Genomic DNA, 57,671 nt, shown 5'->3' on the forward strand with positions numbered 1-57,671 from the left:
AAGTATCGGCTTACATTGCGAATGTATCGGCTTACATTACGAATGTATCGGCTTACATTGCGAATGTATCGGCTTACATTGCGAATGTATCGGCTTACATTTTGAATGTATCGGCTTACATTTTGAATGTATCGGCTTACATTGCGAATCCAGCCGTCTGTACAGTTTATTTAAGAACATCTTTCCAGCAGATTACAGGTAAATGAAGTACAGATTTTAAGAATAAAACCATATACCATAAAATCCAAAATCTAAAATCGGATGACCCATTTATGCGGCTAGATTACTCCGGTCAAAATCTCCGAGGTCGCTCTTTTAAAGGTCAAAACCTAACGGGAGCAAACTTTAGCGGTGCAGATATCAAAGGAACAGATTTTACAGATACTAACTTGAGAGATGCCAACTTTTGCTTTGCTAAAGCCGGACTGCAAAATTGTTGGAGATTGACCCTATTAATCACTCTATTGTTAATAGGAATATTGGCATTATTTACAGCAGGAGTAGTTGCTGTTTTTGCAGGTCGTAAACTCTTGCCAGCTTCTGAACTTGTTGGTCATTACCTAATAATTTTTCTCAATCCAATAATATTGACTATTTTCTTTATTTTGACAATTTATCAAGGGTTAAATAAAGCTTTAATAGCTATGGTATCTTTGACTGTGGTTAGTTCTATTACTCTAATTTCATTTAAATATTTTGAAGCAGCAGCAGTTCTTGCTGGAAATGTTCTTTGGTTATTTGCTGTAGGTGTAACTGGAACTACAATTTTTACTACAGTCATAACTCTAACCAAAGATTCTCATTGGATTTTGGCAGGAGCGGGGGGCATAGCTTGGGTTATGTCTACACTGATACCTTTTATTTTAGGTATGCCATATCAAGTTGGGCTTAGAGTAGCAATATCCTCAGCGATTGGAGTTTTAACAAGCATCTATGTTAGTCAGAAAGCTGTAGCTGGAGTACAAGAATTAACTTGGGTTCGCTCATTTGCTGTCGCCTTTGCATCTACAGGAGGCACAAGTTTTCGTGGTGCTGATTTAACCGATGCTGGTTTTACTGGCGCAACCCTCAAGAATACAGATTTTAGAAAAGCAAACCTCACACGCACTCGTTTTTACGAAACCAAAAAACTTGACTTTGCCAGAGTCGGCGACACCATATTAGCTAAACGAAATATCCTTAATTTACTCGTCACTGGCAATGGTCGGGGAAAAAATTATTTTGGTGCTAACCTTAAAGGCGCTAGCCTCATCGATGCTGATTTAAAAGAAGCAAATCTCAAAAACGCTGATATCAATGAAGCCACCTTCCAAGAAGCAAATTTAGAATGGGCAAACTTAACTCTCACTCAAGCTGTGGGTACTGATTTTACCAGCGCTCACATGACTGGCGCTTGCGTGGAAGCGTGGAATATTGAAAGCACAACCAAATTAGATAACGTCGATTGTCGGTTTATTTATCTCCTCGAACATCCCAAACCTAGAACTGATGACAGAGAACGTCGTCCCAGCAGTGGCGAATTTCAACCAGGAGAATTTACCAAACTATTTGAAGAGGTTTTGAATACCGTTGATTTAATTTTCCGCAACGGTATTGATTGGAAAGCTTTTGTGGCAGCTTTCAAACAAGTGCAAGTCGCAAATGGAGACACAGAATTAGCTCTCCAAAGTATTGAAAATAAAGGTGATGGCGTAGTCGTGGTTAAAGTCGCTGTACCTGATGGTGCTGATAAAGAAAAGATTCACAGCGATTTTACCCACAATTATCAACTAGCACTGCAAGCCGTAGAAGAAAAATATAAAGCTCAATTACAAGCAAAAGATAATGAGATAGTCGTCTATCGCCAACAAAGCGCCGAGATGAAAGAAATTGTTAAATTATTAGCTAATAAACCTATTAACGTTCAAGTTGATAACAAATTAGAGAATAAAAATATGACTAATAGTAATGATGCCAGCCGCAAAATCGAAATTGGTAGTGTCGGCAGAGATTTTAATGCTAGTGGGCAAGCTTTGAATTTAGGAGAAATTGATATTAGTGGTGAAGTCACTAATACTATTAATCAGTTACCAGAATCTCCCGAACCAGAAAATCCAGGAATCAAGGAATTATTAATACAACTGCAAGAGGTGATTGAAGCTGATAATAATTTAAGTGAAGAAGACAAAGCTGAAGCGTTAGAACAAGTCAAAACTTTAGCTGAAGCTAGTCAAAATCCCCAAGAAGCAGGAAAGCAAAAAACAGGCAAAAAGGCAATCACGATGTTAAAAGGTTTAGTGTCTGGCTTACCTGCCACAGCCACATTAGTTGAAGCATGTAGTAAACTTTTACCATTGATTTCTAAATTACTAGGTTTAGGCTAGTACCTTTTATATAAAAATTGAAGAGTTCGTAGTAAGCACTTTAATGCTTAGATTGAGCGCTTAAGCGCTGACTACGAACTGTAAAAAATATAAAAGAAAAGGGTACGTTGTGAGATTAGTTCGACAAAAAAAACGGTCTCAAAAGCCACAACGGCGTCCACTCCCGAAAGTCCATATCAAAATTCAGGATGGACGGTTTGAAATCTTAGGTATGAATGTTTGGTATTCCCATTGGCGCGATCCTTACCATTTGCTTTTGACAATTCCCTGGCCTGGTTTCTTGGCGCTAATTGCTCTATCTTATGTAACGATTAATGCCTTGTTTGCCTTAGCATACTTAGCAGGGGGAGATTGCATCGCTAACGCCAGACCTGGATATTTTCTTGATGCTTTTTTCTTTAGTGTACAAACTCTGGCTTCTATAGGCTATGGGGCAATGTTTCCTAAAACAGCCTACGCTAATTTTATTGTCACAATTGAAGCCATGATTGGTTTAATGGGAATTGCGGTGATGACTGGTTTAGCATTTGCCCGTTTTTCTCGACCTACAGCCCGTGTGATCTTTAGCCGGGTAGCAGTTATTGCACCTCAAAATGGCGTACCCACTCTGATGTTTCGTGCCGGAAACAGGCGCCGCAACCAGATTTTAGAGGCACAGTTACGAGTTTATTTGATGCGCGATGAGGTAACTACAGAAGGTTATTTTATACGTCGGTTGCACGAACTCAATTTGCTGAGGAGTCAGACACCAAGTTTTACGCTGAGTTGGACAGCGATGCATCCAATTGATGAGTCTAGTCCTTTATATGGGATGACGCCAGAGTCTTTAGCTGCAACAAAAAGTGTGATTGTGGTTTCTCTGAGTGGAATTGATGAAACAGTTATCCAGGTTCTCCATGCTCGTCAAACCTACGCTGCTCATGAAATTTTATGGAATCATCAATTTGTCGATATTTTTTACCACACCTCTGATGGACACCGTTACATCGACTACAACTATTTTCACGATGTCGCACCAATAGAGTGAGAAATCAGTTATCAGTTATCAGTTATTTTTTCTGTTAACTGTTCACTGTTAACTGTTAACTGTTCACTGTTTTAACTACAACCCGACCATTTTCAACAACGGTGCATTTTTTAGAAATTGTGTTGCGATCATCGCACTTGACAGGGACTTCAGCACACTGCTGGTGATGATGAATATTTTCTTCCTGTTGCTGTCTAAGAATCGCGGCACAACAGGCTGAGGTAGGGACAGACATATTTTTGATACTTTTAGCTTTATATCTATTATCTCTCGATTCACAGATAATGACGCAGCAAATACCGTAATTAAATAAATGTAAATATTGGTCTTGATCGCGTAAATCTTTAAAGCGTCTCCGATAAGTATATAAAGCTTTGATTGGCTGGTTTTACCTCTAGGTATTTTGCATGTGTTTGATCATGCATAGCATTTTTGTCTGGAGATTTCCCTCATAACTGCATTTAGCAATACCCAGCTTCATCAGTACTGAAGTGAGCGATCGCCAATTGTACAACCCATACTATGTGTGTCTGCAAATCTACCAAAAGATAGAAGTTGAAACTACTCCAAAAGACAGATGAGGAAGAAAACCAAACAATTCAAAACAGAATCAGCGATGTCAATTCATAGCCAGTACTAAGCCACATCAAATTTGAAGAGTTTGTAGTGAGGACTTTAGTCCTTTATGAACGCTTAAGCGCTCACTACGAACGCAGCAAACTTGACTTAAAACACTACTAGTAGCAATTTTGTTAACAAATATCTTATTGGCTAAGAGCAAATATCAAAACACAAAACCGACCTCTACAAAGAATCAGTTCAAATAAATAAAAACATCAGTCAATTCCCGAATTTAACAAATTTTAGCAGGCAATTTCTAGATGATGAATACAAAAACATATTTACCTGGCTTGAAAACAGCTTTAGAATTCCCGTTAGTAGAGGCGTTATTTGGCAGACGCGCTCGTCGCTTCTCTCTTGGTGCTTCAATTCCTGATGGGCCATTGGCGTTTACATCTCGCCATCAGCCTTTAGCGCTTTCGGAACTAGAGCAGATGATGGTTCTGACCGCAGCTGCGGGTAATACTGGCTGGCACCATATGATTACGCGCCATGCTAGATATACCCCCCATCTGTCGAATTACTCTGCTGCTTCTGGAGGACGTACTTTTCCTTCAGCCGCAGGTTTCCATACCAGTGAAATATTTTTTACCAATGACGATGGAGTCTATTTCTTTGAAACCCGTGATGCAGGTGCTTTGGTAGAGCGACAACCAGACGAAGACATCAATCTGGATGCACTGTTGGCAGCTCATCGCCAACGGATTCGGAAGCTGAGTGACACTCGCTTACACATCCCGCCTGCTGAACCCTACATGGAAGGACACAATACTTGGTGTGTCAATCGTCCAGGAAGTTTACTGATTATTCCCGTGGGCGATATTGCCCAGCATATGATTGCTAATCTTTGCTTTTTGGTGCAAAACGGCTATTGCATTTATGACGATATTAATCGAGAGCAGATTCCGGGACTGGAAAAATTCAAACATTTGGTAGACTTAGATGCACCCTTCCCCATGACCTTCATCGATCAGTATACTTTGACAGAATGTACTGCTGAACTTTCGACCAGTTGTTATGCAGGTATGCTGATGCTCCAAGCCATGGGGCTGGGTGGTTGGATGTTTGATGGTATGGATCGTCACGTGATCTTGGGTGCAAGTGGCGATCCGGATGTACCCGGTTTAGGTTTCCGCTACGACACCAACGAACGTTGGGCGCTTCCCAATCCAACTGGTTTAGCAGGAGTATTTGAGGCTTTTTGTCCACCCCACTATCCCGATATGCAAAGTGCTGTGGCAGCTTTTGCCAAGCGGAAGTTCGGATCAGGTGGTCCATTTCACCCCGATACTCCCGGTCCTTGGAAAGAAAGTGCTAAGGTGCGCGGAAGTGCCGAAGTTCATAGTGAAGAGTTTAAGGACTGTGTTGCGCTGATGGCACAGTACATATACGACCGTTTTGGCAAATTTCCCGGCACTGTACCCAGCGTGTTTATTCTCACTTATCTTCAGGCTCATCACTTAGATTTAGAGTTTTACGACCATCACTTCCAGCCAGGAGCTTATCTCAAAACTCACGCTCAACATATGGCGAATTGGCACTCAAGTAACGAAGTATAGAGTAGTTAAATATACTTTATTACCAAAAGAGTGGGAAATAAAAATTGCGATCGCACTAGATGTTGCTGATTCCAAAAGTGAATTTCGTATCTCATTGATCTCATTGATGCTCATGTGTACTAAGGAGGAAAATTATGGTTAATTTATACATTGCCACTATCACAGGTGAAGAAACTGTTCTTGAGCAAGCAGCAGTGGAAACATTCAAATCAAGCCTGCACGGTGAGTTGCTGTGTACCGAAGATGCAGGCTATGAGAAGGCTCGCAAGGTCTACAATGGCATGATTGATCGATACCCTTGCCTGATTGCACGTTGTACAGATGTGGCCGATATCATCGTCGCTGTCAATTTTGCCCGTGAAAACAACTTACTTGTTGCAGTTCGAGGCAGTGGTCATAATGGTGCAGGTTTAGGGATTTGTAATGATGGCTTGGTTATCGACCTCTCCCCCATGAAGGGAATTCGCGTTGATCCTGTGGCGCGTACAGTGCGAGTCGAGGGCGGCTGCACTTGGGGAGATGTAGATCATGCAACCCATGCATTCGGTCTGGCTGTACCGAGTGGGATTATCTCTACTACCGGTGTTGCTGGGTTAACTTTGGGTGGCGGACATGGCTATCTGACTCGCAAATATGGTTTGACGATTGACAATTTGCTGGAAGCTGATGTAGTGTTGGCAGACGGTCGTTTTGTTACTGCCAATACACACGAGAACCAGGATCTATTTTGGGCGATTCGTGGCGGTGGGGGTAACTTCGGCATCGTCACCTCTTTTCTGTTCCAGGCACACCCCATTAGCACAGTTTATGCTGGGCCGACACTCTGGCCTTTGGAACAAGCTGCCGAAGTCATGCGGTGGTATCGGGAATTTATTCTCAAAGCGCCGGAAGATATGTATGGCTTCTTTGCCTTCCTCAACGTACCACCAGGGCCACCATTCCCGGAACACCTGCATACTAAAACAATGTGTGGCATTATTTGGTGCTATACCGGGTCATCGGAGAAAGCAGACGAAGCGTTCCAACCCATCCGCAACTTTGCTCCAACTTTTGAACATATTGGTTCAATGCCCTATCCTGCTTTGCAGAGTATGTTCGATCCATTGTTGCCATCAGGATTGCAGTGGTACTGGAAGGGCGATTTTGTCAATCAATTGAGCGATGAAGCGATCGCCTTGCATATAAAATATGGTTCGCAACTCCCAACCTTGCTATCAACCATGCATCTGTATCCGATTGACGGCGCAGCCAACCGAGTTGCTAGTCAAGATACAGCTTTCAACTTCCGTCAGGCGAAGTGGTCAATGGTTATAGCTGGCATCGATCCAGACCCGGCAAACGCTGAAAAGATTACTACCTGGTCAAAGGAATATTGGAAGGCCCTACATCCCTACTCCTGTGGCGGTGCCTACGTGAATTTCATGATGGAGGAAGGTCAAGAACGAGTCCAGGCAACCTATGGCGACAATTACGAACGTCTGGTTGCAATTAAGAACAAGTATGATCCAAGCAACCTGTTCCGCGTCAATCAAAACATCAAGCCCACTACAACTTAGACTGTTTCACTTTAATTTTGATACAAATAGGGGGCATTGGGCATTGGGCATTGGGCATTGGGCATTGTGGGCATTGGTTATTCTTCTTTGTCTCCCTGCTAAGAGCTGCCCACACTCCCCCTTTCCCCTTTCCCCTTTCCCCTTCCCCCACTTCCCCCACTCCCCAACTTCCTCCTGATGACTATTTCCGTCTCCACCAATGGACAGGGGTGAAGGTGAAATCTTTTCATTATCGTCAATTAGGTAAATATGATGACTAATCAGCGTTAATTTGAATGAAAACACAAACTCAAAACCAGGTGCTATTACCAGCATTAAGATCGAGAAATTACCGTCTTTTTTTTATTGGGCAAGGTATCTCTTTGATTGGAACATGGATGACACAAACTGCCACAATTTGGTTGGTTTATAGCTTAACTCAATCGCCATTAATGCTAGGACTTGTAGGATTTAGCAGTCAAATTCCTAGCTTTATTCTTGCTCCCTTTGGTGGCGTATTTGTGGATCGTGTTTCTCGTCATCGTACCTTGATTGGTACCCAAATATTGGCAATGATCCAGTCATTGGCATTAGCTATATTGGCACTAACTGGTGTGATTCATATTTGGCACATCATTGTTTTGAGTTTGTTCCAAGGAATTATTAGTGCTTTTGATGCACCTGCACGGCAAGCATTTGTGGTGGATTTAGTAGAACGAAAAGAAGATTTAGCGAATGCGATCGCTATTAACTCCACAATGTTTAATGGGGCGCGCTTAATTGGTCCTGCGATTGGTGGTTTGTTAGTTGCTGGTGTTGGTACAGCTTATTGTTTTTTAATTGATGGTCTTAGTTATATTGCCGTCATTATTGCTTTGTTAGCAATGAGAATTAAGCCTCAAAAAACTGTAGCAAGTATGATGAATCCCTTACAACAAATTAAAGAGGGATTTTTATATGCCTTTGGCTTCCCACCCATTCGGGCGCTCTTGTTGCTATCTGCTTTAGTTAGCTTTTTTGGATTGCAATATACTGTTCTTGTTCCAGTTTTTGCAGAAAAAATATTACGAGGAAATGCAGAAACACTGGGATTTTTGATGGCAGCTTCTGGTGTAGGAGCATTATCAGGTGGAATTTATTTGGCATCACGTAAAACTATCTTGGGACTTGGGAGATTGATTGCTGTAGGACCAGCAATTTTAGGAGTTGGATTAATAGCTTTTTCTTTATCACGTTTCTTACCACTTTCTTTATTCACAATGTTATTTGTTGGCTTGGGAACTATTTTCCAAGTTGCTGCTGGTAATACAGTTTTACAAACAATTGTTGAAGATGAAAAACGTGGGCGAGTCATGAGTTTATTGACAATGTCATTTTTGGGAACTATTCCCTTTGGTAATTTATTGGGAGGCGCTTTAGCGAATCACATTGGTGCTACCAATACTTTAATTATTGATGGAGTGGTTTGTGTTTTAGGTTCTATATATTTTTCCAGACTGTTACCTAGTCTAAGACAATTTGTCCGCCCCATTTATATCGAAAGAGGAATTATACCCGCTAAAGTACATTAAATTTTTAATCATAACTGATAAATCAAACTAACTATTAGATGAAACAGCATTCTCTCTTACTGTTGTTGTCTCATTCTCTGATTTTGAAATAAATTTCTTCGTTACCCAATAAGTCAAAATGTGAGAAAGCAATCCCATTGGCCCAGCAAAAAAACATAGAGCGAGAGAATGAATTGTCCAAGCTCCTGTTTTTTGTCCTTGTAAATAAATATAGCGACCGACAAACAAATCCATTGCTAAAAAATGAATCCAACCTGTTGCAGCTGCTTTTTCATCAGCAAAAAATTTTGCAATATCTACTAATTGAGGATTCGATAATGCTTGGGCATTTTCTGGTGTAATGCTGTTGATAAATAAATATATATAAGCTAATGCTAACGGCACAAAAGGAATATATGATTCCATTACCCGTTTGGTAATTTTCCAGTTAGGCAAGAAAATCATTACTAGCCAAAATGGCAAAACGTAAAGATTGGCAATATTAAAGATTTGATTGCTGATCATATTTATTACAAAAAGTAGGCGTTATGAACTGCGTATACTAGGATGAATAAAAATATGACTCTTCTTACTCCCCTACACACCTTTTTGAAGTTAGGTAAACATTAAATTCGTTAGTGAAAAACTATTGTCCACCTCTGGAACGAATTATCTGTCCTGTAATCCACTGGGCTTGTGATGAAGCAAGAAATAATACTACACGTGCAGCATCCTCTGGTGTACCAACACGACCAAAGGGTGCTTTGGCCTCAAGTTCTAAAAAAAGTTCATCACTCATCCAACCTGTGTTTGTCGGCCCTGGGTCTACTGCATTGACAGTAATTCCTTTATTAGCAAGGTTAGCGCTGAGGCTTATGGTCAGTGCTTCTATTCCGCCTTTGGTAATCGCATATGGTAAATTTTCGGGCATGGGTCCGAGACTTTGACCAGAAGTCAGATTAATGATTCTTCCCCCTGGTCTGCCATCATGACGCTTGGCAAATTCAGCACACAACAACGTAGTGCCTCTCACATTTACGGCATAATGAGCATCAAGTAAATCGGCTGATAGTGAGTATATATCTGCTTGTTGATCATGGGCGGCGTTATTAACCAGAATATCCACAAAACCAAAAGATTTTTCGACTCGATCAAATATTTGCTCAGGTATGTGAGGTTCAGCCAAGTTCGCCTCTAAGCCTTCTGCTTTCACACTTAGCAATTTCAGTGATTCAATAATTTCTTCTGCTTCAGTGGATTTACTACCCCAAGGCATCAACTCATCAAATGGTCTGTAGTAAATTGTAAAGACATTTACCCCAGCTTCTGCTAAGGAATGAGCGATCGCAGCACCAATTCCAATGTGTCTACTGACTCCTGTTACCAGAGCAACTTTACCTGTTAAACCATAATCTACCATACCACTAACACAAGCTCGCTTCTAATTGCGCTGCAATTTCAGTTCGATTGAGTTTACGACCGATAAAAACTAGTCGTGTTTGCTTTGGTTCATCTAATTGCCAAGGGCGATCGTAAAATTGTTCAAAACGGTTTCCCACACCTTGTATAACTAAACGCATGGGTTTGTTGGGTACTGCAACAAAGCCTTTGATACGATAAATTTCTTGTTGCTGGGTAAGGTTTTGCAATTGTTTTTGCAGTCTTTGCGGGTCAAAATCACGGTCTAAAATTAAGTGAGTTGATGTGATTTCATCGTCATGATCATGATCTTCTTCAATGTCGTGGTGACTGGGACGAGTATCTAAGTTTTCTTCAACTGCGGCTTTAAATCCTAATAATATAGATGGGTCAAGTTTACCTTGATCACTTTCTACTATCTTGACGACTCTGGGTAATTCTTGTTTCACTAAATCTTCAACTTGTGTTTTTGTTTCTATGTCGATTAAATCAGTTTTATTGAGAATCACTAAATCTGCACAAGCAAGTTGATCTTCAAATAATTCTTGCAAGGGTGTTTCGTGTTCTAAGCTATCATCTGCTTGTCTTTGTGCTTCTACTGCTTCTGGATTACTCGCAAACGTTCCATCTGCAACTGCTGCACAATCTACGACAGTAATCACAGCATCAACTGTCGCGCCAGAACGAATTTCTGGCCAGCGAAATGCTTTTACTAATGGTTTTGGTAATGCTAAACCAGAGGTTTCGATCAAAATGCAATCTATACTTTCTCTTCGTTTGAGTAATTGTTGCATTGTCGGCAAAAATTCCTCTTGCACTGTGCAGCACAAGCAACCGTTAGTTAATTCAAAAATATTATCTTCATTTTCACTATCTTCTGGACAAATTTGACATGATTTCAAGAGTTCACCATCAATACCAAGTTCACCAAATTCATTGACTAGAACCGCAATCCGTCGTCCTTGATTATTTTGTAACAAGTGGCGAATCAAAGTAGTTTTACCACTTCCTAAAAAGCCAGTAATGACGGTGACAGGAATTTTTGTAGCCATGCTGAAAATAATTTATTGTAGTCTTAAAAATAAGTAATTTACAGTACTTAACTTGTAACTATAATTATATTGCTAAGTACTGAGCTTAGTTTAGTGTGGAAATTAACCTTTGTTATTTTAAGCCGAAATTTTTCTATTCTCCTACCCATTTTTAATTTTTAATTGTTTTAGGGGTAGTTTCCTTGGGCTTACCGATAACTGCTACAGGTAATCTCAAGGCTACTACCCCTAAGATGTTTTATTCAAGATTTAGTATCATTTGGTTTTAGACTGGCAACTAAATTATTGTTTTTATCATCCAAAATCCAAAATCCAAAATTGTTACAGCTTTTACTCGGCTGTGGCGAGTCCGGTTTCAGTACTACCGCGAGTCCGACGACGGGTGAGGGTATTGTAAAGCATTTGCCCGATCGCTTTAATTAAATTACCTTCTAATTCGTTGAACATCTTCATGTTCATCCCAAAAGCATCGTTTGCTTCTTCAACAATGCGATCGGCTGTGGCCTCATCAATCGGGAGTTCATCTAAGGCTTGGCGATATTTGGTTTTGAATGCTTTTTCGTCGTCAATATCTGCAAATTCATAGAAGGCGACACCATCAACATTTAGGTTCATTGCTGTTTGGGCAATTCCTTTGAGAATTTGTCCCCCAGATAAGTCACCCAGGTAGCGAGTGTAAGAATGGGCTACTAACAATTCTGGCTCTTTTTCAGAGATTTCCCGGATGCGCTGTACATATGCTTCTCCTGCGGCCGATAGTTGGATTTGCTCTCGCCAGTTAGTACCGTAGTAATAACTCAGGTCTGTTTCTAAGCTGCGTTGTCTGTATAGCTCTAGAAAATTAATCTTAGAAACAATGGGGTGATCTTTGTGCTTTTCCATTTCCTCTTCCATCGCCGAATACACGAAGTAAAGGTTGGCAACCAGCTTACGGTAAGAGTTTTTCTCAACTACTCCTTTTAAAAAACACTTGACAAAACCAACATTTTCTGCCATTGTGTGGGCTTTTTTTGTGCCTACACGCAATTTAGTTGCTAAATTACTGCTCATAAAAATGCTCGGTATGTGGGAAACTCAGCGTCTTTAGACCTGAGAGGGAAACGACACGTAGGATTTTAATCCCCGTTAACAAAGTCGGATGGGGACTTCTGCGACCCGTTAAGAACGGCTACAAAAGCCACTAAAACGTTACAATAAAGCTATTTGATGAGAATTTCTATTAATATTTTTTAAGTGTCAAGTCTTTAGTATTGTGCAATACAGCACGATGGGGAAAGCAATAGAGCTATATTTACAGATTGTAAAAATACATTAAAATCTGTAACGATGATTGGGGATTGGAAAAGAGTGTGGGAAGTGTGGGAGGACAAGGAAGACAAGGAAGACAAGGAAGAATTTATTCCGATGCCCAATCCCCAACGCCCAATCCCCAACGCCCAATCCCCAATCCCCAATCCCCAATCCCCGATACCCGATGACTAATGACTAATGACTAATGACAATTGACTAAATTAAAATTTTGAGATTAATTTTACAGAAGCTTAATATAAGTTTTAAGTGTTTCTGCTTAAACTAGAGCTGAACAAAAAATAAATTTGTGAAAAAAATAAATTTAAATATCGTGATACAACCTAATTCATAGGAGATTAATAACAGTCTTCTGTGTGTCTGTGTGGAGTGTTTCTACAATTATGGTTTCATCAATAACTCGGACTCAAGGCTTTGGTGGTAGTTCTGCTTCCGAACCTGATAAATTGCAGAAAATTATTGAGGGTAGCCTTGCGCCCAATAATATTTTATTACCGACTACTCCTTTGTTTGGCACAGATGGTATTCGCGGGCGAGTGGGGGAACTATTAAGTGCGCCCTTAGCATTGCAAATAGGTTATTGGGCGGGTACTGTATTACAGTCATATGCTGCTGACTCAGGATCAGTAATTGTCGGGCAGGATTCCAGAAACTCCAGTGATATGCTGGCTATGGCTTTGAGTGCAGGGTTAACAGCAGCAGGGCTAGAAGTTTGGTATTTGGGTTTATGTCCTACTCCCTGCGTCGCCTATCTTACCAGTATGAGTGATGCTGTTGGTGGGATAATGATTTCTGCTAGCCACAACCCACCAGAAGATAACGGGATTAAAATTTTTGGTGCTGATGGTTTAAAGTTACCTCAAGTTTTGCAGGCAGAAATTGAAGCTGGACTGCGTGGTATGACAGCAGCAGCTGGTATTAGCAATTGTGGTAAACATTACTCACGCCAAGAATTGGTGGGGAATTATACAAATGCTTTAACACAGCCTTTGGAAACAGTTAATCTCCAAGGCATGAAAATAGTTTTAGACTTGGCTTGGGGTGCAGCAGTTGGGTTAGCGCCATCGGTATTTGAGTCAATGGGTGCAGAAGTTATTTGTTTGCATCATCAACCGGATGGCGATCGCATCAATGTCAACTGCGGTTCCACTCACCTCGATATTCTACAAGCAGCAGTTAGAGAACACAACGCTGATCTAGGTTTTGCCTTTGACGGTGATGCCGATCGCGTGTTAGCAGTAGATAATCATGGACGGCAAGTCAACGGTGATTACATTCTTTACTTGTGGGGACATCACCTCCAACAAAAGCAAGAATTACCAGATAACTTAATTGTGTCCACCGTCATGGCAAACTTGGGTTTTGAAAGAGCATGGCAACAAAACGGTGGTAAACTGATTCGCACACCAGTTGGCGATCAATACGTGCAAGCAGAAATGCAAAAAACTGGCGGTATGCTGGGGGGAGAACAATCCGGGCATATTTTATGCCGTCACTACGGTATCACAGGAGACGGATTACTCACAGCCTTACATGTAGCAGCGTTGGTAAAACAGGCGGGTGCTTCCCTGGCGGAAATGGTAGATCAAAGCTTTCATACCTATCCCCAGCTATTGCGGAATGTGCGAGTAGAAGATCGTAATAAACGCATGACGTGGCAAGAATGTCAACCTCTGCAAGCAGCAATAGTTAAAGCCGAAACCGCAATGGGTGATGCTGGAAGAATTTTAGTTCGAGCTTCTGGCACAGAACCAGTCATCCGAGTCATGGTAGAAGCAGAAGCAGCCGATCTTGCTAACTACTGGACGAATGAACTAGTACTGCAAGTGCAGAAATATCTCGGCTAAATCAGTTATCAGTTATCAGTTATCAGTTATTGATCACTGTTCAGTGATCAATAACTGATAACTGTTCATGGTAAATGATTAGAATTTGCCGATCTAAGCGAGTGTTGTGTAAAGTAGTTGAGGAATCTTTGCAACTTATTTAATTTCTAACAACTATCTATGGATAGAAAAACCAAGCGCCTTTTACTGCTCGTTGTTTCCTGTAGTATAGCTGGTGTAATTTTAGGAGGTACGACCAGCTGGGCTGAAAGCAATTCCTGTTTACAAGCAAATACAATTACCAGTGAATGTTTGACCAAAGACCCGATTACTAAAACTATAGAAGGAATGGGTACTGGATTAGTTGCTGGAGCAACGGCAGCTTTTGGTGTAGCATGGCAGCATCGTCATGAAGATTAGTTGTTTATAAATTTTAAAATTACAGCTATTTTCAACCAAATAATTACCAATTAGGGGTGCAAAGTTTTGCATCCCTAAAAAATATTGTGGTTTAGAGAGTCACTTACAGTCCATAAAATTATTATGTTCAGAGAAGAAGCTAAATGGTTATCAAATAATATTTATTCTCTAGAGCCAAACAGTGTATTCCCTATGCTAAATATTGGTAGTTCAAACAAGAAGTTTAGAGAACAAGAACAACCTTGGATTGATGAACTATTGTTCAAACTAGCCAGAGAAAAGCAGTATTCTGTAATTCATACCGACATGAAAAATGATGTCGGCGTTGATTTGGTAGGGGATTTATGTGATCCTATGTTTTTACAAAAACTTTCAGAAATGAATATTAAATCTGTGTTGTGTTCTAACTTACTAGAACATCTCACAAATCGAGAGGAAATTTGTAAAATTATTAGCTCTATTATTCCTGAAGGTGGCTATCTTTTCGTTACAGTTCCTTATGAATATCCCTACCATCGTGACCCTATAGATACAATGTTTCGACCAAATATTGAGGAATTGAGCAACCTTTTTCCCGATTTCAAAATTGTCAAAGCAGAAATTGTGGAAGGAGGTTCTTTGGTTCAATCAACTACTACTCCACCTGCACTATATGCACTTGCAATGTTCATTCGACTGATTGTACCTCTTTACCAACCGTTGAGGTGGTTCGATTCTTTTCGATATGCTTTATGGCTTTTCAGAGATATTTCTGTTAGCTGTGTTTTGTTAGAAAAAGTGAAATTGATTTAAAAGGAAACGGGAAATGGGGAGCAGTTCATCTGGAAAATTGCCATCAATACAATAGACCTCTTGCAAAAATCGAATTAACCCCCTTAATACCCCCATAAACAGGAGGAAAATTTAGTTCTCTCCCCGTTTACGCTTAGGGTTAGGGTGGGGTAAAAATATTTTTGCAAGAGGTTTAATCTCTTGATTGGAATCATAGAATAATTTTATGGAAACACCATCAAATCTCTTACTCAAACTTAGTAGGCGTTTATTTAAAAATTTAGAGACTCAAGAAAAGTTTGTCGAAGCTCTAATTAATCCTAAACCTTTTTTACCCTGCATACTCTGGTGTCATGAAAAACCAGAAAATTTACCTTTTATAGGAGAAACATCTATAAATTGGCAACCATCTTTTATAGAGCGTCTATCTTTAGGAACAAAACCCGGTCAGCATCCACTACATGAACAAGGATACTTCTATTGTTTAAATTTTTCTTCTGTCTTTGCAGCTTCAATTTTATTAGAAATTACTCAACCAATTCAGGTTATTTTCGATATGTGTGCTGCACCAGGAGGTAAAAGTATTTTTGCTTGGAAACTGTTGCAACCAGACTTACTCATTAGTAATGAAGTAATTGGTAAACGACTGGGAATGTTAATTTCCAACTTAAAGCGTTGTCAAATCAGTCCATCTATAGTTGTCAATAGAGATTCTAGTATTTTTGCAGAAAGTATACCTTTATCTAGTGATTTAGTGATAGTCGATGCTCCCTGTACTGGACAATCTTTGCTAGCTAAAGGCGAAAAAGCACCAGGATGCTTTCACCCTAGTGCTATTAATAAAAGTGCAAATCGACAAAAACGCATTATTGCTAACTCTGCTCAAATTGTTGCACCACAAGGCTATCTTGCCTATATGACTTGTACTTATTCCCCAGAAGAAAATGAGGAAGTTTGTGAATGGTTATTAAGAAAGTTTCCTCAATTTCAAGCGGTAGAAGTTAGTCATTTTAAAGACTACCAATCGCATCTGACTACAATACCTTGTTATCGCATGTTTCCTCAAGATGGTTTGGGAGCAGGTGCTTTTACAGTATTGTTTAAAAATACCGATGAAGGTGAGAAACAGAAGATAAACACAGATAATTTATCTGAAGTTTGGATGAATATTAATTGAGTAATTAAGTCCTTACCCCAAATTTCTAATAAACGTAAATTCCTCCACTTTGCTGTAAATTAAGTGTGGTGTCTCCAGCACCAGTAGTTGTCTTGGCTTGCTCAACTGTAACAATTGCTGAATTACCTTGTGCTGTGACGTTATACTTTAACGGAGCTTGGTTTTGGTTATAAATTAAAACATAACTAGGAAGAGAATTAGTAGTCAGCGTTGCAATCCCTCCAACAGGAATTTGTGTATTTAACGCATCGCCAGTTGACAAACTATATTGCAGGGGTGTTTTTGTTTTATTTAATATTTGAACTCTGACAAAACCTTGAGGATTATCAAATCTTGCTACAGGTTGCCAAGGACCGGCTTTATATGTAGTAGCAGTTCCAGTAGTGCTGGCCTGATTATTAGTTTCAGCTTTGATAGTTGTCGCTGTCATTAAACTTAGAGTACATGCAAGTAAACTGATTGTCAGTATTTTGCTTTTCATGTATTTTTTACTTTTTTTGTCAAAAATGAAAATATAAATTGTAATAAAGTGTTTTGCTTTATAAGCAATGCAAAAAAACAAATGAATAACTTAAGATTGTTATATCAATCCTAAATTAGTTGTCAGATACTCGACTTCTAGAATAAGTCGGGTAGCTTATTATTCAGGAATTACAGATAATTGGTATGTCAAGCCGACTTTACTAAACAGCTTAGTTTGTTTTAATAAAATCATAATCAAGAAAAAATAAACTCAGTTTCTACCAAAAGAAATAAATTTTTCATACCAGTAGAGGTAGGAATAGTTATCTGCTTTAATGTTAAATATCTAAGAGATTGAATCAACCTGGATAGTTGTTAATTAAATTACAACTCATAATCAATAACTAATAAATCTCTGCTAAAAATTATGCAATTAACAAATAAAGTAGCGTTGGTAACAGGCGCAGGTTCTGGTATCGCGAAGGCCACAGCAAAGTTATTTGCCAAAGAAGGTGCTAAAGTTGCAGCTTTAGGACGTACAAAGGATGAATTAGAAACAACTGTTGCTGAGATTAATAATAATTATGGTGAAGCAATACCGTTAGTTGCTGATATTTCTAACCCAGAACAAATGCAACAAGCGACCCAAGCAATTATTGATAAATGGGGACGTTTGGATATTGTTTTTGCCAACGCTGGAATTAATGGTGTCTGGGCTTCTATAGAAGAATTGACGCTTGAAGATTGGAATAAAACTATTAATGTCAATCTGACAGGAACATTTTTAACAGTTAAATATGCTGTGCCTTATTTAAAGAAGCAAGGCGGTTCGGTGATCATTACATCTTCAGTTAATGGCACACGTATATTTAGCAACACGGGTGCAACTGCTTATTCTTCTACCAAAGCAGCCCAAGTTGCTTTTGCAAAAATGGTGGCGCTAGAATTAGCAAAACACCGCATCCGTGTAAATGTGATTTGTCCTGGTGCGATCGCCACTAATATAGACGAAAATACAGATAGACAAGATTTAGAAGAAATTCAAGAACCCGTTGAGTTTCCTGAAGGTAAAATTCCCCTGACTGATGGGAAACCAGGAACATCTGAACAAGTCGCACAATTAGTATTTTTCTTAGCCTCAGATGCTTCTAGTCATATTACTGGTACAGAAGTTTGGATTGATGGCGGCGAATCTTTACTCAAAGCATAATCATGCGATCGCTTTAAAATACAATAAAGTTGATGTTCTGATTTGCAAGATGAAGCATGGGTGATGCAGAAGTAGAGTTGCGTAATCATGCGATCCTTCCTCGTAACCAAGTACTCGAACTATATACTGAGTGTGGCTGGTCTTCAGCTGCAAAACCTGATCAACTTTTCACTGCACTCGCCAACTCCCATACAGTGATTTCTGCATGGTATGGCGAAACTCTTGTAGGATTGGGCAATGCTATTTCAGATGGAGCGTTAGTTGTATACTATCCACACTTATTGGTGCGACCAGCTTTTCAGCGCAGGGGTATAGGACGACTTATCATAAAAGCACTCCAGAGTCACTACGTAGGTTACCATCAACAGGTTCTGCTGGCGGTTAAAGATGCTGTGGATTTCTATCACGAATGCGGCTTTCAAAAGTCGTCTGGCGTAGAACCCATGTGGATTTACGATGACTCTGATCTCTAGATGTACTTACTGCATTCTATCTATTGTGCGGTACTGTATAGCTTCTGCAACATGATGGGCTTGTAAATTCTCATCTCCTGCTAAATCAGCAATTGTACGTGCTACTTTGAGAATGCGATCGCTTGCTCTGGCTGATAATCCTAATTTTTTAATTGCGCCTTCTAATAAATTACGGCTAGCGTCATCTAGTTTGCACCATTTTGGTAAATGGCGACTTTGCATTTGGGCGTTACAACGTAGATGAGATTCATCTTTAAATCTTGCGGATGCGCGATCGCGTGCTTGTTGTACTCGTTCTCTAATTATTGTTGAAGATTCTCCCGTCGGTTTTTGGGTAATTTCCTCTGGTTTCAAACGATTCACCACCACTTGTAAATCAATCCGATCCATCAGCGGGCCAGAAAGTTTTGCCCAGTATTGTTCTCTTTGGCGTGGCGAACAGGTACATTGTTGAATAGTATCACCGTAATAACCGCAGGGACAGGGATTGGTACTTGCGACTAAAGTAAACTGAGCCGGAAACATTACAGATTGTTTCGTGCGGGAAATTGTCACAAACCCATCTTCCAAAGGCTGACGCAGGAATTCTAAGACATCACGTTTAAATTCTGTTAATTCATCTAAGAAAAGTACGCCCAGATGTGATAAGGAAATTTCTCCAGGACGGGGAAACGTACCACCACCGACGAGAGACGGCCCAGATGCAGAGTGATGGGGGCTGCGAAAAGGACGATCGCGTACTAGAGAGCCTCTATTTTTTAATAAACCAGCCACCGAGTGAATGCGTGTCACTTCCAAAGCTTCTGCAAAACTCAATGGCGGCAAAATCCCCGGCAAGCGTCTTGCTAGCATAGTCTTACCACTTCCCGGTGGTCCGACAAAAATTAAATTATGACCACCAGCAGCAGCAATTTCCAATGCTCGACGGGCGTGAGCCTGAGCTTTGACATCTTTTAAATCAGCTTGTAGAGATGCAACCTGGCGCGTCTCTATATTTTCATCTAACTTTACAGGCTGGTAACGCCCTGGATTAGTTAAAAAATCAGCCACATCGGCCAGATTTTGAAAAGCATAAACAGCTAATCCTTTGACTAAAGCAGCTTCTTGGGCATTATCCGCAGGTATAACTAAACCTGTAATTCCCATTTTGTTGGCAGCAGCAGCAATAGGTAAGACTCCAGCTACTGGGCGTAAACTACCATCAAGTGAAACCTCGCCCATGAAAATATAATTCTCTAACAACTCAGTCTTCAGTTGTTCCGAAGCTGCCAAAATTCCCACACTAATCGGTAAATCAAAACAAGGGCCTTCTTTACGTAAATCAGCAGGTGTGAGATTAATCACTATTTTTCGTACCGGAAAGGCGAAACCGGAATTTTTGAGAGTAGCTTTTACCCTTTCCTTACTTTCTTGTACTGCTGCATCTGGTAATCCCAACACAACTATTCCTGGTAAACCACCAGAAACATCAACTTCTACACCGACTTTCACGGCGTCTATCCCGACAATGGCTCCACTCCAGACTCTAGCGAGCATAGTCTTTTATTTCCTTTGTTACTAGTGCTTTGTCCTTTGTCTTATCATTGACAATTGGCAAATGACAAATAACAAATTACACATGGCAAACCAAGACACAATTTTTGGCAAAATCATTCGTCGAGAAATCCCAGCCAATATTGTCTATGAGGATGATTTAGCGTTAGCGTTCACAGATGTTAATCCCCAAGCACCTGTTCATATCCTGGTTATTCCGAAAAAACCCATCCCGAAACTAGCTGAAGCAGAACCAGGAGATCAAGCGCTTTTAGGGCATCTTTTGTTAACTGCTCAAAAAGTTGCCGAACAAGCTGGACTAGCAAATGGCTATCGTGTGGTGATCAATACTGGTGACGACGGTGGTCAAACTGTTTACCATCTGCATCTGCATATCTTGGGAGGAAGGTTTATGGCATGGCCTCCTGGTTGATATAGCAATAGGAGCTTTGAAAATTGAGAGGTCAGATCCCCGGCTTCTTCTGTGGATACAGCCGATGAATGGTGTGTCTGACCCCTCATCCTAATGATTTTAGAGGTTTTTTGAGACAAAATTTATCGTGCGATCGCGTCCCCATATTGCTCAAACAAGACAAATATATTGAGAGCATCGCCTTGCTATCTAAACGCAACTTCCTACAATGCCAATGTATCAGCTTACATTGTTAATGTATGGGCTTACATTGTTAATGCATGAGCTTACATTGTTAATGCATCGGCTTACATTGTTAATGTATGGGCTTACATTGTTAATGCATCGGCTTACATTGCGAATGTAAGGGGTTGTAAAAATTAACCTAGACTTGCAAATTTAACAAATCGGGATTTTTGACCCACCTGAAACAAGCCACTTTCATAGAAGTGGGGGTCTGTTACTCCCAAATAGGGAACAGGAAATAGGAAAAACTGTTCCCTGTTATCTTATTCGATTTATTCATATGAGCGATCGCTCACACCCCAAAACCTGCAAATAATATAAAATCAGAACTATTTATATATTTTGTTTACATTGATAAACAAAAGTTAATTAAATATTGTTTACAAATCTAAATCTTTCTTCTAAGCTTATAAATGTAGGTAGTTCGACCTACGCAAATCATTAACGAAAGTTAAGCAATCATAAGAACAATGACAGCAACCTTACAAAACGCTCGTAGCGCTAACGTATGGGATCGCTTCTGTAACTGGGTAACCAGCACCGACAACCGCCTATATGTAGGCTGGTTCGGCGTACTCATGATCCCAACCCTCTTAGCAGCAACCACCTGCTTCATCATCGCCTTCATCGCCGCACCTCCCGTAGACATCGACGGTATCCGTGAACCTGTTGCAGGTTCATTGATGTACGGAAACAACATCATCTCTGGTGCAGTAGTACCTTCTTCCAACGCAATCGGTTTGCACTTCTACCCCATTTGGGAAGCAGCTTCCTTAGATGAGTGGTTGTACAACGGTGGTCCTTACCAGTTGGTAATTTTCCACTTCTTGATCGGTGTATTCTGCTACATGGGTCGTGAGTGGGAATTGTCTTACCGCTTAGGAATGCGTCCTTGGATTGCCGTAGCATACTCAGCACCTGTCGCAGCAGCAAGCGCAGTATTCTTGATTTACCCCTTGGGTCAAGGTTCCTTCTCTGATGGTATGCCCTTGGGTATAAGCGGAACATTCAACTTCATGTTGGTGTTCCAAGCAGAACACAACATCTTAATGCACCCCTTCCACCAATTAGGTGTAGCAGGTGTATTCGGTGGTAGCTTGTTCAGCGCAATGCACGGAAGTTTGGTAACTTCTTCCTTAGTTCGTGAAACAACCGAAACCGAATCTCAAAACTACGGTTACAAGTTCGGTCAAGAAGAAGAAACCTACAACATCGTAGCTGCACACGGTTACTTCGGTCGCTTGATTTTCCAATACGCTTCCTTCAACAACTCTCGCAGCTTGCACTTCTTCTTAGCTGCTTGGCCTGTAATTGGAATCTGGTTCACCGCACTGGGTATCAGCACCATGGCGTTCAACCTGAATGGTTTCAACTTCAACCAATCAGTAATTGACTCACAAGGTCGCGTGATCAACACTTGGGCAGACATCATCAACCGCGCTAACTTGGGTATGGAAGTCATGCACGAGCGTAACGCTCACAACTTCCCTCTCGACTTGGCTGCTGCTGAAGCTGCACCAGTTGCAATCTCTGCTCCCGCTATCAACGGTTAATCTTTAGATAGCCTGGATGCAATAAGTCTCTACAATTAAATAGATGAGAAAGCACCCTCCAATATGGAGGGTGCTTTTTTATTGGTCGAGCCTAACTGATTGATTTTGGTTAGTGGTAACGGAATAAGATGAATAATTTCTAGTTTGCTATTCTGAAAATATTTACAATAAAGGTCTGATTATGAAAACCGAACGCGAAAGAGAAGAATTAATCAAAGCTATTAACGTACTGTTAAATCAAGCCTATGACAGTACTTTAGATGAAATTTACACATTGTTAAACAGCATAGAAGATGAAGAAGATGAAGAAGATTTGAAAGCTTATGATATAGCAAAAAACGACCTTGATAGTAATATTTTTATTGCGTGGGAAGATATCAAAAAAGAAATTGCCGATGAAAGAAAAAAGGATGTTGCGTGATTTACGAAGTTAAATTGACTAAACGCGCAAAAAAGATGTTTAGTAAATTACCCCAAGATTTACAAGAACGTTCACTCGCCAATTTATGGATATTAGCGGGATATTGAATAATAGGTGATTTTAATTCTTTTGGAGAATTGGTATTGATTTGCACTTTTTGAGCAAAAGCACTACTTTCTCCTATTAGGGTGAACAAACAAGGTAGTAATAATAGCAAAGTTTTTATCATAATTGGCAATATTGGTCAATTCCTAAAAAATCATTTTGCCAATAGCATAAAAATGACTGGGTCTTATTTCCATCTTAAGCAATGCTTAACTAACAAAAAACTGTAAGTTTGGCACTACATTAACAGGGAAACAAGACCCAGTATCAAATTGATGTGTTTAGTTTAAGCGATCGCAGCGCAGTAGGGATTTTAGCGTCTACTACGATTTGGAACTAAGTTCATGTAATCAAGGTCAGCCGCACGAATGTTTTGAGCGTAGTTACCTGTAGCATTAAGTGAAGCTGCAATGTCAGTGAACTTACGTGGATCACCTTCTGCCAGTCGCCGTTCTTGGAATTTGCGATTGTAGAATTTCTCTACGGTAAAGCGCCAATCGGTAGCAACAGTACCAGCACTTTCTTGGAAGTCTTCGCCGTAGCGAGGAGTTACCAAATTGTGAGGACGATCTACTAAACGCTTACGTTGGTAGGGTATGGTGTTATCGCCAAAAGCTTGCGTGTACTCATCGCTGTCAACAATAGCATCAACGAAACCACTAAAACCTTTGGTACCAATGACAATTGACCAAGTAATTTCTTCTTCTTTGTTATAAGCAGAACGACCCAACAAGCGCTTGAGGGTGATGTCCACCAGTCGGTAGTTGTTGTTAACCGAGACAACCAAGCGGTAAAATGCTTCAGATTTTGCCAAACCACGAATGAAGTCGCGTACCGTCAGTGAGCCATTTTTCAGCTGAGATTCGATATGCTTTTGGCGGTTGAACTTGAGAATCTCATGTTCGCTAAATACTTGACGATAAGCAGCCCAAATGATGCTTTCCATGTCAGTAAAAGAACTAACATCTTCTAGGCGATATACATATGGAGTGTCTTCATTTTGGTCAGCAACTCCAAAGCTTTTAACACGATGATTTTGACTGCTGGGTTTGTATTCAAGTAATGGCAGTGCCATTTGCGATTTTCCCCTTTATTATCAACAAATTAAACAGAGTTAGCTCTTGAAAATTGAAGGAGGCTTGTTTTGCACAATCCTCTTTCATCTAATTTTCCCGCATTTGGTTTATAAGGCAGAAGTATTTACAAACCAATTTAGTACAAGCAACAAAGCGATCGCTCCGGATAATCCAACTATGACAGCTGATATTGCTCTCCAGTCCGCTTTTTGAGGATAGGGCGATGGATTCAAAAATCCGTACCATTCGGTATGATGTACCCAACTGGTCTGAATTATGCCCTTGTTGTCGCGGTAATCAGCACCATAACGCGGGGTGAAACTGAATGGTCTATCTGTAGACATGCGTTTACGTTGATAGGGTACGGTATTGTCACCAAAGGCTAGTTCATACTCTTGACTATCAATCAACGCGTCTACAAATCCTCCCCAACCGCGAGTAGCGATTTGAATAGACCAAGCAATTTCTTCTTCTCGATTGTAGGGACTACGACCCAACAAACGTTTTAAGCACATTTCAACCAGTCGATAGTTGTTGTTAGCTGCAACTATTAACTGATAAAATCGCTCTGATTTTGCCAAACCACGAATAAAATCGCGCACCGTAATTGAACGGTTTTTCAGTTGTGTTTCCAGAGCAATCTGACGATTAAATTGAAGAATTTCCTGTTCGTTAAAGACTTGGCGGTATGCTGCCCAAATTAGTGCTTCAATCTCACTACTAGAGTTCGCATTTTCAAGACGATAGAGATAAGGAGTATCGTCATTTAAATCTGCCGTTCCAAAACTACGAACCCTTTGATTTTGAGTAGTGGGTTTGTATTCATGTAGAGGTAGTGCCATACTTTATCCACCTTTTACATAACTTGGCATTTTAGAAGGTTCTGAAATTTACTTTTGATCAAATTCCAAGTAAGCAAACTTTGAAACCTTCTAAACTGTGTTAACTAATTTTGGATTTAGCAGACCCACTCTTTTATTGTTAGTTTGTTGGTTGTTAACCACTAACCACTAACTACTTTACTTTAGCTTAACGCACAGGAAAACTTGCAGTAGGATTGATAGAAACAGGAATACCTTGCGGTTTTTCGTTCCTTGTGGTATCTGGAATTGTAATGTTGGCAGTGCTGACTGGTGTATAAGAAACTGTTCTGATACTAATAGACTTCGCCATATCCAAGAAGTTATTAATATCACCCCATTTATAGCGTTCAGTTTCTTGTTTATCACGCCAGTAATTGCCGTAACGAGGTGTTACCAAGTTAAATGGTCTGTCTTTATAACGACGGCGTTGGTAGGGAATAGTATTATCACCAAAGTTGGTTTGATACTCTTCAGAATCTACCAAAGCATCAACAAAGCCACTAAAACCTTTTGTGGCAATTACAATTGACCAAGCGATTTCTTCGTCTTTATTGTAAGAGGCGCGACCTAAAATTCGTTTGAGGCTGATTTCTACGATGCGGTAGTTAGAATTTGTGTCTACAACTAAGCGACGAAACGCCTCTGATTTTGCTAAACCACGGATGAAGTCGCGCACATTAATTGCTCGGTTCTTCAACTGCGATTCTAAATGTTTTTGGCGATGAAATTTGAGGTTTTCGTGTTCACTGAATATTTGTCTGTAACCAGCCCAAATTAATTCTTTGATTTCACTTTCAGTGGGAGAATCTTCTAAGCGATAAATTCTCGGAGTATCTTCGTTTGGTACTTCGTAACCAGGAACACGCTGGTTTTGAGAGCTGGGTTTGTATTCGAGTAGAGGTATTGACATTGTTAATATCTGTCCTTTGTTATTTGTCTTTTGTCATTTGTCATTCGTTATTTGTTATTTGTCCTACTCTACGAGAAGCCGCTTGCGCGTCTATGTCATTTGTTATTTGTTTGATGACCAATGACCAATAACTAATGACCAATGACCAATGACTATTAAGTTGTTTTGTTACCGGGAATATAACGATAAGGTAAAGCAACTTGTGTGGGTTTTACGGTTGGAGGCGGGGTGCTAGATTCGCGGGTGGTGTCGGGAATTGCTACACTAGAAGCAATGTTTCTGGCGCGATCGCTCGAACGTTGATATTCTGCTCCGCCTGGTGTAACACTAGCAGCCATAGCCAGGAAGTTTTCTGGAATTGCTTTACGAATTCCTCGTTGTGCTGATTCTCCTGTACGGACAACTTGATAGAAAGAACGACCTCCAAAATATTGCTCAATCAAACGACCGCGCCAGTAATCGTTGTAGCGGGGATTGACTAAGTTGAAGGGTCGGTCTTTGAAACGGCGACGCTGGAAGGGTACGATGTCATCACCAAAGTTCTCACGGTATTCATCAGAATCTACAAGAGCATCGATAAAACCATGTAGTCCTTTGGTCGCAATTACAATTGACCAAGAAATTTGCTCATCTTTACCGTAGGTAGCGCGTCCCAAAAATCGCTTGAAGCTAATATCTACTAAACGGTAGTTAGAGTTAGTTTCTGCAACTTCATCACGGTAAACGCTGGATTTACCCAATCCCCGGATGAAATCTCGGACATTGATTGCTCGATTACGTAACTGTGATTCTAGAAATGGTTGGCGATAGTTTTCTAAAATAAGGTGTTCGCTGAAAATTTGCCGATAAGCTGCCCAAATAATCGCATCAACATCTGTATCAGAAATAGCGTCTGCCAAACGGTAAATTGCTGGTGTGTCTTCGTTAGGTACTTCGTAGCCTTCGACACGTTGATTTTGCGTAGTAGGAGTAACTTCAAGTAATGGTATCGCCATCTTTACTTTTACCTTTTTTAGGGTTTCGCAGAGACTGGATAAGCTGATGTGCGCTTAGATTAAATATTCTTGCGTTAGGACTGTCCAGGGTCAAAAGTCCAAAGTCCAAGCTAGTCTTTGACTCTGGACTGTTGACTTTTGACAACCTGATCGCAAAATATACAATTTAAATGCATAACAGCTTAGTGGTTAATGGTTAGTGGTTTGTGGTAAAAATTAACTACTAACTACTAACTACTAAACCAATCCCCAACATTTGCTTCTGAGCTAACTGTACCCTAGCGCGGATAGCGTTTTCGTCGTCGGTAGCTAGTATTTCCGCAAATGTTTCTTGGATTGGCTGTTGGAGTTCAGGTATTTTTGCCAAGGCTTGTAAACCGACAATTGCGGCGTAGCGAATTGACCAATCTGCATCTCGACAAATGAACAATAGAGTTTCCAATGCTTTAGCTTGTGCTGCTTGACGTTCTGGAATATCCAGTTTGTGAAAGCGCAAGCTTCCCAATCCTTTAGCTGCGGCGCGACGAACGCTAGGAGCAAAGTCAGTAGCAGCAGATGTCAGCAATATATCTAGGGCGCGAGGATCGGCGATCGCTGCTAAGGTACGAATTGAGTAAGCTCTAGCACCATAGTTATAGTCATCAATTTGTGCTAACAACTGTGGAACTGCTAGATCTCCCAATTGTGTTAACCCGGCGACTGCTGTGACTGCTGCGGTTGGATTGTTATAACCAAATACAGCAATTAATGTCTCAATTGCTGCTTCATCTTTGGCTGCTGCTAGTTCTTGTACTGCTGCTACTATTCGCGCTGGCGAGTCTGCTTCTGTAACAGCGCGAATCAATTTTTGGGTGTTAGTCATTGGTCATTAGACGCGATGTTCCTCGCGTCTGTACAATAATCATTAGTCATTGGTCATTAGACGCGATGTTCCTCGCGTCTGTACAATGGTCATTAGTTATTAGTCATAAACAAGCAACAAATGACAAACAACAAATGACTATTGACAATTGACTATAAAAGTGAATCCATTAAGTTCATTAGTCGTATGGCATCCTCAGAAATAGAGGAAACATCTAACTCCTGTTGAAGTTGATGTTCTAGCAGACCTTTAAGGGCAATCAATTTAAAACTATTTTCAACCTTGGCGTTGGCGATCGCATCTGCTGCGGGTAAATACCCGATAGCGCCTAAATCTCCCAAAACAACGCGGCGCATTTGAAGATTGTTAGTGTCCAACTCTTTAATTAGACGCTCTCCATAAAAAGAGTCTTGTGTAAGTTGATACATTGATCTCACTGCTGCACACTGGACTCGCGCTACTGGATATTCCAAGAAGGGTTCAATTAAGGAAATAGCCTCAGTTGCACCAATAGCTCCCAAGGCTTCTAAAACCGCTTCATATGGTTGGGTGAGATGAGGACGCCCCGGTTCTTGAACAGCAGCTGCAATACCACCGCTTAACAATTGCATTAGTCCTGGAGCTGCTGCTATATCTCCTAGCATTGCTAAGGATTGGGCTGCGGCTTCACGCACGTAGAAATCAGAGCATTCTAAGCACCTAATTAAGTGTGGTACAGCTCGAATATCGCCCAATTTTCCCAATGCTCTTGCAGCATTACGGCGCAAAGGATAGCCTCCCATTTCTGTTGTGTCGGCTTCATCCTCTAATGCCACAATCAGAGCATCTACAACTTCAAGATCACGAACACGGAACTTACCTAGCCACCAAGCGGCGTAGTAGCGGAGACTTAAATCTGGAGATTTGAGGTTAGCGATCGCTTGCTCTTTTGTTAAAGGCGAAGCATTTTCGGCAGAATATGTTTCTGCACTTGGTTCCATCATTGCCAAAGCGTTAGTTTGCTTCTGCTGTGCTTAAAGGCTCGATTTTGATGATTCTGCCGCCCATACGAGTGATCCGTTGCATTTCTTCATTCATGCGGTTGTATGGCACAGTCATGAATACGCTACCGCTATTGCGGATGTCGTAGTTATTTCTGTCGTTTTCTTCGTTTTGCCGCAACCCTACGACTTCATAACGAAACATCCGGCTGTTTGCACTAGAAATGCCATTAGCACCAACTGTGGTTTGACCGAACATGCTTGTGACTCTCCTGTAAAACTAGCTTTTGGGCAATTGTTAGGAGTTAGAAAGTCGGAGCTAAAAGTTAAGAATTAGGAGTTAAGAATTAGGAGTTGGAAATTTTATATTTTCTTTAACTCATAACTCATAACTCATGACTCATAATTCTTAACTAATAACCCCTTACTATCTAACTCATCACGATTAATTACGCTGGGGTGATGCTGACAATTTTGCCACCTTGGCGTTTTATTTGCTCCATTCTGTCCAAAAGGCGTTCGTAGGGTACAACGATCGCGTAGCTGCTACGACGCACACTAGGGAAGCCAGGGTTGCGAAGTCCAGTTACTTCGATGCGATAGGAGCGATCGCCTTCTCCGACTGCATTACCCATGTTCTTTCTGGGAGTCACATCCGCAGTTGCACGGAATCCCCAGCTAGAATTGGTACCAGATGGCCCAACAATTGAGGAAGCGCTATTGGTTGCTAACTCACGAGCTAGGCGAGTTTTTGTACCTTCTACCTGGGCGCGATCGCTATTAGCGTAACCCCGATACAAGCGAAACATTCGGGTAAAGCCGACTGTTTTCTGTCCGGTTTGGATTTCAAAACCACGATAGTAGGGGACAATATTGTCACCAAAGTTATTGAGGTATTCAACCGAATCAATGTACGAGTCGATTTCGGTATCGTATCCTTGGTTCTGATACAAGTCTAAGTGGTAAATCACCTCAGACTCATCGTATGGCGCACGACCCAATAAATGCTTGTAGTTGAGTTCGATAAACCGGGTTTGGAAGCTGTTGTAGAAAAATTTCTTTTTGTAGAGTTCTGACTTAGCAACGCTACGCACAAATTCTCGTACTGTCAAGTTTCCATCCCGCAGAAGTGATTCTGCGCTGACAAGCCGTTCTGACGCCATGATGTAGTCATTACCCAAAAGTTGGCGGTATACGGCGCGAATCACCGCTTCTACATCATCTCTGCTTGCATAAGGACGTAACTCAACTTTAGCGGCGTTGGTGCTGCTGAAAGCTTCGGTTCCTAGTCTGGATGCTGCTGCTGTAATCGGCATTTTTTCTCCCCTATTTATGTACACGCGGACTTTTGCGTGTCTGATAAATATTTTTTATCAATCCCCAGATAAAACTATGCCCGGAGCGAGATTCAACTGCTTGGTGATTCCACACAGCTGCATCCCTCTCCGGGCATTACGCTATCTAGCTTAGAGCGTTGATTGCGTAATCAATGTAGGTGTTAGCTTCGTTAGCAGCTTGACCAGATAAGCCGTGATTACCTTTGATGTGCTTCAGAGCTTCTACGTACCAGCTGGGGGACAATTCAAAAGCGCTGTTGATTTCACTCAAACCAGCAATCAAATATTCATCCAATGGGCCAGTACCACCAGCAACCAAGGAGTAGGTGATGATCCGTAGGTAGTGACCAACGTCACGAGCGCACTTGGACTTACCACGAGAATCAGCAGCATAGTTTGGGCCACTGGTTTGGGTGGTGTAGGGGAACTTTTGATATACAGCTTGAGTAGCACCATCAATCAAGCGTTGAGCATTGCTGGTCAATGCACGAGCAGCTTCCATGCTAGCAGCAGCACGTTGAAAACGACCGTTAACAGCTTGAAGCTCGGTGTTGCTCAAAAAACGACCTTGGGTATCAGCAGCTGCAATTGCTTCGGTAATGGGTGTTTTCATGATCTTAAAATCTCCTTAACGTTTCGTAATTTTTTGCCGGGATACCTAGCTTTTTGGTTCTGGGCTTTTTTGTTATGTTTTATTACGCAACAGCAGCAGCAGCGCGATCAAAGTAGCTAGCTACTTCAGAAATCAAAGCACTGCAATCACCTTTGGTGATTCCATTGGGGTCGTTAGCAATGCCGACAGCAGCTTCTTTCATTTTTTGAACACCAACTGCTACGGAAGAACCGGGAGTACCCAGAGCTTGGTAGGTTTCGCGCAAGCCATTCAAGCAACGGTCGTCAAGAACGCTAGCGTCACCAGCGAGGATAGCGTAGGTAACATAGCGCAAGATGATTTCCATATCGCGCAAGCAAGCAGACATGCGACGGTTGGTGTAAGCATTTCCACCAGGAGAAATTAATTGGGGTTGCTCTTCAAACAAAGCACGAGCAGCGTTGGTAACGATGGTGGAAGCATTGCTGGTGATGCGGTTTACTACATCCAGGCGCTTGTTGCCGTCTTTGACCATATTGCCTAGAGCATCGAGTTGTTCGCTGCTCAGGAATTCGCCTCTGGAGTCAGCCTGAGAAACCACCTTGGCAAATGCGTCTAACATGGAAGATTCTCCTAATTCCTTAATTGAGTGCTGTCTTGATTAAAACTGAAATTGTTTTATCAACTTGGATTGGCCTATAACAGACATTAAACAAGAGTGTTTCTCTTTTGCTTTTCATTTCCCCTGTTCTGAAACAGAGCCAGAAAAATGAGAAACTGGGGTGATTTTATGAGAAACTGGCAAACTTTACGAATTGAGTGCCGTCTTTCAGTTTTGCCTGTCGTTTAACCCCTCCAGCTTATGTTTATACAACGCTACAGGGGCATTATTTGTTACAAATTGTGAATAAATGAGATATACCAATAAGAAAAGCCTCAAATCCTTTACATACAAGGGCTTTAACTGAGAATAAGTTGATTTTTTTGTAACATTACTTTACAAAACAGCAAGATCGGGCGCAACTTTTCTTTGCTTATATTTTCTTAAGTTTCTTTCAATTCCAGATATAACAATCTATTCAAGTTCTAGATGAATTTGATAGACATAGCTATATGTTAAGAATTTTTAACAAAAAAATTATAAAAATTGCCTCTAATTGCAGAAAATTGTCACAAAAGTTGGCAGGAAGTTCCCAAGCATAGCTGAATGGGGGATTGGGTATGGGAAAATCATCAGATTACCCATTACCAAAAACCGTTTGTAGTTAATTTGGCAGATTTTTTGCTGTGGCTGTTGTAATACGCGATCGCACTACTTTATCTGCTTCTTGATTTAACGCCGTCTGTAAGGCTGTATAAGCTGCTGGTGTGGCAATTTCTTGGAGAGAGACCGCAGCAGCATAACGCAGTCCCCAATCCTCTGGAGAGAGTAAAGCCCAAGTTAGTTTTTCAATAGCATGGTGAATAATTGCTGGTTCATCAGTACTACTCGCGATCTTTCCGAGTCCCCTTGCAGCAATCCGACGAACATTTCCTTGACAGTGGTTAGCTACTTCTGTACCAACTACTTCGGCTAACAAATCAAATGCTCTAGAGTCGCCAATTAATGCTAAAGCTTGAATAATATATGCCTGGACGCCCTGATCAGAAGAACTACCGAAAGCAAAAATCAGTGGTTCTACGCTTGCAGGTGCTAGCTTTACTAAAGCTTCAACTGCTGCTTTGCCTACAGAAGAGTAATGATGCCCAAAAGCTTGAATTAAAGCAGAAATCGCCCTGGCTTCCGTAGTTTTACTAGCAGAAATAGTAGCAATTGCAGATACCGCATCACTTGGCACTGGAGCATTATTTAATTGCGAAATCAGTTCTTCGATATTCACAAACTTCTGTGTATTCATGATTGTTAAAGATTGCAGATATAATTGTTGATTTTGAATATTGTAAAATTGACCAAAGTTAGATCCCCTACTTCTTCAAGAAGTCGGGGATCTAATTGTTCAACAACTCGTAACTTAAAGTTGAATTAATAAATCATCAATTGCCTGAAAAATTAACTGAGTTATTTCCTGATCTGTTTGTTCTTGATCTAACAAAGCTTCTAAAATGCGTTTTAAATTTAACAGCTTTAAACTGTTAGGAACCCCAGCAGCAAGAATTGCATCTATTGCTTGACGATGGCCAACGGCTCCCAAATCAAATATGGCCGCCCAGCGCAAATACATATTGTCATGATGCAAATTATTAATAATACGTTCAATGTACTGGGGTTTTTGGGTTAAAAGAAACAAATACCGTGCCGCAGCGCACTGTACTCGTTCGGATGCATGATGGAGAAAGGGTTCTATCTGGGAATGAGCAGACCATACCTGTAAAGTCGCTAGGGCTTCTATTAAGGCTTCTAACGGTTGCTCTTGAGGAAATTGCAGCAGTTTCAGCAAAGGATCAACAGCTTGCTGATCACCAATAGCTGCTAGAGCTTGAATCACTGCTTCCCGCAGGTGCAGATCATCACATGTCAATGCAGCAATTAACGCTGGTACTGCTTGCGGGTTCTTTAATTGTCCTAAAGCACGTGCAGCTTGACGGCGTAGAGGATACCCTCCAGATGGAATACGGTACCGTTCATCAAATAGGGCTTCACACAACGCTGTACAACCTGCTTGTACCTGATGCTTTCCCAACCACCAAGCAGCGTAATAACGAATTTGGTTATCTTCGCCATTTAGTGCTGCGATCGCTGCTTCTTGAGAAAGAATTGGTTCAACAGAATATGCAACAGTCATTCGATTTTGGATTTTGGATTTTGGATTTTGGATTGGGGATCGGGGAATAGGGGAATAGGGATTGGGAAAATTCATAGGAAAAGATTCTTCCTTGTCTTCCTTGTCTCCCTTGTCCCCTTTCCCTGATCCCCGATCCCCAATCCCCTTTCTACTAAGAAGCTGGTGAAATCTTGATTATCTTACCGCCACGCTTATGAATTTCTTGGTAGGTAGCTGAGAGCCGATCATAAGGTACGGTGTAAACTTGTCGGCTACGACGGACTGCAACTTTTGTATTTAATCCACCAGCGATCGCTTCGATGATGAACATGCGACTATCTCCCAATGCAGGAGAAGTAATTAAAGTTGGTGCAATTGATGCGAAGCCAAGACCGGCGGATGATGGTGGCACAATTGAATTTGACATATTCATCGCAATTTTTGATCGCAGGCGGGAATTTTTGCCACCAAATTGCGCGTTGTCGCTGTTAGCTTTACCACGATAAAGCTCAAAAATACGGTTATATCCTACGGTCTTCATACCAGGAATTGACTGAAATCCTCGGTAATAAGGAACAACATAATTACCAAAGGCATTGTCATATTCTGAACTGTAAATGTACGATTCTATTTCAGCATCGTAACCGTTAGAAGCGTACATATCTGTGTGATATGCAATTTCTGATTGATCGTAGGGTGCGCGTCCTAGCAAATGCTTGTAGTTCAATTCAATGAACCGTACTTGGGAATTTTTATAAAAGAAACATTCCCTGTAAAATTCAGATTTGGCGAGAGTTTCTACAAATTGTTTAACGCTGATTTTCGCGTTACGTAACATTGCTTCAGCGGTGGTAAATTTTTGGCTGGCGTATACTCCTTGACGACCAAAAATTTGCTCGTAAGCAGCCCGAAATACTAGCTGCAATTCATCTTCACTCCAATTTTGACGCAGCTCGGTTTTTTTGCCTATGTCATCTCTAATTGCTAAGCGTTCTGCGACTGAAGTAGTCATCTTGACAATCGCTCCATGTTTACGAATGTTTGATTGTTTTTGTTCTTAAATACAACGAATGGCTAATTGCTAATTGCACTCTTGCTAGTTGTTAGTTGTTGGTTGTTAGTTGTTGGTTGTTAGTTGTTCCAGACAACAAACAACTATTTAACGATCAACAATTACTAACTACTAACCAGTTTCGACTAGCCATTAGCCATTAAAAAAGGACAAAGGACCTTGCTGTATAAATTTAGCTCAATGCGTTAATTGCATAGTTGATATAGGTGTTAGCTTCACCAGCAACATCACCTGTCAAACCATGATTGTCACGCACAAATTCTAGAGCTGCTACATACCAACTAGGAGACAAGCCAAGAGCGCCGTTGAGTTCTTTTAAGCCTGCAACTACGTATTCATCCAAGGGACCAGTGCCACCAACTACACAGCAGTAGCTAATAGTACGTAAATAATGATCAATGTCACGTACGCACTTAGATTTACCTTCTGGAGTAGAAGCGTACTGAGGCCCTTGCATTTGGGTAGTGTAAGGGAATTTTTGATAAACGTGATTAGCTGCTGCTTCTGCCCATTTTTGACCGTTTTGAGTAAATGCTTGAGCTGCATCTAAACCAGCACGAGCGCGGTTGAAACGACCAAATACTGCTTGCAGTTCGGTGTTGCTTAGGTAAGAGCCGCGTACATCAGCAGCGGAAATTGCTTCAGTTAATGGGGTTTTCATGATTTAATTCTCCAAAAATTGCTAACTAAAAGAACTCAAAAATTTATTGCTAAAATTTTGAACAAAGAGCCGTATATGCACTTATTTTTCTATGCCTTCTGTAATTACAAATGACTCAGGCATAATCACAAAAGACAGTTTCAAATAATTGCAATCTACGACCAGCAAAATTTTTAAGCAACGGCTGAAGCAGCACGATCAAAATAGCTAGCAACTTCAGACATTAACTGACTGCAATCACCTCTGGTGATGCCATTAGAATCGTTAGCAATGCTGATAGCAGCTTCTTTCATTTTTTGAATTCCAGAAGCTACAGCATCACCGGGAGTACCAAGAGCTTGATAAGTTTCACGTAAACCGTTCAAGCAGCGATCATCCATGGCGCTGGAATCACCTGCTAGTACAGAGTAGGTAACATAACGCAAAATGAATCCCAAATCGCGGATACAAGCAGCCTGATTACGGTGGTGGAAGCAAGCGCCGCCAGGATTGAACACCTGGGGACGTTCTGCTACTAGACCACGATAAGCATTAGCAACAATGGAGGAAGCATTGCTGGTGAGTCTGTTAACAACATCTAAGCGCTTGTTGCTATCAGCAACTACTGCTTGCAGAGCGTTGATTTCGTCACCGCTTAAGTAAGCGCCTTTTCTATCAGCCTGTTCAACTACTCTGGAAAAAGCATCAAGCATTTTTTTCTCCTCGTATTCACAGCAGCAAATTCAAATCATTAAATCACTTTATTGTTGTTAGAAGCAATTATCGGAATCACGACAAATAGTCAGCACAAACGTCGGTAAATATTGCACATAAAAACCGAATTATCATAATTGATATGTGCAAAAATTTAACCAAAAAAAGCTTTATTGTCTTGATATTTTTAAATTGCTTTCTAACCTAGTTCGTATTTTATATGTGGCTTGCGGTATTTTTTTATAAACTTTATTTAACAAGTGTAAAAACTCTAGGAGATTCCGTGAAAGCTATGAGAGAACAGGCTTATATACTAAATCGATTAATAATCAGTTTACATTACAATACTTTTATTCATTTAACTTAATATTAACATGCTATTAAACTGCCGTAATAAACTATACATACTATCTAATGTTGTTTTCGCCAAAAAGTGAACTTTCTCTTCTTTTGCGAAAGGCGATCCAATTCAAAAATCTGTATTGTAGGTAACTATTTGATGGATTTTTAATTAGAGTTAAAGTACCTAAAATCTCAATTTGAACTTTGAACAAAAAATTGTAGCTAAAAGTAAATATTTTTCAAACACACCGAAGTTTGGGGAAATGGCTAGTTTGTAAACTAACGTAAAGAAGAGTAAAGAAGATTCGTAAAGATTTCTCATTTATATTTTTATGGTCGAAATCTGGGGCTTCTAAAATCCAAAATCCATAGACGCGATAGCGGCTACCTTTGGAAGCCACTTCGTGTCTACCCGCAGGGTAATCCAAAATCTAAAATCGAATGACCGCTCGTCGTCTCAAAACTTCCAGCAGAGTAGTTAATGTTTGAGGAATCGGTGCAGTAGCTTCAATCCATTCTCCAGAGACTGGATGCTCTAATCTGAGTCGCCAAGCGTGGAGTGCTTGACCTGGTAAATTCACACCCACAGAACGTCCAGAACTATAAACAGGGTCGCCGATAATGGGATGACCGATATGGGCGCTGTGGACACGAATTTGATGGGTACGTCCGGTTTCTAATTGAAAGTGCATTAATGTATAGTTGCTCAAACGTTCAAGTATTCGCCAGTGAGTAACCGCAGGTCTTCCACCTTTTTCTGTTGAGACAACAGCCATTTTTTTTCGGTCTACTGGATGGCGACCGATGGGTAAGTCAACTGTACCGCTTTCTGTTTTTGGAACACCGTGGATGACACCTAGATATTCTCGTTGTGCGGTTTTAGCTTTAAGTTGTGCTTGGAGATGTTGATGAGCAAATTCAGTTTTAGCAATTGCGATCGCTCCTGTTGTATCTTTATCTAGTCGATGCACAATTCCCGGACGCTGCACACCACCAATTCCTGGTAGGTGAGGACAATGGGCTAAGATGGCGTTGACTAAAGTCCCATCTGGATGACCGGGTGCAGGATGAACAACTAATCCTGCTGTTTTGTTGAGAATTAATATGTGGTCATCTTCATAAAGGATATCTAGGGGGATATCTTCTGCGGTCAGTTCGAGGGGTTGAGCTGGGGGAATGGTGACACTGATGCGATCGCCCAGTCTCACAACCATCTTTTTAGATGTACAGACTTTGCTGTTGAGTTGAACTTGACCCTGTTCAATTAACTGTTGGATACGGGAACGAGATAGTTCTGTTAATTGTTCAGTAAGGTAACGGTCTAAGCGTTCTCCGGCTTCTTCTACTTGTAAACTAATTTCGGTCACAGTTGTATTGGTCTAATCTCCAGTTTTTGTAGTTTAGCTTTTCTGGAGAATAGTAGAAAGTTTTGTGTGTTGGTTGACGTTACTATTTTAACCAATTTGTTATCAGACATAGAAGAGTAACTTTATCATGCTTCTTCTCCCCCTAACACTTTACGCTTTGCTCTATTTTCATAGTGAGGGGTGACAGCAATGCTGGCGTTGCACCCATTGCCAGACTCTTCTTTTCAAGTTTATTGTTGTTGGACAAAATCAAATATATGTAGTTGTTTTGAATAGGGGTAAAATACCTTTCCCTTTTACAAGCTAAGAGAACTTAGCTGAGTTTTGGCTCACAAGCAAGCTGCTAATAAAAACGCAGAATTATTTCCTGCCAATTTTGAAGCTTGTTAAGCTGATTATTTGCTGCGTAGTTATTTTAGCTGTGCTGCACTATTAATATTGAGCATTCCAAAATACTTACTGTTAGAAATACATTCTTTTGATGGTGATATCCGGATAAAACTTGATTTCAAAAATCGAATCATATTTCTAAATTTTGTATTGTTTGATTCAAAATAAAATTTTTTTGTATCAAACATATATGTATATCAGTAAGTATACAGCTTTTATTGGTTGAATTGATGCTTTGATAGCTAGCTTGATTTTGTTGTTCTTTATCTTTAGTTACTACTTATGCTGATGAAACATTAACTTTAACAGTTCATTTCTCTTAATTGAGTCAATTTTGTATCCGGAAAATTTTTGAGATTGTGAGAATATGTACATTAACAGTCAAGATAATGCCATTTTGGCTTAAAAAAATCATATCAATCTGCTTATAATGCATTCATGATGACAATTACTATACTATTTATTCGTTTATTAACATGAACTATCAAGAGTATTTAGTTGTAATTATTAAAAAGCACAACACTCTCAAATATATAAATGTATCAACACAAACAAAATGACTAATCATTTCTTGATAGTAAGCTGAACTACATCTAAGTTCAATCTTAATTTGTGCATTTTTGTACACTTAGGTATTGATACTAAGGGAAACTAGTTTTGAAGTGAATTTACTTTTGCTTATGCAAATATTTATTATTTCACATTCTCTTTATTTATCAATAGAAATTTTCATGTTGAATTTATCTTTTTTCTTCAAATTAGAGTAATCTAAAAGTAAGGAAGATAAATTTCTAGGCATGGAGTAAATTAGTTGAATTACAGCAAAATCATCGAAGCTGAGAATTGTAATTCCTCAATGTAACTACTCATCCAGATCATCAGGACAATGTTTTAGAGGGTGTTTTCCGAACAGATGAAGAAACTGCCTTTTTGAAAGCCAATCACAGCTGCATCTTCTACTCCACTATTAAAATTCGTGCATAAATCAACCAAAAAGTGAGCATTTGTACCCTTTGTGTTTTTCTCATTTAGCGCAACTGGGTTAAAAGGACAAAGTAAAAGGGATAAATTGTTACCTTTGTTGTTTTATCCTTGGATTTTCGTAATTTCTTGCCAATACAATCAGACAAGTTAGTGACGATAATAGAACTTACGCAAACTCTACGAATCCTTGGCGTCCGACCTTACCGTAGACACGTAAGTAAGTAGCAGCTACTTCTGTGAAGTCGCTTCGCGCCTACCGTAGATAGTGGCTATGGCGTCTAAGGCGTCTTAGCGGTTTAATAAGTAAAGCTTTTTGGCTATTTTTGCGTAAGTACTGGATAAAATTAAAGTATTGATCTAAATAACCTCAGATGGCGCTATTGATGAGGTTTGCTATTGGTTTTTGAAACTAATTATCTACTTTAGGGATACTTTATTTTTTTATATGGGTATATGCACCCACACCATAAGCTAATGTTAAATAGGTGCAATATGCAGGCGCTGTTTCATGGCAACAAGTGGAGCCATTTTGCATTTGTCAATTTTGATTTTATTTGAGAGCCGTAGCCATGAAGATACTTCCTATTAATAGATACAGGTTTTATCAGTCATTACAGCCGTTATTTTTGCTGAAGAAAATCACTAGTAAATCTACTACCGGTTGTTTGCAAGTTTTTACAGCTTCGGGTTCTTGGTCAATATATGTGGAGGAGGGTAAATTAATTTATGCGTGCTGTACAGAAAAAATGTTTGAGCTGCTTTACAAACACTTGCAGCGTCTAAGTCAAAAAATACCTACTCTCCACAATGGCATCAAAGAGCAATTGCGGGCAATTTTTGAAACTGGGATTGAGAATCAAGCAATACCGAATCCAGATTATCTCGGTATTTGCTGGTTAGTCAATCAGAAGTATCTAACTCCAGCTCAAGCTGGGATATTGGTGGAACAATTGGCGTTAGAAGTTTTAGAGTCTTTTCTGTTGCTAAAAGAGGGGAGTTACGAATTTAGTCCAGAAAGCTTTTTGGATGAGATGCCAAAGTTTTGTCACTTGGATATGCGTTTGTTAGTCGAACGTAGCCAAAAGCGATCGCATCATGCATCTATCCCCAGTGGTAAAATAGAAAAATCCGGCGTTGACACAACAGCACCACGGTCAGACTCCTCTGGAGGACGCCATCTAAATCATCAATCAGCTTCCGAATTTGCTGTTACTCCCCAACAACAAACTTCCCAGAGGACATCTAAAAGCGAAGGTAAATCAAATCCAGGACAACAGCATCTCCATGTTGTTCCCCCAACTCAGGAACCATCGCCTAAACCAAGGCAAAATAATGTGTTGTCTCATCCTGTCAATCAGAACATTAATACCCGTTCACGAATTTCTCAACCAAATGCGGACAAAAAACTTTACACAGTTTTGTGTATTGATGACAGTCCCACTGTGATCAATGCTATTCAGAAATTCTTGGATGATCAGATGTTTTCTGTTATGGGGATTAACGATCCACTCAAGGCTCTAATGCAAATTATTCGCCTCAAACCAGATTTAATTTTACTAGATATCGAAATGCCAAACTTGGATGGTTATGAATTGTGTTCATTGGTACGGAAACATTCTCACTTTAAAGATACACCTATCATTATGATTACAGGTAGGACAGGTTTTATCGATAAAGCTAGAGCAAAACTTGTGAGAGCATCAGGCTATTTGAATAAACCTTTTACACAGGCAGATTTACTTAAAGAAGTATTTCAACACATTAAGTAACTGTACAAAAATTCAGTATAAATTATAGATGCACAGACTATTGTGTCATCTTCTCTTTTCTGCAACGTATAATATCATGTCCGCTTGACCACTTATATTATTCGCCCGTGTCGGTAATTGGTAATCGGTAATCGGTAAAACCAATAACAGAAACTCAATGACTAGGCTTTATATCATATGCAATTAGCTGGACTTGATATTATTAGTTATACCATTTGAAATTTGGGATTGAGGATTGCTTTGTGAGTCTGGCTTGGTATCAATCCACGTATCGCTATATTTTTTAAATTGGTATTACTACAAACATATCGGAAGCAGAATCAAACCAATTATCTCTATGCCATCACTTTTTGCTTCCTCAATGTAGATTTATTTTTGCTAGCTTATACTAATATAAAAAAGCAAGAAGCAGACGTTAATAAGCTTTGTTAAACAAGCATTTTGTTATTCTTATTTGTAGTGAAATTTTTGCCGTTACATGCTAACAAATCTCAACATTGATAGACCTATTAGCTAGTAACAGGCAGAGATTTTTCAAACTCTAATTCTTCATTTCCGAATCTCAAAATTGCCCGATAATTCCGAGCAGGGTATAGAAAGCGGATTTATCCGTGGAATTCTACGAGAAGACGGACGAAGTCCGTCTACGTGTCTACCTGTAGAGTAATCTAAAATCCAAAATTGTTTGACCCTTTGAGCATAGAGATAACTTAATGGTTAACAGAATTAATTCCGAACCGAAAAACAGTGGTTATCATCGGCGCACATTTAGAACTACGTCCGAAACAGAAACTGTACTTCAGCGCCGAAATTATTCTCTCTATTCTCCGATCAATAGTGTTATAGCATGGGCAAAACAAGTCAGCTTCCGCACCAAAGCGATCGCCTTTGCTGTGGCGATTTCCACGCTACCAAGCTTGGGAGTGGGAGCCATGACCTATTACTTAGTCAGTCAATCCCTGATCAAAGAAATAAGTAATATCAAACAAACGAGCGCCCGCAATTTAGCAGATAACGTTGAGCGATTTATGCTGAAACGGTATCAAGAAATTCAGCTATTCGCTAGCCAAAAATTTTTGATTGACTCCAAACTCCGAGATAGTTTAGATGCTGAAAATAAAGTAGCACGGCTCAGTAACTTGCAAGATATTTATCAAGTTTATGAAAGCATTGCTGTTGTGGATCTCAATGGTAATGTGTTTTTGCAAACCCCTGGTGAATCACTTCCTAATCAAAAAAATCAGGAATATTTTCAAACAGTTCTGAAAACCAATCAGCCATATATTAGCCAGCCATTTATCACTACAAATATAGAAAAATCAAAAATTTATTTGGCTGCACCAGTTAAAGATAGTGTCACGCATAAAACTATTTATATTGTCCAAGCAGTTGTACCGATACAATCTTTAGGGCAAACACTCAATAAGCTTTCCAGAATTAACGATGAGTATCAATTAATAAATCCTGCGGGTAAGATTTTTTTGGCAACAGATCAGAATCACTTGGGTAGAGATGCTCAAAAAGTGATTCCCAAATGGGAGAAATTACAAACATCGCCGCAAATAGTCACACGTATATTACGAGATCGCAAAGGTAAAGCCGAAGATTTAACAACTTTTGTTCCTTGGCAAAGGATAGCAGGTTTACCAGATTTAAATTGGCAATTAGTCTTGAGTACAGACAAAGCGATCGCCTTGGGAACCCAAAGACAATTATTATTAGCATTAGTCGTGGGAACCGTTGTAACGGCGTTATTAGTGGGTGCGATCGCTGCTATTTTAGCCAATCGTCTGACTCTACCAATTCAAACTGCCACAATGGTAGTCAAAAAACTGGCTAGAGGTAATTTTGACAGCCGTATTCATGTCCAAGGAGAAGATGAATTTGCTACCTTGGGAGCCAGTATTAACCGCATGGCTGATCAACTACAAGACTTGCTCAACAAACAAAAAATCGAAGCCGAACGCCTAAAAATGTTTACAAATATCCTCACAGCGATTCGGCAATCACTGAATTCCCAAGATTTATTTAATACTACAGTTACAGAAGCCAGACAAGCACTAGGAGCGCATCGAGTTGTTATCTATCACTTTAATCCTCACGGTAGGGGACAAGTGATCGCCGAGTCTGTCGCGCCCGGACTACCATTAACTTTGGGTGACACCATTGAAGACACTTCCATTGCTAGGCAATTAGTGGAAACCTACACAACCAATGGTATTCTGATCGCCAACAATGTCTTTGAAACAGACTTGGTTCCCGAACATCTGAGATTGATGGAAAGACTACAAGTCAAGGCGATATTAGCAACACCAATTCTCAAAGATAATCAAATTTTTGGCTTTTTGATTGCTCATTACTGCTGGGCGCCCCATGTTTGGCAACCTTTTGAAATTAATTTCTTGCGACAGCTAGCAGTGCAAGTGGGATTGGCTTTAGAACGAGTACATTTACTGGAAGTGAGCCAAGTACTTAAAGACTTTGCGATCCATTTATCTGCAACTCTTAATTCTCAGGAAATCTACAACTTGGCAGTTCAAGACATCCGTAAAGCCTTAAAAGTAGATCGTGTCCTCATCTGTAAATTTGATGAAAATTGGCAAAGTAGTATTTTAGCCGAGTCTGTAGTTGCAGGTTTACCTCACGTAGAACCAAGATTTCATGAAGCTGCTGTGCAAGATTACGGAGAAAAGTATCGTCAAGGTGGTGTACTGGCTGCTAACAATATTTATCAAGCAGGTTTTTCGGAAGTTTACGTCAAACAGTTAGAATCTTTTGCAGTCAAAGCTCATTTAGAAGCGCCAATTTCGTTGGGTGGTAATTTATTGGGCTTGTTGATCGCCCACCAATGTACCAGAACTCGTATCTGGCAGCAAGCAGAAATTGAGTTATTCGAGCAATTCGCAAGATTAATTGGACTGGCTCTAGAAAGAGCTAATCTTTTAGAACAAACTGAAAAAGCTTCCGAACAGCAACGTCAGCAAGCAGAACAACTGCAAGAACAACTCAACAGACTTTTAGATGATGTTGTGGGAGCCAAAAGAGGCGATTTAACAGTACACGTAGAAGTTAGCAAAGGCGAAATCGGTGCGATCGCAGACTTTTGTAACTTTATTGTCGAAAGCTTGCGCGAAATTGTCATCCAAGTTAAAGCAGCAGCTACTCAATTAAATAGTGCGATCGCCGAAAATTCAGGAGTAATCAGCCAGCTCGCCATTGACACATTCAAACAAACCCAGGAAATAGATCGTTCTCTTGATGTTGTTGATCAAATTCGGCTTTCGATCAAAGGCGTCGCCAAAAATGCTAGATTAGCCACAGCAGTTGCGCGTACAGCCTCTCCTACCGCCGAAATTGGCGATGCTGCGATGGATCTCACCGTCGAAAATATTTTTAGTTTGCGGGATTCAATGGGAGAAACAGCGGTAAAAATCAAGCGTCTAGGAGATTACTCCCAACATATTACTCGTCTGGCTTCCTTAATTAAACAAATCTCCTTACAAACTAACTTACTAGCAATCAATGCTGGAATTGAAACAAGCCGTGTAGGTGGAGATAGTAACGCTTTGATTTCTTTTTCTGAAGAAGTAGCTGCCCTAGCAACTGAAAGTGCTACAGTCACAGGTGAAATCGAAGGAATCGCTGCTAATATTAACCTAGAAGTTAGGGAAGTTGTCAAGACAATAGAATTAGGAAGCGCCCAGGTAATAGAAGTAACTCATTTGGTTGAAGATAGCAAACACAGCTTAAACCAAATGCTCAATGTTTGTTACCAAATTGACGAATTAGTACAGTCAATATCTCTCGCTACAGTCTCTCAAGTGCAAACTTCTAAAGAAGTCATTCATTTAATGAAAGAAATTGCGAAAGTATCTGAAATGACTGGTGGTTCCTACCGCAAAGTATCCGCTTCTCTGCAAAAAACCTTAGAAATTTACCAGCAGTTACAAGCAAGTGTTCGTAGTTTCAAAGTTTAAGTAAACAAGATCTGTTTAGATTCCCGGCTTCTTAAAGAAGTCGGGAATCTTGTTGTGCAAATAAGTTAAACAGTTCATTAGACCTCTTGCAAAAGTCGAATTAACCCCCCTCAATCCCCCCGTTAACAAGGGGAAGATTTAGTTCCCTCCCCGTAAACGTTTAGGGTTAGGGTGGGGTAAAAATATTTTTGCAAGAGGTCTATTAAGAAAAATAAAAAATTTAAATAATTGACTTTGAATAATATTTGACAGTTTTATTTGAATTACTAACTTATAATTGACTAATTATTGAGTAGTCATTATCTGTCAACTAATTCGGAATTAATAATACATACAGTAGCTGTTATTTGTCTACATAGCTTAGATATGGAGTCTTGTTTTTAATTCTGGATTACACATTCACCATGTATTCCCTTGTATTTGGTATCAAAAATAATTCCAGCTATGTTAAAAAATAGGGAAATAGAAAACCAGACAAATTTTCTCGAAGAAGCTAAGAGTAATTTGAATAACCTAGAATCTATATTCTTGCAACTCAAATCTAAATCTCAAAGCTACTCGTCAACTATTGAATTAGCCCTCAAAAACATTCATCCTATCAAAGCTGGTGCAGATATTTTAGGTTTTCCCTTGCTTAGTAACTTTGCTCACTGTTTAGAAAATGCGCTACAAACTTTAAAAAAACAGACTAACTTTTTAGAAATTGACAGCGAGTCACATAGTTTACTCTTATCCGGTGTGGAATGGTTACGTCAGATAGTGGAATTACTTTCTGTCGGCTATGTTATTGACGATCAATGGTTAGCAAGTTTTTGTTTTCCAGTTTTTGAACAATTAAAAAAACATGTGAGCGAGCAAAATTTGGCACATAACAAGACAGAACATCCACCATATAACGATCTGGAAGACATCACATTATTAATTTTTCAAACTGAGGTTGAAGAATATTTACAACACCTCAAATCTTTATTAACTAAGACAGACAAGTATAATTTAAAGTCAGAAGTCATCATCATAGCTACTCAGTTGAGTGATTTAGGAGAACTACTGAATTTAAAAGCCTTTACTCAACTTTGTCGGTCAATCATACAACACTTAGAAAAAAGTGCATCCTATGCAGATGTAACAGAAATTGGTCATTTAGCATTATTGACATGGCAGCGATCGCAAACATTGATACTGACAAAACAATTTGAGCAATTACCTACTGAGATTGTGACTAACTCAGATAAAAAAGTCAATATTATTGAGAAAATAACAGTATTTCAATCAGTGATAAAAAAGGAAAATATCAGTTTAATTACTTAAAAATCCCTCAACTATTGCTTTGATTTCTGGTAAATTATCCTCAATAATTCCCCAAATTCGATTCAGATTTACTTTCAAGTAATCATGAATTAATACATCTCGTAACCCTGCTATTTGTTGCCATGGAATACCAGGGTTTGCTGCTCTCAACTCAGCTGATGACAACCAGATAAAATCCTGTGCATATTTACAACTGCACCAATCACCACGATCGCAGGTGCTTCAAATCCAGATTGTTCAACTTGCTCTACAATTGTCCCCAATTCACCGATTAATTCTTCCTGATCTGGTCTTGTACCCCAACGTACTAAAGCAATTGGAGTATCCAGACTCAACCCCGCCTTTACCAACTCTTCGGTAATATAAGCCAGATTGTGAATCCCCATATATATTACTATCGTTTCCGAACCGTGAGCGATCGCACTCCAATTCACAGTTGGTCGATACTTACCTGCTGACTCATGACCAGTAACAAATGTCACCGAAGAACTATACAATCGATGCGTCAAAGGAATACCCGCGTAAGCTGGAGCAGCGATTCCCGATGTAATACCCGGCACAACCTCCACAGATACTCCCGCTTGCAATAATTCTTCCATCTCTTCGCCACCGCGACCAAAAACAAACGGATCACCCCCCTTCAACCGCACAACAATCGCATATGCTTGGGCTTTCTCAATCATTAACTGCGTCGTTTCTTCCTGCACCAATGAATGACGTCCCCGACGCTTACCAGCATTAATTCTTTCAGCTTGGGGATTAATCATTTCTAGAATTGCGGGACTAACCAAAGCATCATAAATCACAACATCCGCACACTCCAACAACCCCTTACCCTTGAGAGTCATCAACCCCGGATCTCCCGGTCCCGCACCCACTAAATAAACCTTCCCCTTTTCCTTGGCGTCCTTGGCGTCTTGGCGGTTCATTCTTTAATCAAATCCCAAACTAAATCAGCTAATTCTGCACTTGCTCCTAAAGGTTCTGCCAGTTGCAAATCCACATCAGGAAACTGTAATTGTAACTTTTCTATTACCTGAGCGATCGCATCAGTTATTCCACCCGCGAATAAAAAGTATGGCAAAATTGCAATTTCCCTATGTCCAAAATTCATCAACTCTTGGACTTGGAATTCTAAACTTGGAGATACAGACCAATAAGCAGTAACCGCACCTAAATTTTTCGCTATTGCTTCCACTGGTGTTTGCGAACCCGGACGGCGACTACCATGGGCCATAAGAATTCTCGCCGTCGCTGTTGTTGTGGCCAATTGCTTTGCCAACAACCACTCTAAACCAGGGTGACTACCTAAATATGGTTGTAACTCTATCAAAATATCTTGACCAACAGCCTGTCTAGCCAACGCTACCTCAGTGGGAATATCATCCATCACATGTACCCCCGGTAGCAAAAATAATGGTACAACTTTCAGGTCAATCTTCTCACAACTAGCAGAATTTCTGACAAAATTGATGATTTGCTTATGCAAAGGTTCTGGACTTAGCTCTAAACACCCTGTACCCACTAAAATTTTAGATTCAAGACTTTGGGCTTGCTGCATCACCAGCTTTGCTAATTGCTGCATCGCAATTCCTGGGCGCGGATCTCGGCTACCGTGAGATACTAGTAAACATGCAGGCATCATTAGCAAAATTACAATTTAATACATTTTTTACTGAGATTTTGCACCCAACCCTAAATTAAAACTTTGGCTTTCAGCCAAAGTTAAGTTTTTAACCTACCGGCTAGGGTTTCAACCCATTTTAATGGGTTTAAGCTTTGAGCCGAAAATTTATTTTACGGCTGATTGCAACTGGTACAAGATATCAGGTTAAATAATCTTAGCAAATTGTGAATATTATTTTTAATATTTATTGTTGGTTGCTGATAGAAAGATTATTTTCCAGCCAACAACCAACACATAACTAAGTACCAAACCCTAATTAATTAGGATTGCTTTTCGGCGACAGGATCAGCAACGTAACGGAAAGTTGGTTCAGAATTCCAAGGACCACGTTCATCCTTGCCATTTGTAGACAAGTTGTAGTAAATATCGACAGTATTATCAGGTTGAATGTTGCCAAAGAATGGATCAGTTAATTTACCCAAAGAATCTAGTGCTTTCATAAACATTTGGGTGTGAGAGATTTCTCTAGTCAAAAGATGAACGAGAGTTTTTTTCGTACCTTCATCTGGTGCTAATTTAATTAATTCTTCGTAAGTTTGACGCGCACCAGCTTCAGCAGCAATATCAGCTCTTAAATCACGTACTACATCACCACCTTCATTGACGTAATTAGCATTCCAAGCAACACCTTGGCTATCTAGTAAATGTGGTCCCATACCCCGGACAGCGAATAAAGTACTTTTATAAGCTTCTGTTTGGTCAACATTTTTGGTATGAGCTTCAATGAGTTTTCCCACCATTTCTAAATGACCAAACTCTTCTAGTGCAATATCTTGTAGCATATCCCGAATTCCAGGATTTTCACAGTGGAATGACTGAGTCCAATATTGCAAAGCTGCTGTTAATTCACCTGTTGCACCACCAAACTGCTCTAAAAGTAATTGAGCAAAACGTGGATTAGCTTCTTTGACATCAACTACATGTATTGTCTCTTTTTTATGAAAAAACATTAGTTAGTTTCCTCTCTTGAAATCTTGGAATTGACAGCAAAATAATGAGGAGAAAGCGTTCGTCAAAAAGTTAACTGCTTTATCCACTTACTAGAACTTAGTTGCTATATTTCACAACAAAGTTCTAGTAGTTACAAAAAAATATGTTTTTACGCTGCTCTATTTAAAAATGCTAAACATTACAGCAAATCTTCACCTTCTCCTAAAGAAAGACTTGCAGTTCAATTATTTATAACTAAAGTTTTATTTCTTTCTGACAAAAACTTCATTAAAATTTTATGTGATAGCAGCACAAAAAAGTTAAATAGTAAAGATTGTCATTTGTTCTTTGTCATTGGGGAAGAGACTTGTTAAATAATTCTCTTTGCACTCCCCTCCAATCCCCAATCCCTCATTGCTGTTCAGCCTTGTATGTGTAAAACTGCTCAAAAGCTCCCAGTGTCTCAAATTTATAACCAGGTGTAGAAGGTAAAACAGAGTCAACCCTCAATGCAGGTATTAGCGAATTCACATTTAAATTTGTACGATAAATACTAAAAATAATAAAATCTTGACGTTCCGTACTCTCAGCTATGATTTCCCGAATTTGCGGTTGAGCAGAATTTACTACCTGCCTGCAATTGAACTTTATGACATTTTCTAAAAATTTTGGAGTTTTTTTACAGACATTTGTGTTGAGATATTCTGTCAGTCTTTGTGCTGCGTACTCTTCATATTCCACTTGATTGGGATTAGTCTGAGTCATTACCACACCCAAAGCAGCTAGACCAAAGACTCCCACATATGTTATTGTTTTTAGAACTCTCATTTTTTGAAGGGTGATTTGCTGTAGTCTTTAGACTGAAGATTACCTAAGTCCGTTCCTTGAAAAAATTTTGGATTAATTTCTCAAGGAAGTGCTATAATAGGAAACGCAATGGCGAGCGTAGCCAAGTGGTTAAGGCAGAGGATTGTGGTTCCTCCACTCGTGGGTTCGAGTCCCATCGTTCGCCCTCAGTAGCCAGCTACAGTATATGCTTATTTGTAGCAAACTTGACAACATTCTTCAGGTTTTTCTTGTTGATGTCTGGATTTATGTATTTGTGTGTTCCCAAATCCAAAATCTAAAATGTTAACCTCTCACGAATGGTACGTTAGTAAGTGAGTCGGGATGAATTGACCGAACAATGTAAGGAAAAGTAAAACTTGAAAATTAGCCTGTAGTAAGCGCTACTGGCAAAGTATCACTGACTACAAACATTGAATTTTTGACGCCGACTTACTTAATAACATTAGAATTAAATTCAAGCAGGAAGAAGAGCTTGAATTATTGGATTTGCTACTTTGAGAAAAATTAATTCTACCCGATCCACGTTCTAGCATTGGCGATCGCTAACCTTAATAAATAAAGATAATTGTTGAATCTGCACACTGAAAAACAGACAATTTCTAGCAATACCCTGTGAAGAGAGAGGTATTTAGAAATTAGAAACTAGAGATTAGAGGATTTAGTAGTTTACACTTTAGAGCTTCACTACTTTACATATTTGCTACTGATTAGTTATGCTAAATATTAACTACTAACAACTAACCAATGTACAGATATGCTATGACATCTCTGTACATTCACTAGCAACTAACCACCAGTAGTAATAATTTTTAATCCTCATCAAGAGCAGGAAAAAATTCCTCAAATTGCCATAAATCATTTCTGTTCTCAAAAAACCAAATTCGAGTTGCTGGGGTTAATTTACTCCAAATGATTTCAGGAGAGACATGAGGAGATGCATATCGATATTCCTGACCGATAGCTTTGAGGTTTTCTGTGACATCGTCAGGAATACCAAATTCTTTCCAATCAACTTTTCTATATATTCCAGACACACCCGTAGCAGGATCAAAAATTAATTGTGCAGCTCTAATTAAGTCCGCAAAGTGTACTGGCTTGAGTTTGTTGATTTCCTGAATTTGAAGTGATTCGTTATTTTCGCGAGACATCGTTTCTGGAGTGGTCAAGAGTAATTATTTATGAGATTTACTTTGATGAGACTCCTACCCCGATGCCTCTAGTTTAGCGCATAGCAGTAAATGAGCGATCGCTTATTTCTAAGAACGCAGCTGTGCAAGCATTTGCGCCGGATTCCAATAAGCACGTGTGGTTTGAATTTTACCAAAATTGTTAATTTCAAACACTGTTATTCCTGCAAATGTCACTGATTTGTCATTTTTAGTTATTCCCTGCATAGTCCATTTGACAGCTGCTTCATTACCTGCAATAAAAATATGCTCAGTTGTCGCTTCTAATTTATTAAATACAGTTTTTAACTGATTGATAAATGCAGCAAAATTTTCATGAATTTTTGTCGGTGGTTCTCCAACCGGGTCATAACTTATAGCATCTTCTGCAAAATTTTCAATCCAGCCTTCAGCATTCATAGCGGAAATATTGGCAAAATAGTTAGCAATTAAAGCTGCGATGGTTTCTTGTGAAATCATATTCATCCTAGATTATCAAGTTAAAAGATTCACTAAAATATGAGGTTATAGCAATTTTCTGTGAAGCCGCATATTATAGCGGTTCTCAGTTGTGTGAAGTGCAGTTGAAAACCCCACCCCGCCAAAGCTGCGCTTTTGCTCCCCTCCCCGCAAGCGCTTAGGGGTTGGGGGTGGGGTCTTTGTATGCGTCTTCATATTAAATTGGTATTAATTATTCATAAATCAAGCTTTATCTATCAGCAACAAATGTTTGTAGTGTAAAATTAATAAAATCACAACTGTCATAATTGCGAATAGCACGTAGTAATAAGCTGGGATTAATTTGCCAATCAACTACGGCAAAAAAGTCTTGTATTAGTGATATTTTAGGTGGACAAGTAATCGAAATACCATCACAAAAATATAACGTTTGAAAACAATTACCTAGCTTTTCTAATTGACTCCAATAAATATCCACAGGAGATGACACTATCCAATCAGGTGTCATAGTTTTAGCTGTTCCTTTCCAATTATCAATAGATTCTATAGACTCTTTTTGAAACGCAGGAGTTGGTGTTTCTGGGAATGAAGTTAAATTTTCGGGAATAACTACGATTTTTTCTAAATCGCCAGCTTCATCATACATAATTACAACACCAGCGCGTCTATCTTCATAGCTCAAACCTGTCTCAAAACCAAAATTTGAACCTGATTCAAGCTTTGAAGAACCCCAAGAAAAAGCATTATCTAAAAATAAGGCTCTGGTAATCGGTTTTTGATAAGGGCCAAAAGTCTTTGTCTCCTTTGTACCGTCGGCGTATGTATAGTGATTTTGGTGAAATATTTGATTACCATCGGCACTATTTTTAAAACTTCTAATACAATGAAAGCTCTCTATTATTTGTCCATCAGCAGAGTATCTTGTCCAAGTGCCATACCAATCTCTATTGACATGATATCGACAAAAATTATCCCAATTTTGTATTTGTGCTGCTGTATTGTCTGTACTCATAAATTTTGTTGTGAATGCTTTAATGACTCATTCTTCATTCTCAATTAGGACTGTAACAGCAGCGACAGCTATCAACATTTCGTCATTTTTATCATCAAGTTCAGGGATAGCTTTACCTTGAACAACCATTCCCCCAGACTCAACACTCAAGGATTTACGACCAAAAGGTAATACAGATAATACCTCTTCTTGGCGGACTTGTTCAGGGTAGGGTACTGCAACTTGCACTTCTACAATCATCTCATTCGGATGACTCAAGCCCGCTACCTCCCAAACACCAGGTAAAGCATTGTTGGCGATCGCATTTCTCACAGCCCTAGCTGCTGCTACTGTTGGATCTTGTCCATGCTGATCTATCCCCATTCCCATTTCGATAATCAACCGTTTACGCGCCATAGTCATAGGATTTTGGATTTTGGATTTTGGATTTCGTCGTGAGCGCTCAGTCGAACGATTTTGGATTGTCAAAGACTGACATCATTTATCTGTTATCCTTTTATACATAAATAAAACTTATCATCTGTTCAGGATTGTTTTGTCAATTTATGTTGACTATTTGTAACAGTATGATTTACATTTATATACATAAGTTAATTTTTATTAATTCTCTTATCTCCTCTGGACATTTGGATTCCTCATGGTTACATTACCTCGGTGTTTCGCATCGGGGTTTTTGCTTTAGTGTCATTGGTCATTTGTCATTGGTTTTTCTCCGCGTTCCCTGCTCCCTTCCCTTGTCCCCGATTCCCGATCCCCGATTCCCAATCCCCGATCCCCAATCCCCGTTAAAATCTATTTCTTCAAAAACCTTTGACGCAGACGAAACACAAAAATATTAACTTCTGGTAATTTCATCCAAGCAGCGATCGCACCAAAAACACCCAAACCAACTAAGCTACATATAGTTAACTGCACTAATTGAATCAACAAACCATCTACACCTAAAAATCGCTGCAAAACTTGAAGAGTAGCAAAACTAGCTATACCAGCGACAATACTACCAGCAGTCAAACCGAAAATCGGTAAACACCATTCTCGTAAAGGTAAGCCATTCAATCTCCGGTTAAGCAAGAAAAATAGCATCAACACAGAACTGCAATTGACTGCCACTGTTGCTAATACTAAACCGGGAGCACCCAAAGATTTAATTAAAAGGAAATCTAACAAAGCATTCAGGAAAATATTTATCATGCTGATCCGAAAGGGTGTTGCACCGTCGCCCAAAGCATAAAACACCCGTACTAGGACATCACGCCCCAAATAGACAAACATCCCGATTCCATTTGCAATCAGCAAAGAAGCTACCAATTCTGAGTCCGCACCTTTAAAAGCACCGCGTTCGTAGACGACTCGCACAATTGGCACAGCTAAAGTTATCATTAATGCGCCCAAAGGCAGCATTGTAAAAGCAGAAAGTAACAGTCCTTGACGAATACGTAATTTTAGCTCATGCCAATGTTCAGGAGCAGCAAGTCGGGCAAACATGGGTAACAGGGGAACCAAAATCACATTGGAAATAATTCCCAAAGGTGTCTGTACAAGTAAGCCGGCGTTAGACAAAGCAGCAGCAACCCCTGTAAAAGGAATCAAAGAAGCAAAAAACAAATCTGTGTACAGGTTAATTTGCAGCATTCCTGATGAAAAGGTAGCTGGTAGCATGATTCTCATTACATCACTGACTCCCGGCTGATGAAAATCAAATCGCAATCGGAATTTACCCATACCCGCTTTGGCTTGGGCGATGACTTGTACTAGCCACTGCAAAAACGCACCTACTAAAACACTCCCTGCTAACACCATTCCACCTAACATGGCGGATTCAGGCGTGCTAATTTTGCTACCAATTTGCCAAGCCAGGACACCGAGACCAACAACAACCGTAACGCTAGAAAATAAAGGACTAATAGAAGGTAGCCAATATTGATTAGCAGCATTGAGAACGCCAAAACCGATCCCAATCAGACCTGCCAAAACCGCCATCGGTGCCATAATTTGGAGTTGATTAATGGCGATCGCTCTGACTAATTCTTTTCCTGGTACTTTTAAACCAGGTGCAAACAAATCTATGACAGTAGGTGCAAAAATCACCAATAAAATTGATGCAATTAACAGCACTCCACCCACTAGCGTTGTAATAGTTTCTACTAGAGGAGCTGCTTCTTCTTTCTTACGTTTAGCTAAAACACTGACAACAGCACTGTAAAAAGGCCCGTTAATTCCCCCTAACAAAATCAGCAGAAAACCAGGAATTGTATAAGCATAATTAAAAGCATCAGCCGCAGGCCCCAAACCAAAAGCAGCTGCAATCACTTGCTGCCGGACTAACCCAAATACTTTACTAATTAAAGTAGCGGCGGCAATAATACCAGCAATTCCAGCCAAGGAACGAGAAACTTTCTGTTCTTCCGTCACACCCAGTACCCGACAATTATATAGATAGCCTTATCCTTGAACATTTAACCGGAAATCTGAGATTTTGTCATTTGTCATTTATCCTTGCTCATTTGTGGGAATATCAGTATATTCTTTGTCTTCTTTGTGTTCTACCCTGCGAGAAGCCTATGAGCGCGTCTATGTGGTAGCCTGCGGCAAGCCGCTAAAGCGTCTACGTTCTCAAAAAAATAGTGGTTATTTGCTAGATCTAATCACAAATAACCACTAATTAACGACTATGAATTTTATTTAACGAGCGATCGCTGGTTTAGCATTTAGCATTACCCATAAAAAGGCAAGAGCCAAAATCAAAATCAACCCTAAAAAGCACAGCAAATAATTTCTCATAAAACAGTCCTTTGTCACTAATCATCTGTTGTTTACAAATGACCAATGACCAATGACCAATGACAAATAACTACTTCCAATCTTTCCCAACTCTAATAGTTAGATCAGATTCTAAGTCACCAGTTGCTGATACTTCAATTGTTCCCAAACCCAAGATTTTTTGCAGTTGTTCTGCGGCTTGGCGATTACCTTTTTGGGCAATAATCTTAGTTTCACTATGCCCGTCAGGCCAATCTGAGATAGCATAAACTTTTTTAAAGCCTTTGCTTTTGAGAGAATTGATCACCTTGCCAGTTAGCTGAGGTTGATTGGAAGCATTTTGAATAGCAATTTTGAGGCTAGGTAGCGATCGCGTATCTGGTTTGAGACCACCTATGCTGACTCCAGTATAATTATCGAGCAAATCAACTTTTCCAGTTAGATTCAACCAATAACTATCAGGATCTGCACTTAAACGACTGAAAATACCTGGTAGCAAGGTCATCTGAAAATTATCCCGCTCCATGTTCAAAGAGAAGTTGACTAGTGCCATCATCTCTTCTACTTTCAAATTGGTGTCAAAGTACTTACCCATAATATGAACTAACTGTGGCAATCTGGGTAAAACCGTCGGACTAAACAAGCGTTCGCGTAAACCCATCAACAATGCTTGCTGTCGCTGTATTCTGTTGAGATCCCCCAGATTATTATCGCGGTAACGCACAAACTGTTCAGCCTGTTCACCGTTGAGAGTTTGCCAGCCACTAACTAAATTAATAGAAAACTTCGCAGCAGAGTCTTTGTATTCCATTGGTTTGGGAACAAACACCTCTACTCCACCCAACTGATCCACCAACTGCCGTAACCCACTAGTAGAAATACGGATATAGCGATCAATCGGTGCATTACTCAGAGTACGACTTACAACCCGTGCCGCCAACACCGGGCCGCCTTGGGCGTTAGCTTGGGATACCTTAGTCAATCCCTTTGATTCTGGGATCGCAATCATAGTATCTCTAGGAATCGACAGCACCCGTATGGTATTATTTTCTGGGTTTAGTCTCACCAGCAACATAGTATCGCTGCTCGCAGCATAACTTTCTGGTGAACCATTAACGCTACCCCGGACTGGTTCGATACCCATGATTAGAATATTCATTGGGCGTGTGAGTTTGTATTGAGAAATGTTGCTCCAAATTTCTCCTGGTAATGGTGTTTTTTCTGCGTCTGGGCCGCCCATCCCTAACTCTTCATCTGTTCGATCTATATCGCTCCAGAGCGGAGTCCAAAGCGCTAAAGTCGATACTAATAACCCTGAAAGTGTGATCCCTACAACTATTGTCAAAAACCAAAATAGCCAGCGAGGCATTGCCAAACCCAACCTCTGATAAAGTTGGCTGGGTATGGAACCCACAGATTCTACAAACTCAGATGAGATTTTCGTTTTTTGCTGTGGATTTGACTCATCAGTTGATTTTTGTCCTTGTTGAGATTTACCCTGATTTTTGATCTGTGCTACTTGTTTAATCACAAACTATCTCCCCACTCATCCACTCCCTAAACCTAATGTTAATCGAAGCAACAAATCTTGCCAGTGACGAACACCACAGTACACTTAGTAGTGTTCTTAAGTAAGTCTCTATGACAACATGACTCAAGCATTGTTCCCAGTAATTCTTGCTGGTGGTAAAGGCGAGCGTTTTTGGCCCCTCAGTCGCCAAAATCGACCCAAACAATTTTTAAACCTAGATGGTAGTTCTAGAAGTCTCCTACAAGCAACGGCTGATCGACTGCTACCACTAGCAGGCGGTTGGGATCGCTTATCGGTCATTACTTCTAGTCAAATAGCTCAAGGAGTTAAAGAACAACTACCTGAACTGCCATCAAATAACTTGCTAGTCGAATCTCAGGGAAGGGACACAGCCGCCGCAGTCGCTTGGACAAGCTTGGAAATCAAAAAGCGTTACGGAGATGACGCTATTATCGGCTTTTTCCCTGCTGATCACTGGATTGCTAACCAAGAATCTTTTGCAAGCACAATAAATGCAGCAATTGAACTAGCAGCAAACACAGCAGCAATTGTCACACTGGGGATCAAGCCGACCTTTCCATCAACTGGCTACGGTTACATAGAACAAGGCGAACAGACTGGTTGCTTTAATGACTTGCCAGCTTATCATGTCAACCGCTTTACTGAAAAGCCTGACCGAGAAACGGCAGAAAATTTTCTAGCGACGGGACGTTTTAGCTGGAATAGCGGGATGTTTATTTTCCGGGCGGGTGTTGTTCTCAAGGAACTACAAATCCATGCTCCAGAAATTATTGAACCGTTGATACAGCACGGCCCTGATATCTATCCCCAGTTACCTAAGAAGAGTATAGACTATGCTCTTATGGAAAAAACGAATTTGACATATGTCTTACCAGTGGATTTTGGCTGGGATGATTTAGGTGATTGGAATGCGATCGAACGTTTATTAAAAAAAGAAGATAACCCAAATGTGGAACTAGGAACTCACCTAGGGTTAGATACACAGGGTGCAATTATTTATGCTAGCAATGCTGATGATGTGATCGTCACGATTGGTCTAGAAGATGTCGTAATTGTACGCGATCGCAATGTGACTCTAGTTGTCAAAAAAGACCGTACTCAAGAAATCAAACAAATCCTCAAAACCTTGCAAAGCGATCCCCGATTTACAGAATTGTTGTAATAGGTTTCCAACTCTCCCCACCCTATAGGGATGGGGAATTCTGCCAAATTAGTTAAATTGTAGTGCGATCGCCTTCACTGTAGATTTACCTCAACACGACTTTGAAGTACC

The 57,671-nt window shown here is 40.1% G+C and carries 52 protein-coding genes, 1 tRNA gene and 1 pseudogene; 20 read left to right on the top strand and 34 right to left on the bottom strand.

Going from position 1 to position 57,671, the window contains the following annotated elements; translation table 11 throughout:
* The 3 genes and pseudogenes from B4U84_RS31225 to B4U84_RS18365 form a co-directional block, all read left to right on the top strand.
* Nucleotides 1-206: pseudogene (locus tag B4U84_RS31225) on the top strand (hypothetical protein); the annotation flags it as partial.
* Between the two features lie 66 nt (nucleotides 207-272).
* On the top strand, nucleotides 273-2,363 hold the full coding sequence (locus tag B4U84_RS18360; protein WP_131119929.1) for a pentapeptide repeat-containing protein: 2,091 nt from the start codon (nucleotides 273-275) through the stop codon (nucleotides 2,361-2,363).
* 109 nt (nucleotides 2,364-2,472) lie between these two features.
* A complete protein-coding gene (locus B4U84_RS18365) occupies nucleotides 2,473-3,390 on the top strand; it encodes an ion channel (protein ID WP_044451914.1) in 918 nt (305 codons plus the stop codon).
* 55 nt (nucleotides 3,391-3,445) lie between these two features.
* Here B4U84_RS18365 and B4U84_RS18370 read toward each other — a convergent pair whose 3' ends face one another.
* Complete coding sequence (locus B4U84_RS18370) at nucleotides 3,446-3,625, bottom strand: hypothetical protein (protein ID WP_131119931.1); 180 nt, start codon at nucleotides 3,623-3,625, stop codon at nucleotides 3,446-3,448.
* Between the two features lie 646 nt (nucleotides 3,626-4,271).
* Here B4U84_RS18370 and B4U84_RS18375 point away from each other — a divergent pair.
* The 3 genes from B4U84_RS18375 to B4U84_RS18390 all read left to right on the top strand — a co-directional run bounded on the left by B4U84_RS18375 (nucleotide 4,272) and on the right by B4U84_RS18390 (nucleotide 8,676).
* Nucleotides 4,272-5,570, top strand: coding sequence for a hypothetical protein (locus B4U84_RS18375; protein WP_242677661.1), 1,299 nt, complete (start codon nucleotides 4,272-4,274; stop codon nucleotides 5,568-5,570).
* A gap of 281 nt (nucleotides 5,571-5,851) precedes the next feature.
* A complete protein-coding gene (locus B4U84_RS18380) occupies nucleotides 5,852-7,126 on the top strand; it encodes an FAD-binding oxidoreductase (RefSeq protein WP_242677702.1) in 1,275 nt (424 codons plus the stop codon).
* A gap of 275 nt (nucleotides 7,127-7,401) precedes the next feature.
* Complete coding sequence (locus tag B4U84_RS18390) at nucleotides 7,402-8,676, top strand: MFS transporter (protein WP_131119937.1); 1,275 nt, start codon at nucleotides 7,402-7,404, stop codon at nucleotides 8,674-8,676.
* 27 nt (nucleotides 8,677-8,703) lie between these two features.
* Here B4U84_RS18390 and B4U84_RS18395 read toward each other — a convergent pair whose 3' ends face one another.
* From B4U84_RS18395 to B4U84_RS18410, 4 genes are all read right to left on the bottom strand, one after another.
* Nucleotides 8,704-9,180, bottom strand: coding sequence for an ABA4-like family protein (locus B4U84_RS18395; RefSeq protein WP_131119939.1), 477 nt, complete (start codon nucleotides 9,178-9,180; stop codon nucleotides 8,704-8,706).
* A 121-nt stretch (nucleotides 9,181-9,301) separates the two neighbouring features.
* Entirely contained in the window at nucleotides 9,302-10,075 is a 774-nt protein-coding gene (locus tag B4U84_RS18400; protein WP_131119941.1) for an SDR family oxidoreductase, read from the bottom strand.
* Nucleotides 10,076-10,079: 4 nt separating this feature from the next.
* Nucleotides 10,080-11,126 (bottom strand): cobalamin biosynthesis protein CobW, encoded by a 1,047-nt coding sequence (cobW, locus tag B4U84_RS18405; RefSeq protein ID WP_017310577.1) that lies wholly within the window; start codon nucleotides 11,124-11,126, stop codon nucleotides 10,080-10,082.
* Nucleotides 11,127-11,456: 330 nt separating this feature from the next.
* Nucleotides 11,457-12,176: a biliverdin-producing heme oxygenase gene (locus B4U84_RS18410; RefSeq protein WP_017310578.1), complete on the bottom strand. Its 720-nt coding sequence runs from the start codon at nucleotides 12,174-12,176 to the stop codon at nucleotides 11,457-11,459.
* Between the two features lie 641 nt (nucleotides 12,177-12,817).
* Here B4U84_RS18410 and glmM point away from each other — a divergent pair.
* The 4 genes from glmM to B4U84_RS18430 all read left to right on the top strand — a co-directional run bounded on the left by glmM (nucleotide 12,818) and on the right by B4U84_RS18430 (nucleotide 16,628).
* On the top strand, nucleotides 12,818-14,281 hold the full coding sequence (gene glmM, locus B4U84_RS18415; protein ID WP_017310580.1) for a phosphoglucosamine mutase: 1,464 nt from the start codon (nucleotides 12,818-12,820) through the stop codon (nucleotides 14,279-14,281).
* Nucleotides 14,282-14,440: 159 nt separating this feature from the next.
* On the top strand, nucleotides 14,441-14,680 hold the full coding sequence (locus B4U84_RS18420) for a hypothetical protein (protein WP_131119943.1): 240 nt from the start codon (nucleotides 14,441-14,443) through the stop codon (nucleotides 14,678-14,680).
* 123 nt (nucleotides 14,681-14,803) lie between these two features.
* A complete protein-coding gene (locus B4U84_RS18425) occupies nucleotides 14,804-15,472 on the top strand; it encodes a class I SAM-dependent methyltransferase (RefSeq protein ID WP_017310581.1) in 669 nt (222 codons plus the stop codon).
* 205 nt (nucleotides 15,473-15,677) lie between these two features.
* Nucleotides 15,678-16,628 (top strand): RsmB/NOP family class I SAM-dependent RNA methyltransferase, encoded by a 951-nt coding sequence (locus B4U84_RS18430; RefSeq protein ID WP_131119945.1) that lies wholly within the window; start codon nucleotides 15,678-15,680, stop codon nucleotides 16,626-16,628.
* 25 nt (nucleotides 16,629-16,653) lie between these two features.
* On the opposite strand, the gene B4U84_RS18435 is transcribed toward B4U84_RS18430, so the two are convergent.
* Nucleotides 16,654-17,109 carry a hypothetical protein gene (locus B4U84_RS18435; RefSeq protein ID WP_017310583.1) on the bottom strand — a complete coding sequence of 152 codons (456 nt, stop codon included), beginning with the start codon at nucleotides 17,107-17,109 and terminating at the stop codon, nucleotides 16,654-16,656.
* 408 nt (nucleotides 17,110-17,517) lie between these two features.
* Here B4U84_RS18435 and B4U84_RS18440 point away from each other — a divergent pair, with 408 nt between their 5' ends.
* Nucleotides 17,518-18,300 carry an SDR family oxidoreductase gene (locus B4U84_RS18440; protein WP_131119947.1) on the top strand — a complete coding sequence of 261 codons (783 nt, stop codon included), beginning with the start codon at nucleotides 17,518-17,520 and terminating at the stop codon, nucleotides 18,298-18,300.
* 56 nt (nucleotides 18,301-18,356) lie between these two features.
* The gene (locus B4U84_RS18445) at nucleotides 18,357-18,773 is read left to right on the top strand and encodes a GNAT family N-acetyltransferase (protein ID WP_044448238.1); all 417 of its coding nucleotides are present in this window, start codon (nucleotides 18,357-18,359) and stop codon (nucleotides 18,771-18,773) included.
* Nucleotides 18,774-18,779: 6 nt separating this feature from the next.
* Here the strand turns inward: B4U84_RS18445 and B4U84_RS18450 are convergent, their stop codons facing one another.
* Complete coding sequence (locus tag B4U84_RS18450; protein WP_131119949.1) at nucleotides 18,780-20,309, bottom strand: YifB family Mg chelatase-like AAA ATPase; 1,530 nt, start codon at nucleotides 20,307-20,309, stop codon at nucleotides 18,780-18,782.
* Between the two features lie 82 nt (nucleotides 20,310-20,391).
* Here B4U84_RS18450 and B4U84_RS18455 point away from each other — a divergent pair, with 82 nt between their 5' ends.
* The 3 genes from B4U84_RS18455 to B4U84_RS18465 all read left to right on the top strand — a co-directional run bounded on the left by B4U84_RS18455 (nucleotide 20,392) and on the right by B4U84_RS18465 (nucleotide 22,938).
* A complete protein-coding gene (locus B4U84_RS18455) occupies nucleotides 20,392-20,739 on the top strand; it encodes a histidine triad nucleotide-binding protein (protein WP_017310586.1) in 348 nt (115 codons plus the stop codon).
* Between the two features lie 695 nt (nucleotides 20,740-21,434).
* On the top strand, nucleotides 21,435-22,517 hold the full coding sequence (gene psbA, locus B4U84_RS18460) for a photosystem II reaction center subunit D1 (RefSeq protein ID WP_017310587.1): 1,083 nt from the start codon (nucleotides 21,435-21,437) through the stop codon (nucleotides 22,515-22,517).
* A 181-nt stretch (nucleotides 22,518-22,698) separates the two neighbouring features.
* Nucleotides 22,699-22,938, top strand: coding sequence for a hypothetical protein (locus B4U84_RS18465; RefSeq protein ID WP_131119951.1), 240 nt, complete (start codon nucleotides 22,699-22,701; stop codon nucleotides 22,936-22,938).
* A 418-nt stretch (nucleotides 22,939-23,356) separates the two neighbouring features.
* On the opposite strand, the gene cpcG4 is transcribed toward B4U84_RS18465, so the two are convergent.
* From cpcG4 to B4U84_RS18545, 16 genes are all read right to left on the bottom strand, one after another.
* Entirely contained in the window at nucleotides 23,357-24,118 is a 762-nt protein-coding gene (cpcG4, locus tag B4U84_RS18470; RefSeq protein ID WP_131119953.1) for a phycobilisome rod-core linker protein CpcG4, read from the bottom strand.
* A gap of 108 nt (nucleotides 24,119-24,226) precedes the next feature.
* Nucleotides 24,227-24,961 carry a phycobilisome rod-core linker protein CpcG3 gene (gene cpcG3, locus B4U84_RS18475; RefSeq protein ID WP_017310589.1) on the bottom strand — a complete coding sequence of 245 codons (735 nt, stop codon included), beginning with the start codon at nucleotides 24,959-24,961 and terminating at the stop codon, nucleotides 24,227-24,229.
* Nucleotides 24,962-25,148: 187 nt separating this feature from the next.
* Nucleotides 25,149-25,892 (bottom strand): phycobilisome rod-core linker protein CpcG2, encoded by a 744-nt coding sequence (cpcG2, locus tag B4U84_RS18480; RefSeq protein WP_017310590.1) that lies wholly within the window; start codon nucleotides 25,890-25,892, stop codon nucleotides 25,149-25,151.
* A gap of 155 nt (nucleotides 25,893-26,047) precedes the next feature.
* The gene (gene cpcG1, locus B4U84_RS18485; RefSeq protein ID WP_017310591.1) at nucleotides 26,048-26,887 is read right to left on the bottom strand and encodes a phycobilisome rod-core linker protein CpcG1; all 840 of its coding nucleotides are present in this window, start codon (nucleotides 26,885-26,887) and stop codon (nucleotides 26,048-26,050) included.
* Between the two features lie 223 nt (nucleotides 26,888-27,110).
* Nucleotides 27,111-27,749 (bottom strand): C-phycocyanin alpha-cysteine-84 phycocyanobilin lyase subunit CpcF, encoded by a 639-nt coding sequence (cpcF, locus tag B4U84_RS18490; RefSeq protein WP_131119955.1) that lies wholly within the window; start codon nucleotides 27,747-27,749, stop codon nucleotides 27,111-27,113.
* Between the two features lie 152 nt (nucleotides 27,750-27,901).
* A complete protein-coding gene (gene cpcE, locus B4U84_RS18495) occupies nucleotides 27,902-28,732 on the bottom strand; it encodes a C-phycocyanin alpha-cysteine-84 phycocyanobilin lyase subunit CpcE (RefSeq protein WP_131119957.1) in 831 nt (276 codons plus the stop codon).
* Nucleotides 28,733-28,742: 10 nt separating this feature from the next.
* Nucleotides 28,743-28,988, bottom strand: a complete 246-nt coding sequence (gene cpcD / locus B4U84_RS18500) for a rod-capping linker protein CpcD (protein ID WP_017310594.1) — start codon at nucleotides 28,986-28,988, stop codon at nucleotides 28,743-28,745.
* 190 nt (nucleotides 28,989-29,178) lie between these two features.
* The gene (locus tag B4U84_RS18505; protein WP_017310595.1) at nucleotides 29,179-30,045 is read right to left on the bottom strand and encodes a phycobilisome linker polypeptide; all 867 of its coding nucleotides are present in this window, start codon (nucleotides 30,043-30,045) and stop codon (nucleotides 29,179-29,181) included.
* Between the two features lie 145 nt (nucleotides 30,046-30,190).
* On the bottom strand, nucleotides 30,191-30,682 hold the full coding sequence (cpcA, locus tag B4U84_RS18510) for a C-phycocyanin subunit alpha (protein WP_196797864.1): 492 nt from the start codon (nucleotides 30,680-30,682) through the stop codon (nucleotides 30,191-30,193).
* Between the two features lie 79 nt (nucleotides 30,683-30,761).
* Nucleotides 30,762-31,280, bottom strand: a complete 519-nt coding sequence (cpcB, locus tag B4U84_RS18515; RefSeq protein ID WP_017310597.1) for a C-phycocyanin subunit beta — start codon at nucleotides 31,278-31,280, stop codon at nucleotides 30,762-30,764.
* 643 nt (nucleotides 31,281-31,923) lie between these two features.
* Nucleotides 31,924-32,556: a HEAT repeat domain-containing protein gene (locus B4U84_RS18520; RefSeq protein ID WP_044448222.1), complete on the bottom strand. Its 633-nt coding sequence runs from the start codon at nucleotides 32,554-32,556 to the stop codon at nucleotides 31,924-31,926.
* A 114-nt stretch (nucleotides 32,557-32,670) separates the two neighbouring features.
* Nucleotides 32,671-33,441, bottom strand: a complete 771-nt coding sequence (locus B4U84_RS18525) for a HEAT repeat domain-containing protein (RefSeq protein ID WP_017310599.1) — start codon at nucleotides 33,439-33,441, stop codon at nucleotides 32,671-32,673.
* Nucleotides 33,442-33,592: 151 nt separating this feature from the next.
* Complete coding sequence (locus B4U84_RS18530; RefSeq protein WP_131119959.1) at nucleotides 33,593-34,432, bottom strand: phycobilisome linker polypeptide; 840 nt, start codon at nucleotides 34,430-34,432, stop codon at nucleotides 33,593-33,595.
* A 232-nt stretch (nucleotides 34,433-34,664) separates the two neighbouring features.
* Complete coding sequence (locus B4U84_RS18535) at nucleotides 34,665-35,156, bottom strand: phycocyanin alpha subunit (RefSeq protein WP_196797865.1); 492 nt, start codon at nucleotides 35,154-35,156, stop codon at nucleotides 34,665-34,667.
* A gap of 170 nt (nucleotides 35,157-35,326) precedes the next feature.
* Nucleotides 35,327-35,845: a phycocyanin/phycoerythrocyanin subunit beta gene (locus tag B4U84_RS18540; RefSeq protein WP_017310602.1), complete on the bottom strand. Its 519-nt coding sequence runs from the start codon at nucleotides 35,843-35,845 to the stop codon at nucleotides 35,327-35,329.
* A gap of 774 nt (nucleotides 35,846-36,619) precedes the next feature.
* Entirely contained in the window at nucleotides 36,620-37,555 is a 936-nt protein-coding gene (locus B4U84_RS18545) for an RluA family pseudouridine synthase (protein WP_131119961.1), read from the bottom strand.
* A 1,943-nt stretch (nucleotides 37,556-39,498) separates the two neighbouring features.
* On the opposite strand from B4U84_RS18545, the gene B4U84_RS18555 reads away from it, so the two are divergent.
* The 3 genes from B4U84_RS18555 to B4U84_RS18565 all read left to right on the top strand — a co-directional run bounded on the left by B4U84_RS18555 (nucleotide 39,499) and on the right by B4U84_RS18565 (nucleotide 45,983).
* Complete coding sequence (locus B4U84_RS18555; protein WP_026081894.1) at nucleotides 39,499-40,698, top strand: response regulator; 1,200 nt, start codon at nucleotides 39,499-39,501, stop codon at nucleotides 40,696-40,698.
* Between the two features lie 713 nt (nucleotides 40,699-41,411).
* The gene (locus B4U84_RS18560) at nucleotides 41,412-44,675 is read left to right on the top strand and encodes a GAF domain-containing protein (RefSeq protein ID WP_131119963.1); all 3,264 of its coding nucleotides are present in this window, start codon (nucleotides 41,412-41,414) and stop codon (nucleotides 44,673-44,675) included.
* Between the two features lie 444 nt (nucleotides 44,676-45,119).
* Nucleotides 45,120-45,983 carry an Hpt domain-containing protein gene (locus B4U84_RS18565; protein ID WP_044448216.1) on the top strand — a complete coding sequence of 288 codons (864 nt, stop codon included), beginning with the start codon at nucleotides 45,120-45,122 and terminating at the stop codon, nucleotides 45,981-45,983.
* On the opposite strand, the gene B4U84_RS18570 is transcribed toward B4U84_RS18565, so the two are convergent.
* The 5 genes from B4U84_RS18570 to B4U84_RS18590 all read right to left on the bottom strand — a co-directional run bounded on the left by B4U84_RS18570 (nucleotide 45,972) and on the right by B4U84_RS18590 (nucleotide 49,428).
* Entirely contained in the window at nucleotides 45,972-46,148 is a 177-nt protein-coding gene (locus B4U84_RS18570; RefSeq protein WP_077166387.1) for a HepT-like ribonuclease domain-containing protein, read from the bottom strand. The genes B4U84_RS18565 and B4U84_RS18570 overlap by 12 nt on opposite strands.
* Nucleotides 46,130-46,912: a uroporphyrinogen-III C-methyltransferase gene (cobA, locus tag B4U84_RS18575; RefSeq protein WP_044448214.1), complete on the bottom strand. Its 783-nt coding sequence runs from the start codon at nucleotides 46,910-46,912 to the stop codon at nucleotides 46,130-46,132. The genes B4U84_RS18570 and cobA overlap by 19 nt, the downstream gene beginning before the upstream one ends.
* Nucleotides 46,909-47,628, bottom strand: a complete 720-nt coding sequence (locus B4U84_RS18580) for a sirohydrochlorin chelatase (protein WP_044448212.1) — start codon at nucleotides 47,626-47,628, stop codon at nucleotides 46,909-46,911. Before B4U84_RS18580 ends, cobA begins: the two co-directional genes overlap by 4 nt.
* Before the next feature lie 302 nt (nucleotides 47,629-47,930).
* Nucleotides 47,931-48,620: a manganese catalase family protein gene (locus tag B4U84_RS18585; protein ID WP_017310610.1), complete on the bottom strand. Its 690-nt coding sequence runs from the start codon at nucleotides 48,618-48,620 to the stop codon at nucleotides 47,931-47,933.
* 391 nt (nucleotides 48,621-49,011) lie between these two features.
* Nucleotides 49,012-49,428, bottom strand: a complete 417-nt coding sequence (locus tag B4U84_RS18590) for a DUF4359 domain-containing protein (protein WP_044448210.1) — start codon at nucleotides 49,426-49,428, stop codon at nucleotides 49,012-49,014.
* Nucleotides 49,429-49,539: 111 nt separating this feature from the next.
* Here B4U84_RS18590 and B4U84_RS18595 point away from each other — a divergent pair.
* Nucleotides 49,540-49,612: transfer RNA gene (locus B4U84_RS18595), tRNA-His, on the top strand.
* A 646-nt stretch (nucleotides 49,613-50,258) separates the two neighbouring features.
* Here B4U84_RS18595 and B4U84_RS18600 read toward each other — a convergent pair.
* From B4U84_RS18600 to B4U84_RS18625, 6 genes are all read right to left on the bottom strand, one after another.
* Nucleotides 50,259-50,597 carry a hypothetical protein gene (locus B4U84_RS18600; protein ID WP_017310612.1) on the bottom strand — a complete coding sequence of 113 codons (339 nt, stop codon included), beginning with the start codon at nucleotides 50,595-50,597 and terminating at the stop codon, nucleotides 50,259-50,261.
* A 108-nt stretch (nucleotides 50,598-50,705) separates the two neighbouring features.
* Complete coding sequence (locus tag B4U84_RS18605) at nucleotides 50,706-51,095, bottom strand: nuclear transport factor 2 family protein (protein ID WP_017310613.1); 390 nt, start codon at nucleotides 51,093-51,095, stop codon at nucleotides 50,706-50,708.
* Between the two features lie 229 nt (nucleotides 51,096-51,324).
* A complete protein-coding gene (locus tag B4U84_RS18610; protein WP_131119965.1) occupies nucleotides 51,325-52,086 on the bottom strand; it encodes a DUF3598 family protein in 762 nt (253 codons plus the stop codon).
* Nucleotides 52,087-52,113: 27 nt separating this feature from the next.
* Nucleotides 52,114-52,482: a Lin0512 family protein gene (locus B4U84_RS18615; protein WP_131121005.1), complete on the bottom strand. Its 369-nt coding sequence runs from the start codon at nucleotides 52,480-52,482 to the stop codon at nucleotides 52,114-52,116.
* A 396-nt stretch (nucleotides 52,483-52,878) separates the two neighbouring features.
* Entirely contained in the window at nucleotides 52,879-54,498 is a 1,620-nt protein-coding gene (gene murJ, locus B4U84_RS18620; RefSeq protein WP_131119967.1) for a murein biosynthesis integral membrane protein MurJ, read from the bottom strand.
* 439 nt (nucleotides 54,499-54,937) lie between these two features.
* Complete coding sequence (locus B4U84_RS18625) at nucleotides 54,938-56,377, bottom strand: LCP family protein (protein WP_044448203.1); 1,440 nt, start codon at nucleotides 56,375-56,377, stop codon at nucleotides 54,938-54,940.
* A 118-nt stretch (nucleotides 56,378-56,495) separates the two neighbouring features.
* On the opposite strand from B4U84_RS18625, the gene B4U84_RS18630 reads away from it, so the two are divergent.
* Nucleotides 56,496-57,560 (top strand): mannose-1-phosphate guanylyltransferase, encoded by a 1,065-nt coding sequence (locus B4U84_RS18630; RefSeq protein ID WP_131119969.1) that lies wholly within the window; start codon nucleotides 56,496-56,498, stop codon nucleotides 57,558-57,560.
* The last annotated feature ends 111 nt before the right edge of the window (nucleotides 57,561-57,671 follow it).

Source organism: Westiellopsis prolifica IICB1 (assembly GCF_004323185.1).
In the GTDB taxonomy this organism is placed as follows: domain Bacteria; phylum Cyanobacteriota; class Cyanobacteriia; order Cyanobacteriales; family Nostocaceae; genus Pelatocladus; species Pelatocladus prolificus_A.

Coding starts and splice junctions, on each gene's coding strand:
- cpcG1 (WP_017310591.1), bottom strand. CDS start 26,887: ATGGCGATACCATTACTTGAAGTTACTCCTACTACGCAAAATCAACGT.
- B4U84_RS18435 (WP_017310583.1), bottom strand. CDS start 17,109: ATGAAAAGCAAAATACTGACAATCAGTTTACTTGCATGTACTCTAAGT.
- B4U84_RS18395 (WP_131119939.1), bottom strand. CDS start 9,180: ATGATCAGCAATCAAATCTTTAATATTGCCAATCTTTACGTTTTGCCA.
- B4U84_RS18615 (WP_131121005.1), bottom strand. CDS start 52,482: ATGGCGCGTAAACGGTTGATTATCGAAATGGGAATGGGGATAGATCAG.
- B4U84_RS18585 (WP_017310610.1), bottom strand. CDS start 48,620: ATGTTTTTTCATAAAAAAGAGACAATACATGTAGTTGATGTCAAAGAA.
- cpcG4 (WP_131119953.1), bottom strand. CDS start 24,118: ATGGCACTGCCATTACTTGAATACAAACCCAGCAGTCAAAATCATCGT.
- cpcD (WP_017310594.1), bottom strand. CDS start 28,988: ATGTTCGGTCAAACCACAGTTGGTGCTAATGGCATTTCTAGTGCAAAC.
- B4U84_RS18400 (WP_131119941.1), bottom strand. CDS start 10,075: ATGGTAGATTATGGTTTAACAGGTAAAGTTGCTCTGGTAACAGGAGTC.
- B4U84_RS18425 (WP_017310581.1), top strand. CDS start 14,804: ATGTTCAGAGAAGAAGCTAAATGGTTATCAAATAATATTTATTCTCTA.
- cobA (WP_044448214.1), bottom strand. CDS start 46,912: ATGAACCGCCAAGACGCCAAGGACGCCAAGGAAAAGGGGAAGGTTTAT.
- B4U84_RS18525 (WP_017310599.1), bottom strand. CDS start 33,441: ATGACTGTTGCATATTCTGTTGAACCAATTCTTTCTCAAGAAGCAGCG.
- B4U84_RS18630 (WP_131119969.1), top strand. CDS start 56,496: ATGACTCAAGCATTGTTCCCAGTAATTCTTGCTGGTGGTAAAGGCGAG.
- psbA (WP_017310587.1), top strand. CDS start 21,435: ATGACAGCAACCTTACAAAACGCTCGTAGCGCTAACGTATGGGATCGC.
- B4U84_RS18540 (WP_017310602.1), bottom strand. CDS start 35,845: ATGCTTGATGCTTTTTCCAGAGTAGTTGAACAGGCTGATAGAAAAGGC.
- glmM (WP_017310580.1), top strand. CDS start 12,818: ATGGTTTCATCAATAACTCGGACTCAAGGCTTTGGTGGTAGTTCTGCT.
- B4U84_RS18430 (WP_131119945.1), top strand. CDS start 15,678: ATGGAAACACCATCAAATCTCTTACTCAAACTTAGTAGGCGTTTATTT.
- B4U84_RS18610 (WP_131119965.1), bottom strand. CDS start 52,086: ATGAGTACAGACAATACAGCAGCACAAATACAAAATTGGGATAATTTT.
- B4U84_RS18605 (WP_017310613.1), bottom strand. CDS start 51,095: ATGATTTCACAAGAAACCATCGCAGCTTTAATTGCTAACTATTTTGCC.
- B4U84_RS18420 (WP_131119943.1), top strand. CDS start 14,441: ATGGATAGAAAAACCAAGCGCCTTTTACTGCTCGTTGTTTCCTGTAGT.
- B4U84_RS18530 (WP_131119959.1), bottom strand. CDS start 34,432: ATGACTACTTCAGTCGCAGAACGCTTAGCAATTAGAGATGACATAGGC.
- B4U84_RS18375 (WP_242677661.1), top strand. CDS start 4,272: ATGATGAATACAAAAACATATTTACCTGGCTTGAAAACAGCTTTAGAA.
- B4U84_RS18505 (WP_017310595.1), bottom strand. CDS start 30,045: ATGCCGATTACAGCAGCAGCATCCAGACTAGGAACCGAAGCTTTCAGC.
- B4U84_RS18450 (WP_131119949.1), bottom strand. CDS start 20,309: ATGCTCGCTAGAGTCTGGAGTGGAGCCATTGTCGGGATAGACGCCGTG.
- B4U84_RS18580 (WP_044448212.1), bottom strand. CDS start 47,628: ATGATGCCTGCATGTTTACTAGTATCTCACGGTAGCCGAGATCCGCGC.
- cpcF (WP_131119955.1), bottom strand. CDS start 27,749: ATGACTAACACCCAAAAATTGATTCGCGCTGTTACAGAAGCAGACTCG.
- cpcG2 (WP_017310590.1), bottom strand. CDS start 25,892: ATGTCAATACCTCTACTCGAATACAAACCCAGCTCTCAAAACCAGCGT.
- B4U84_RS18600 (WP_017310612.1), bottom strand. CDS start 50,597: ATGTCTCGCGAAAATAACGAATCACTTCAAATTCAGGAAATCAACAAA.
- cpcG3 (WP_017310589.1), bottom strand. CDS start 24,961: ATGGCACTACCTCTACATGAATACAAACCCACTACTCAAAATCAAAGG.
- B4U84_RS18360 (WP_131119929.1), top strand. CDS start 273: ATGCGGCTAGATTACTCCGGTCAAAATCTCCGAGGTCGCTCTTTTAAA.
- cpcB (WP_017310597.1), bottom strand. CDS start 31,280: ATGTTAGACGCATTTGCCAAGGTGGTTTCTCAGGCTGACTCCAGAGGC.
- B4U84_RS18520 (WP_044448222.1), bottom strand. CDS start 32,556: ATGAATACACAGAAGTTTGTGAATATCGAAGAACTGATTTCGCAATTA.
- B4U84_RS18590 (WP_044448210.1), bottom strand. CDS start 49,428: ATGAGAGTTCTAAAAACAATAACATATGTGGGAGTCTTTGGTCTAGCT.
- B4U84_RS18565 (WP_044448216.1), top strand. CDS start 45,120: ATGTTAAAAAATAGGGAAATAGAAAACCAGACAAATTTTCTCGAAGAA.
- B4U84_RS18380 (WP_242677702.1), top strand. CDS start 5,852: ATGATTGATCGATACCCTTGCCTGATTGCACGTTGTACAGATGTGGCC.
- B4U84_RS18390 (WP_131119937.1), top strand. CDS start 7,402: ATGAAAACACAAACTCAAAACCAGGTGCTATTACCAGCATTAAGATCG.
- B4U84_RS18410 (WP_017310578.1), bottom strand. CDS start 12,176: ATGAGCAGTAATTTAGCAACTAAATTGCGTGTAGGCACAAAAAAAGCC.
- B4U84_RS18440 (WP_131119947.1), top strand. CDS start 17,518: ATGCAATTAACAAATAAAGTAGCGTTGGTAACAGGCGCAGGTTCTGGT.
- cobW (WP_017310577.1), bottom strand. CDS start 11,126: ATGGCTACAAAAATTCCTGTCACCGTCATTACTGGCTTTTTAGGAAGT.
- B4U84_RS18560 (WP_131119963.1), top strand. CDS start 41,412: ATGGTTAACAGAATTAATTCCGAACCGAAAAACAGTGGTTATCATCGG.
- B4U84_RS18465 (WP_131119951.1), top strand. CDS start 22,699: ATGAAAACCGAACGCGAAAGAGAAGAATTAATCAAAGCTATTAACGTA.
- B4U84_RS18370 (WP_131119931.1), bottom strand. CDS start 3,625: ATGTCTGTCCCTACCTCAGCCTGTTGTGCCGCGATTCTTAGACAGCAA.
- B4U84_RS18445 (WP_044448238.1), top strand. CDS start 18,357: ATGGGTGATGCAGAAGTAGAGTTGCGTAATCATGCGATCCTTCCTCGT.
- B4U84_RS18555 (WP_026081894.1), top strand. CDS start 39,499: ATGAAGATACTTCCTATTAATAGATACAGGTTTTATCAGTCATTACAG.
- B4U84_RS18455 (WP_017310586.1), top strand. CDS start 20,392: ATGGCAAACCAAGACACAATTTTTGGCAAAATCATTCGTCGAGAAATC.
- cpcE (WP_131119957.1), bottom strand. CDS start 28,732: ATGATGGAACCAAGTGCAGAAACATATTCTGCCGAAAATGCTTCGCCT.